This is a genomic window from Corynebacterium sp. A21, from assembly GCF_052266655.1.
GTDB lineage: Bacteria > Actinomycetota > Actinomycetes > Mycobacteriales > Mycobacteriaceae > Corynebacterium.
Genome location: NZ_JBQPQY010000001.1, coordinates 805905 through 862268 on the forward strand (window position 1 = coordinate 805905; position 56364 = coordinate 862268).

Sequence of the window (56364 nt, forward strand, 5' to 3'; positions counted from 1 at the left end):
GCTGGAAACCCGGCACCGGGATCTTCATCGGCCGGGATGAGGACATGACGCAGCTGCTGCACGCCGCCACCGCCCACCGTCTCGTCTGCGTCACCGGTCCCGGGGGAGTCGGAAAGTCGCGGCTTGTCGCCGAGACGCTGCCCGAGCTGACTCGGCGAGTCGGCCGACCCGCCGTCGTCGTCGAGTTGGAGGATGTCCTGCCCGGACAGGTCGTCGAGCGCGTCGCTGTCGCGCTCGACCTGGGAAAGTCCGCTGAACCGTGGGCGGCGGTGACCGACTATCTCGCTTCGTCATCCCTGATTCTCGTGCTCGACGCATGCGAGCGTGTCCTCGACCGGCTGCAGCCCCTCGTCTGGGATATCCTGCGGGCGGCGCCCGGGGTAATCATCGTAGCCACCAGTCGTATCTGCCTGGATCTCGGCGTGGAACAGGTCCTTCCGTTGTCACCGTTGCCGTTGCCGGGACCAGCAGACGAACCACACCAGGCGGCCCTCACGCCGGCCATGCGGTTGTTCATCGAGCGGTTACGTCGGGTCCGACCAGGTTCCGACCTCAGCCCGGCCCTAACCCTCGATGCCGCTGAGATCTGCCGCCGCCTCGACGGACTGCCGCTCGCGCTGGAACTGGCGGCTACGCAGGCCGCTACCATTGGCGTCCGCCCCATCCTGGCGAGTCTCGACAAGCTCCCCCACCTCGTCGGTCGGCCGGGGCACCTACTGCACGCTGTTGTCGCCCGCTCCCATGACCTGCTGGAGCAATCGGACCGCACCCTGCTGGGGCGGTTGTCGGTATTCACCGGCTCATTCGAACTAGCGGACGCCGAGCAGATCGCCCCGGACGGACACGCCGCCGCTGGCCTGTCCCGGCTCGTCACAGCCTCGCTGGTTGACCCCATTGACGACGGCCCGGTACGGCGTTTCCGGTTACTGGGCATCATCCGTGCCTTCGCTGCCGAGCATGCCGACGACGGAACCCAGTCAGCGTACTGGCAGTGGGCGGTGGAGAGCACCGGTCGCTGGGCGAGAGAAGCCACCGGGCCTGATGCAGCGCTGGCACTACGCCGGCTGGAGATTGCCTCCGCGGATCTGATCCTGGTGGTGGAGCAGACGCTCGCTGCAAGCCGCCTCGACCTGACCGTCCGCATCGTCGGGCACATCGGGCAGTGCGTCCATTGGATTCCGGGTGCACCCCTGTCCGAGGTGCTCCTCAGGGTCGGAGACCACTCCGGACTTGCCGGAACCCCAGGAGAATCACTTGCTCGAGGAACCGCGGCGCTCGCAGCGGTGGAACGCGGTGAACTCACCCGGGCCGAGCATCTCGGTCAGAGCGCTCGGGAGACTGCCACGACCCCGGAGGAACAATTCCTGGCTTACGTCGCCCTGGGTGTCACCGCGGTGTACATCGGTGATTGGACGACCGCAACCAGGCGGTGGCATCAGGTCCTCGCCGCCGACGGCCTTCCCGATGCCTACGCAGCTGACGCGTACTCGTGCCTGGCGCTGCTCTCCGCACAGACGGGCAAACCAGAGCAGGCTGAAGAGCACGCCGCCGCCGCCCGTCTAACAGCCGAGCGTAGCGGGGCACCACCACGGATAGCCTTCGCGCTCTATGCCAGCGGCGAGGCGCTGCTGGTCACCGACCCCGCCGCCGCGGTCGACGTCCTCCGCAAGTCTGCCCAGTTGGCGGAGGACACTAACGCTACGCAGGTGTCGACGGTCGCCCGCGTGGCGCTGCTCTCGGCGCTGACCCGCACGGGCCGGACGCGCGAAGCCACCGAACTGGCGCTCACACTGCTAGAGCTGCAACAGAGTCGCGGTCACTGGTCTCAGCTGTGGAACACGATGCGGATCCTCGCTGAACTGTTCGTCGCGGAAAGTCGACTCGACACCGCCGAGTTGATTCTGGCATCCGCCGAGGCGTCCGAATCCGCACCGGGTCTAGCCGGTGCTGACGTGGAACGCCACCGCCTCCTACGACGGAGAACCCGTGAGGTTCTGGGTGCCGACCGAATCGAACGGATCGAGACGGTCGCCCGGTTGCTTCCTCGAACAGAGATACTCAACCGTGTCCGGCAGGTCGCCACAGCTGTGAGCAAGCCGAAACCGGACGGGCCGGAGATTCACCCGAGGAAACACCCCATCATGATTTACGCTCCGGATTTTGTGATCGACCAGGTCCGCTACTGGGCAGTTGCCCACCCAGAACAGGTCCAGAACCTGCTAGATGCCGCCGCAGAAGTCCCCCAGGACACCATCCAGACCCCATCATGGGCTGGCCTCACCAACCCCGCCACCACCGCTGAGGTGGTCCGCAAGCAGATCGAATACAAGACCATGGACTTAACCGAAGCGGCTCAGGTCCGCAGTGCAGCGTACCGACAGATCCAGCGGGCATTGATCCAGGCCGTGGAGACTAACCTCGCGTTCTACCTGGACCACTTCCGCACCTTTTTCGATGCCGCCGCAACGGACTACACCAAGGCGCTGGAGGAACTCCCAGACGAGCCGTTCACCGCTGCTGAGATTGTCCAGGCATTCACCCAGAAGCAAACCCAGGCTTATCGGGCGGCACAGGATGCCGTGGGCAAACTGGAGAGTGTCCAGAACTGGCTTCAGGAACTCCAGAACGTGATCCCCTCCGAGAAGTTCGAGGGCTCACCAGTGTTCCTGATCCTAGATCCCGGCAGCGTCGAGACCATGGCAGAGGTGCTATTGTTCGACTACTCCAGTCTGGATGCGCTGTACACGATGATCAACCCGGCTCTGGCTCATGGTCTTCGAACCGGTGGCACCCTCCGCCTTGCTTTGCCCTCTGAAGCAGCAGCCGGTATCGCTGGATACGAGGCACGGCGGCAGGGAATGCCGAACGCCGAGTGGCTGGCACTCCGCCGAAGCATCGAGAGTCACTAGACTCGGCAGGGTCAATCAACGACTGGAGACTCTGAGCGGTGCTGTTGCAAACTCCGGGAGAAAAGCCATGAAACCCCACTCTGCCCCCTGATCTCTGTGTCATGCTGGGGTTGTCAGACAGCGGCGAATGCCCGACTAACAATCACTGCATCCGGGTTCGGGTGCCCGTAGGCAAACATCGTTCCCTGACCTTTCCGTAACGAGTGCATCGTCTCCATCCCTTTCAATGTCCGATATGTCCCGCGTCTCGGCCGGAGAGTTCCTGGTCGATGGTCCGACGGAGCTCAGCATGGAAAATCTTGGAGAGTCGGTTCAGGGAATATGACATGTCAAGAAACCTTTCGAAAGAGAGTGGGTGGAGAAATACTTACGCAGGCATCGGTCTAATCATCACGATCACGCCCCGACAACGTTGACCCCACGCGATTGAGCTTCGGCTCAAAAATCCTGATCCCCAACTGGCCACCAGCAACATCCGCCGGCAACTGGCGAGACACAAAAACCATCCAACCGGCGGAAATGACGCTCGGAAATGTCCTCAATCTCCACCATCCACAGCGCTAGGCTTCCCTCCAGCACCCGCCGAGTCGACTCCGACCGAGACATCACGCCCCGAGCAGCGTCCACCTTTTCCAGCAGATCCACAGGCACCAGCACCCGCAACGCCTCCGTCTTGCCCAGCGACGGGCGACCAGGATGACGCCGCTCCAGCTCATCAACAGGCCGATCCTCAGGAACAATCAGCGCGGTCTCACTCTCCGAGTGCCCGTGACCCCGCAGCCAGCTCGCGGCGCCAGACGGCGAGACCACCACGCCCCGAGACGATGAGAGATCCTGGACCACCCAGACCCCGTAATCCTGCGCTGCTTATCCGCGAGTCATGGATCTAAGAATCGTCTGGGCCAGCAGGGGAGAAGCATCGGTGCCGGTCTGGGCAGGTGGTTCACCGGATGATAGATGCTGGAGCTATCGGCCGGTAAACGATGTTCTGTTTCATGTCCCACTGCTTTTTGCTGAATCCACTTTGTCCAGATTTTTCACATCAACTTTTTCGGGGTTCTGTGAGGTCACGCGAGGATAAACGGTTGTCACTGGAAAGCAGTCGCCGCCAAGTCGAAGTTAGATGCCACGAGACATTCGCACTCGAGAATGGCCTTTCCACGAGATCACTGAAGGCTCAGGGCGCCCGCTCTCGAAGTCGACAGCCGCAAGATCCTCGGCGATCAGGGTTTCCACGGCGTTACCTTCGGCTGCGGCATGACGGAATACAGGCCCGTCTAAAACGTTGAAGTAGATCGCACTGGAAGCTGTCGGGGATATTTTCATCTCCTCGTATTGCAGATCCTGGAGAACACCTTCATTAACGTAACGTGACTTAATGAATCCCAGATCAGGGGCCCTAGGGTGCCGGCATTAAGGTAGCAGATGTCGGCGATCGGGGCTTTAGCCAAAGAGTCGGAGCCGGTCGTCAGCGCATCTCTGGCGAACACGCGGCGCAGGCACGCACACATCCCGGAAGGTCTCGTGACAACTATGTTGCGACAAATGCCCGATTCCGGGAGATGCCAACTAACTTGCGATTGTTAGTCAACTAGCCCGCCACAAGACAGCAAGGCAAGACATCTATCCGGAGCACACATTTCAAGACCTATCCTCAATTGTCCGATAATGTACATTATGTCATTATGGATGGATGGGGGCATCCCCCGAGACGTGCCGACCTAGTCCTGTGCCGTCCACCGTCTAGACTCGGCGTCGATAAGTTCTCTTCCTTGAACAATCCTGGAGACTTGATGATCCTGCCAAAGGTCCGCGATCCACGACTCGTGAAGATCAGCCGCGGTGGCACGCTGACTGATGATGATCATCGCTTGCTCGCACTCTGGGCGGCGGACTGCGCCGAGCATGTCCTGGAGCTCTTCGAGTCTGAGGTGGCCAATGATCCGCGCCCGCGTGCAGCGCTCACCGCAATCCGTGGTTGGGTCCGCGGCGAGGTGGCCATGATGGATTCCCGGGCTGCCGGTGGCCACGCCATGGGTGCTGCACGTCCGTTGCGTGGCGCTCCGAGGTTCGCTGCCTACGCCGCAGGTCAGGCAGCATGCGTGGCCCATGTTCCAGAGCATGATCTGGGCGCTGCGGCCTACGCCATTAAGGCCACCGTGATGGCGGTTCCCGAAGCTCAGCGTGAGTCGGTCCGCCGGATGGAAAGGAACTGGCAACACACACAGATTCCTGAGACTCTCTTAGAATTGGTTCTTGAGGATCAGGCACGCCGCAATGACATCTGTTGGCATGTGTTTCTTGATGAAGCTTGAGACCGACTCCCCTGCCTACTTGGCGGTCTGGAGTTCATCGGTGGCGTTTTCCGGGATCGAGACCCCCGCCAGCTCGTAGATCCTGCGAGGAAGGGTGTCGCCAGTAAGAGCGCTGGCCTTGACTGCGGTGCGGGCTGCTGCCTTTCTGAGGGAATCAGCCTTGCGGCGTTCGGTCCGCGCCTTAGCGCTCATCGACGGAGTCTTCCGTTCCTGTGGCATGTTGATCGTCATCATCATCCTCCTGTTCTTCCTGCTCGTCTCCATTATCCCTTGTTGCGGCCTCGATTGAAAGGGCCTGGATGATAGCTCCCTCAGATTTCGTCGCCAGCGGGCTGTCGAGGAGAATCTCCATATGCTTCCACCCGAGCATTTGCTTCCGGTAATCACCGTCAAGCTGCTCCTCCACCCAGGTGTAACGGCTCCACCATTCGGACCGGTTGTCGCTCTCGGTCCGCTGACGGATCGTCCAGACCACGCCACCGAAGCCGACGATGGAGACCAGGGCTGTTAACACGGTGGCGATCAATCGTCCCAGTTCAAACCACTCGCTGAGAGTCATCCTCGGGTCAGTTCTCCTTCCTGTCAGAAAGACTCGGGCATGGATGGGCTAGTCATCAGGGAAAGTATTGCACTGCGATTCTCTGGCCCCAGAGGGATCCCTACCTTTAGGTACCTCACCGGGGCTACCCTACTCCCCTATTTAAAGTCTGCAGCAGAGCTGATCAAGGGACTGACTGCTCGGCCGGTCCAATTGGCCGGAATTGCTGGCCACCATCTCTGTCTCGGACGATGATCCCCTGAGAAGCCAATTGTTCCCGCAGTTCCTCCATGCTTCCAGGCTTCTTGTCCAGGGCCGCCCGGTGGCGCGCTCGGAGCAGCGCTTCAACTTCGTCATCGAGTCGGAGTTACCCGTCAACCCATTCCGCGAACTCGGCTTCCTGGGGATCATTGGTTCCCAGATAGCGGTAGTCGAAGTTCTTAAGAACGGCAGGAAGTTGTGTCGCCAGTTCATCATCGGCCTTCTTTCGGAGCCGCTCATGGCCGCTGAGGTCGTCGATGATCAGATCCTTGCCATCAGTGAAGATCGACTGGATATCCTCCCGGAGAACCCGCTGCTTGCCGTCCTTGTCTGCCACGGTGATCCCGCGGCCGTCGATAAGCACGGTCCCGGCATCTTCATGCCATTGCGCGACCAAGACAAGCCCGACAATCGCGCCGAGGATCGCCAGCGCCGGGATCGCCCAGGCGAGCGGCAACTCAGCAGCGAGCCGAAGGGGGCCGGGGGCATCTCCGATCAAGCTGAGCAGCCATCCCACGATCGGGCCGATCACGAAGGCGGAAAGAGCGCCCACAACGGCTCCCACCAGCTGAAAGGCCGCATACCAGCGTCGACGAACCGCCACTGTGGCAGCACCGACCGGAGTGTTGGAGAGCGGGTGTGAAAGATTCTCATTCATCAGTTTTCATCCTTCTCAGAATTCAGCTCTCCGGATGGTCCCGGATGAGACATCAGGTATCCGCGGGCGGTGCGCCGCAGTTCCGTTTCCGGGGAATGTCCCGGGGGTGCGTTGAGGTAGGCGCCGTCGACGATCGCCTGGAGCCAGGCCGCCGTCTCGTGGGAGTTGAGCGTGGCATCGACAGTCCCCTCCCGGATCCCGCGCTCGATGAGGCCGGCCAGGGCCTCTGCAGGATTGTGGAGGTTTGTACGACCAGTTCCACGAGTTCCGGGTCCTGTCCGGCACGTCGAACGATCTCGACGACCATGCCTTCTGCCCCGGGTTCGGCGGCATCGGCACCCAGGTCGGCGATGATATCCAGAATTGTGGCGAACGCATCATCTGCATTTCGTGCCCGTTCGGCTATCTCTTCGGCGACACTGAGATCCTGTTCGAAGGCTGCGCGGAAGAGGGATGCCTTGTCCTTGAAGTAGTAGAACTACGGTGGCAGAACTGGCCCCCACCTCCCGGGCCACATTGGCCACACTGGTGTTTTCATACCCCTGTAGAGAAAAGAGTCGGGCGGCGGCTTCGGCGATCTCCCGCCGCTTCCGTTCCACTTGTTGAGGATCTACTTTTCGTCCGCGCTCGATCGCCCAACTGGTGGACCGCCTTTTCAGACGCGCTCGATCGCCCAAAACGTTGACGCCCCGGTCCCCTACCTTGATTGTGCGGCGGGCGGTGCCGAGGACACCGAGGTGTACGGCATCAAAATCCTGGGCCACCTGGCTCTAATCCGGCATAATCCACCGACCTTTAAGGCCCGGTTACCTGTTACCAGGCATGGCATCTATCCCGGGCGACCTCCAATGGGTAGCTACGGTAGAGCCATACCCAACTGGATTCCCCGGAGATCTCGAAGACCCGGGCACCGAGATCAACCCCCACCTCGATCAATTTTGCCCGCTCCTCACCGAAGGAATCTTCGACCCACCACAGACCATTCACCCCAACTTCCCCAATCTCAAACAGGTTGGGCGTGTCAATTGCGTGGGGGCAGACCACTAGGTTCCGGTGAAGAAATCCTTCGAATCTGCGGCTAATCGTGCGGGGCAAGGCTCCATTTCAGGATGCTGGCGTGGAAATCTCACCGATCACTGGGAATCAAGGAAAAGGTGTGTTCGTCTGTTTTTAAAAATTGCCCATCCTCTACAACCATGGCATTACTGCATTATCTGTAGTTGTTAAACATATTTGTAAAAATCAAGCCCCCAATCATGCCTCTCCATGAAGTGTCGTCATCGGCCGATCCGCTTCTGAACGACTATGGCCTGGATACGCTCGGCAAGCTCTTCGGGGTCAATCTCAGACCCCCGGATCCCCGGCGGATGTCGCTGTATCAAAGGAAGTTTCAGCAACATCCGCCAGCCTCCTGGGCCCGCGAATCGCTGATGGCGGCACATCTCGCCCAGCCCTTCCTTCGAAGTTCACCGATACCCCACAGCCGGACAGTCCCTCTCCCCTGAATCGATGGCCTCAATCGTCAGTGACGAAATTCGACCCGTCCCCTGGACTGAATTCAGTGCGGCACAACACGCCTAAAGATACGGTTGCGTGAGCATTTCCAGGAAGTGTCCGGAAGGGTCTTTGAAATACACACGGAGTCCCTCCCCGTCTGAGATTTCACCCGGGCGCTCCATTCGTGGATCCGCCCAGTACGTGACCTCAAGATGTTCCAACATCTCCAGTCCATGACGAAACTCGGCCTCTGACATGAGAAAGGCCATGTGGATCGGATCATTGACGGGAGCAGCCGCGAATTGCAGCAGCGTACGGTCATCAAGAATGAGGTTGGTGAACGGTCCCCAGCTCGGTGCGTCTTTGGCTCCGATGACTACTTTGTAGAATTCTGCGGAAACCGCGGGGTCATGCGCCCCGATGATGGTGTGGTTGAAACTGACAGCCACTGAAGTATCCAATCTTTTCAGCCGCCTCCATGCCTGACGCTGTCCGCCAACAGCACGCGACGACTGCCCTTTCACTCTATCCGCAGAAACGATTCGGATTCAATCTCGCCATTACCTGGTCCGGCTCCTGCTCTGGGAGCTCCCCCATTGTGGCCGCATTCCACCGGTCTCCACCTTGGCAAGATATCCCACTGTGTGGACGAAGGTCTCCGCGATCCCCGGGGTGAGACCAAAGATTTTCCTCCAATATTCTCACTTAATGGGATTGTCCCACTATGCGGGACACGGTTCCCATTTACTCCAGCACCACTTCCCCACAGCCAGGCGGGACTCAGGCACAGGGCTTGGGCTTACCTCGGAGATTCAAGGAGGATTTCAGGTTTCGGAAGCCCTAAATGGCAAAATCTCTACACCCACGCCACTACCGTAATTACGGCATTTCTGATAGTATTTGTAAATATGAGAGTGCTCGGAAGGGTCCGGCTATCGAGGTCAAATGAGGGCAGCGCCCCGCTTGAACAGCAACGCGAACTAATCGAAGAATGGGCGGCGGCCAACGGTCACGAGGTTGTGGCGTGGGCGGAGGATATAGACGTTTCCGGCTCTGACTCCCCGCTCTCCACCCCGGCGCTGGGCCCCTATTTCAAGAAGCCCCTCGCCGATGACTGGGACATCCTGTGTTCCTGGAAGCTAGATCGTATCGCCCGACGGGTGACGCCTTTGCATCAGGTGTTCGAATGGGTGCGGCAGAACGATAAGACCTTGATCGGCGTCGCTGATGGTGTTGATCTCAGTGCCCCTGCCGGCCGCCTGGTCGCAGCGGTTATCGCAGACATGGCAGAGGGTGAATTGGAGGAAGTCAGCGAGCGGGTGACAGTCTCCCAGCGAAAGCTCCGGGAGGTGGGTCGCTGGGGTGGCGGCACCGCCGCCTACGGCTGGCGTTCGGTGCCGCTGGTGACTGGTGGATACCGGCTAGATCATGATCCAGAAACCTATCCGACCCTGCAACGGATTATCGGGGAGCTCATCGCAGGCAGGCCTACCACGGCCATCGCCGCGATGCTGACCGCAGAGGGGGTCACCGCTCCCCGCAACCACATGAACGGCCTGGTGGGCGGAGAATGGTCCGGTACCGCTATCCGGCGGTTATTGCGGAGCAAGACCCTGCTGGGTTGGGCCACTCATGAAGATGCCCCGGTGCTGGATTCCCAGGGCGAACCGGTGTTGAAGGCTCCCCCGGCCGTATCCCAGGAGAAATACGATGAGATCCAGGCGGTCCTGGATGGCCGGAAGTGGGCGAAGGTTTCCCCGGATAGAACCAGTCCCCTGCTCGGGGTACTGGAGTGCTGGTACTGCGGAGCTCAGATGTACCTGCGCAAAACCAGGAAACGAAATGCCGGCAGCTACTACTGCTCCGAGCAGTGCCGGAAACAACTCAGCGTCAATTCCAATCATGCGCTGGAGATTGTCCACGAGTTGTACCGGAAAGAACTCGGTGCCTTCCATGTTCTGGAGAAGAAGGTGACCTATGCCTCGGACCTCTCCGCAGAGATCCAGGAAGCTAAAACAGCCTATGACGAGATCGCCGCCTTTCTCCCCTCTGCACCGACCGCTGAAACCCGGGACACCTTGTTCAACCAGCTGGACGTTGTGGGAAAGCGGATCACGGCGCTGGAGGATCAGAACACCGGAACCGAGGAGGTCTCCTGGAGCAAAACTGCGCAGACCTACCAGGGACTCTGGGAATCCCTGAATAACGAAGGGCGGAGGCAGCTACTGATCCGAATGGGCGTCAGAGTCAGGGCCAGGCAGTACACCAGGGGAACCAGACACGGCTACGGGGTGGTGGAATCCGAGTTCATCATGCCGACGGATCTCCGGGACCGTCTTGTTGACTAGGGTTCCCAATATCGCAGTGTTATTCCTCTGATTCTTCAGCCAGTCCCGCCAAACGCTCCAGATCAGCGCGAACAGTCTGACAGTCAGCTTCGAAATCGGCAGCGGCGGTGCTCCCCTGCCGCATCGTGAAGATGATCTCAGTGCCTGACGGGTGAACCACCAGCCGCAGTGGGTTGTCCACGGTGGTTCCGTCCGGCAGGGTCACACGGTGATCCAGGACCCCAAGCTGGTTCCATGGCAGAAATACGGTGCGCACCCGACCCTTCGGTGAGTCAAGTTCTACGGTGTTCGCATCCATCACATCTAGGTCTCCCGCGGCCAGCCCAGCGGCCCACTCGGGCAGCCTCGCAAGGTTGCGGGCGATGTCATAGACGGTCTGCGGAAAGGCCTGGGCCACCACTGCGATGTGTCGGGAATCGGAGATCATCATGTCCCCGAGAATAACCCGAAAAACCTTCCTTTTCAGGTGCTGAGGAGCCCTATGCTCAGCACCTGAAAACTGAGCGCGAATCTCTCAGCTATCAATAATTCGGCCTGGCTAGCCAGGATCTGACCGGCACCGCGGTGATCTACGAGAAACCCTGTTCGATCCTCACCCCGAATTACGCCTGGCAGAAGACGGCCCAGTGGATCGATTTTCCCTGGTCCGTTCAGCCGCCGGTGACTCAGCCGCTGGGTTTCTAGCCCCCGGGCTTGATCTGGACAGCCAGGTCTGCGGCGGCGATCTCCCCGGCGCGGGAGGCTGCGGCGACTTCGCGGGCCTTGGGCACTGAACTCCAGGTGTTCCACAGCAACACTCCGGAGACCTTGCCTTCATCGAGGTACCAGATCACCGCTGCTGAGCGCTCATCATTCCAGACTTCTACCAGCTCAGAGCGGGTGGATAGTCGCCCGATGGCCTCATAGCCATCATCAAAGAGGTCAGAGTAGAACAGCGGGGTGTAATCGAAGTTCTCGGTCTGTCCGGCCATGTTTCGCCCGGCGGTGCGCCCGGAACGCTCGGCCATGTCCATGTGTTCGATATGGCGCTCGCCGAAGATCGGGTCATGGAAGTGGGCGATATCGCCGGCTGCGTAGATGTCCTCGGCGCTGGTGCGCAGCTGCGCATCCACCGCTACTGCGCCAGCTTCAAGGGAGAGCCCGGCTTGTTTCGCGAGCTGGGTGTTGAGCACCGCCCCTAGTCCCAGCACCACCACATCGGCGTTGACCTCTTCGCCGGTTTTGTCCCGGAGAGTGAGCTGCGCTCCGGTGTCGATTGAGGTGAGTTCGAAGTTGTTGACCAGGGTGATGTTGTGCTCGGCGAACACTTCGTGGAGGCGGTCGGTGATCGAGGGCGGGAACATGTTCTCCAGCAGCTTCTCACCCAGGTAATAGGCCGTGACTTCAGCGCCGGTGGTGGATAGTCCGGCGGCGATCTCGGAGCCGATATAGCCGCCGCCGACGATCGCGATCTTTGCCCCGGGGGTGGCCAGTTCACGCAGCCGTCGGTAGTCGGCGACGCTGCGTAGGTAGATCAACCGCTCATCGGTGATCTCACCGAAGTGGCGGGCGGTGGACCCCGTCGCCAGGAGCAGCTTGCCGTAGCCGACGGTGTGCCCGTCTCCGGTGCTCACGGTGTGTGCGGCAGCGTCAATCCCGGTGACCGTCACCTCGTTGAATAGTTGGGCTCCGGTGTCTGCGGCGGTGTGCAGGTCCTGTGAGGCCGGGTCATCATCATCGCCGAGCCAGAGGGTCTTGGTCAGCGCTGGGCGGTACACCGGCCCGTCCCCGTCGGCCGAGATGATACCGATGCTGGCGGTCGGGGCGGCTTTCCTGATCGCCCGGGCCGCTTTGTCTGCGGCCACACCGCCGCCCACAATCAGATGGTCATAGCTGTCCTTGAGTGTTGACATGATGGCCGTTCCCTCCTTGGTTGAGCACCCTCGAAGAACTGTTTCCCCCAGCCTAGGCCCTAAATGTGAGCTGTGCCATAGCTTTGCGCGGCGCGTGTCCGGTGCCGGGTATAGGTTGGGAATGGGTCACCCGGAAGGATGCGGTGGCAGCAGCAATTGCCCTACTCAAGGAGAAATATCATGCAGGCTGATCTGACCCCCTACCGCCAGTTCCCCGGCACCACCAAAGAGGCCATGGAGTTCTACCGGTCCGTCTTCGGCGGCGAGCTGCAGGTAATGCCTTATAGTGCCGTCCATTCCCCCGAGGAGGTCGGTGGCATGGCAGACAAGATCATGCATGCCGAGCTGATCGTCGACGGGAAGAAGCTGCTCTTTGCCTCGGACGCCATTCCCGGTATGGAGCGCATCAAGGGTGAGGATACCCCGCTCTCCCTGACTGGTGGCCCCGAGACCGAGGAAGAGCTCCGTGGTACCTGGGAGAAGCTCGCTGAAGGTGGCGAGGTCACCATGCCGCTGGAGGCGGTGCCCTGGGGTGCGGTCTACGGCGCGCTGACTGATCGTTTCGGTACGCTCTGGATGTTTAATATCGGCGGCTGAGAACCCTCGTTTTAGCGCTGACCGCGTCTATTACGTGAGGTCAGTGTGAACTGCACCGCGTCAAGGTGACCGAGTTCGAAGAGTGCCTCGCGCAGTGCGTACTGGAACTGCCACATGCGGCGGAAGACGATGTCGAAACCATCTGCCGCCGCCTCCCGTTGCTGTCCCAGAAAGAGCTGGTGCTGTAACTCGAGGGTCTTGGCGTAGTGCGTTCCCAGGTGGGTCTGGCTGATCACCCGAAGCCCGGAGTGGCGGTCGAAGAGCTGGTGGACCTCGGTGATTGTGGGGTGCTCCAGCCCCGGCCAGATATAGGCCCGCAGCAGGCCCAGGGATTCCCGCACCGCGGGGGTCATGGAGTCGGTGGCCACCACGGTCTGCAGGGTCACCCGACCGCCGGGGATGAGGAGCCGGTCCAGTGCGGCGGCGAAGGCTGGCCGATCCGCCCGGCTGAGTCCCTCCAAACTTTCAACGCTGATGATGGCGTCATAGCGGCCCCGCCATTCCTTCGGCTGGGGAACCGCGCCGGAGATCTGATCGGTGTGCACGAAATCATCCACCCCGGCGAGGGTGAGCTGTTCCTGCAGGGCAGCGAAATGGTCGGGGTCGGCGGTGAGCGAATCGACGGTCGCGCGACGGTGGGCCGCAGCGACCGGTACGGCCCCACCGGCGCTGGGGAGCTCCAGCAGGTGGGTGCCGGGGCCGATTTCGGCGGCGTCGAGAAGCATCTCCACGGCGCGTTGCTGGGCGCCGGTGAGGTCCTCCCGCTCCACGAGCGTGGGATCGGCCAGGGTGGTCACGTCGACGAAGTGGCTCGCCGGTTCACGGTTGCGGCCGGCCCCGGGGACATAGGAGATCACCGCGGTGCGCTCTGTGGTGGCGGGGGCGGAGAAGACCGCTCCGAAGATACTCATGCCGTCGGCGGAGTTCAGTCGGACCAACTCCGGGGGCAGTTCCCCACCCTCATAATGGTCAAATTCAGGCTTGCGGGCGCGACGACCGGCCTTGTATCCAGCGCCGAGGAGCTTGACCAGCACCTCACGCAGTGCGCCGGACCGCCATTCGCCGGCGAGATAACTCTCGGCCAGACCCAGCCAGCCGGAGTCCGCCAACCGGGAGAAGAGTTCCTCATGATCGACGATCAGATCGGGACTGTTCGCGGGGTCAAGGCTCAGTTCGGCTTTCTCGCAGAGTTTGGCGAAGAGGGACTCCGCGTGTCTGGCACGAAGCCTCATCAGGGGGCCGGAGGGGACGTTGGCGACACCGGGCCACCGGTCTGTGTCAATTCCGTGCAGATGGGAAGAATTCACTCCCACCACCACCCTTCCCCACCGGCAATACACAATGCGGATGGAATTCTAACCCTTTTAGGCGCCGGAACCCATCAGACCTGCCGATGGGAATCATGAATTCCGGGGGCAATCAGGCAAAGCAGTGAATCCCCAGGCTGAGCCAAGTTGCGTGCACGTCTACTATGGGTGACAGCGAAACCAAAAACCCTCAAAACAGGAGTTCAACTCACCCATGTCAGATGCTCCCATCCGCCCTGCCGGCGGCCGTCACCATGTAGTCATCATCGGTTCCGGATTCGGTGGCCTTTTCGCCGCCAAGGATCTCAAGAACGCCGATGTCGACGTCACCCTGATCGACCGCACCAACCACCACCTCTTCCAGCCGCTGCTCTACCAGGTGGCAACGGGCATCCTGTCCTCCGGCGAGGTGGCACCGTCCACCCGTCAGGTGCTGTCCGGTCAGGACAACCTGAGCGTGGTCAAGGGCGAGGTGGTCAACATCGACATCGAGTCCAAGATGGTCTCCACCCAGCTGGATGAGATCAACCGCAGCTACGAGTACGATTCGCTGATCATCGCCGCCGGTGCCAGCCAGTCCTACTTCGGCAATGATCACTTCGCCCAGTACGCACCGGGTATGAAGAGTATTGATGATGCTCTCGGTCTGCGGGCCCGCATCGTCGAGGCCTTCGAACGCGCCGAGATCACCGATGATCCGGCAGAGCGTGAGCGCCTGCTCACCTTCGTTGTCGTCGGTGCCGGCCCGACCGGTGTGGAGCTGGCTGGCCAGCTGGCAGAGATGGCACACCGGACCCTCGCCGGTGAGTACACCAACTTCAACCCCTCCTCCGCCAAGATCATCCTGCTCGATGGTGCCCCGCAGGTGCTGCCGCCCTTCGGCAAGCGACTGGGCCGCAACGCCCAGCGCCAGCTGGAGAAGATCGGGGTGACCGTCAAGCTCAACGCCTTGGTCACCAATGTCGATGAGAACGTCGTGACCTACAAGTCCACCATCGACGGCTCCGAGCACTCCATCGAGGCCTTCTGCAAGATCTGGTCCGCCGGTGTCCAGGCCTCCCCGCTGGGCAAGATGGTTGCTGAGCAGGCTGGTGTCGAGACCGACCGCGCCGGTCGCGTCATGGTCAACAATGATCTCTCCGTCGGCGAGCACCGCAATGTCTTCGTCATCGGTGACATGATCTCCTTGAAGGGCCTGCCGGGTGTCGCCCAGACCGCCATCCAGGGTGGCGAGTACGTCGCCGAGCTCATCACCGAGGAGGTGGAGGGCCGCAGCATTGAGGAGCGCGAAGACTTCGACTACTTCGACAAGGGGTCCATGGCCACCGTCTCCCGCTTCTCCGCCGTGGTGAAGATGGGCAACGTCGAGGTCACGGGCTTCGTCGGCTGGCTGCTCTGGCTCGGCGTCCACGTGATGTTCCTGGTCGGCTTCCGTAACCGTGTGGTCTCCGCCCTCAACTGGGGTCTCAACGCCCTGTCCCCGAAGCGCTACAATCTGGCCACCACCCGCCAGCAGCTGCTGGCCCGCAACGCCATTCAGACCGTCGCCGAGCTCGACGGCGTGCCGGCTGACGCACCGATCGACGTGCTCAGCCGCATCAACCTCAATAAATAAGAGGTAGCCGCAGACGCCGCGCTCTCCCCACCTTCCGAGATCATCCGGAACCGGGAGGGTGCGGCGTTTCTGTCTTTTCTGGGGCCCGGCTTTCCCCGGACACGCCCTTAGCGTGGCCCCCATCATCCGGTGGGGGTCCTGCTCTGATAGATTTTCAGCCACAGACACGGGGTGCCTGCCGATCGACGGTGGGCTGAGATAAGACCCGCTGAACCTGCTCTAGCTCGTACTAGCGAAGGGATGTCCTTAACGTGGCATATCCATATCATCTGATCATCGACACTTTGCGCCAGCACACTCCCCTGGTCCAATGCCTGACTAATTCGGTGGTCATGCAGTTCACCGCCAATACCCTCCTCGCTGCCGGCGCTTCACCCGCCATGTGCGACACCCCGGCGGAGTCATATGACTTCGCCCAGGTGGCCTCCGGGGTACTCATCAACGCCGGCACCCCCAGCGCAGAGCAGTACCGGGGCATGGCCGAGGCGATCCGCGGCGCGAATGCGGCCGGCACTCCCTGGGTGCTGGACCCCGTCGCCGTCGGCGGGCTGAAGCAGCGCACCGAGTTCGCCCGGGGGGTCGTCGATAAGCGGCCCACCGCCATCCGTGGCAACGCCTCCGAAGTCGCCGCCCTGGCCGGCCTCGGTGCTGGCGGGCGTGGGGTGGATGCCACCGATTCGGTGGAGTCCGCGCTGACAGCCGCCCGGCTGCTGGCGACGCGCACCGGTGGTGTGGTCGCGGTCTCCGGCCCGGTCGATCTGATCGTCTCCGCGGATCGCGTCACCCGCCTCTCCTCCGGTGATCCAATGTTGCAGCTGGTCATCGGTACCGGCTGTTCCCTGGGGGCGTTGACCGCCGCTTATCTCGGCGCGGTCCGGGATACCGGGATCCCGCTTCACGACGCCGTCCTCGCCGCCCATGCCCACCTGGGTGTCGCCGGGCAGCTCGCAGCCACCCGGGCCACCGCCCCTGGATCCTTTGCCGTCGCGCTCCTTGATGCTCTCCACGAGCTCAACTCCGGGCAGATCCGCGACCTGAGCAGCATCGAGGAGAACTAGGACATGATCGACTACTCCATCTATCTGGTCACTGATCCCCTACTCGGCGGCGGGCCTGAGAAGGTCACCGGCATTGTCGAGCGCGCCCTCGCCGGCGGGGTGAGCGTGGTGCAGCTGCGCGACAAGGACGCCTCCCATGAGGAGTTTCTGGCCCGCGCCCGGGAGCTGAAAACCATCACCGACGCCCATGGGGTGCCCTTGTTCATCAACGACCGCGTGGATATCGCGATTGAGCTGGGTCTGCATCTGCACATCGGGCAGGGCGACATGGCCTATATCGATGCCCGCCGGGCCTTACCGGAGCATCTGCTCCTGGGGTTGACCATCGAGAACCGCCAACAGCTGGCGGACTGCATCACCGAATGCACGACCACCGGGGTCAAGGTCCCGGATGTGGTCGGCCTGGGCCCGGTGCGAGCCACCGAGACCAAACCTGATGCCCCGGCAGCTGTCGGTATCGCGGGCATCGCCGAGCTGGCCCCGATCGCCGCCGAGCACGGTATGGCTTCGGTCGCCATCGGCGGAGTTGGCCAACACAATGCCGCTGAGCTGGCGCGCACCGCCACCGACGGCCTCTGCGTGGTCTCGGCGATCATCGCCGCTGCTGATCCGGCCGCCGCGGCCGCCGATCTCAAGCAGACCTGGGAGCAGCACCGGGCACCGATGAACCAGCCCACCGCGCCTTCCTGCCCCCGCGTGCTCTCGATCGCCGGGACCGACCCCTCCGGTGGTGCCGGGATGCAGGCGGACCTGAAGTCCATCACCGCAGCTGGTGGTTATGGCATGTCCGTGGTGACCTCCCTGGTGGCGCAGAACACCACCGGGGTGCAGTCGTTCCACACCCCACCACTGAGATTCCTGGATGAACAGCTGGCCTCGGTCTTCGGGGACGTCGAGGTGGACGCCCTCAAGATCGGCATGCTGGGCTCCGCCGCTACTGCCGCCACGGTGAGCCGGTGGCTGCGGGAACAGCCGCATGGCCCGGTGGTGCTGGATCCGGTGATGATCGCCACCAGCGGTGACCGGCTACTCGAGGAGGATGCCGAGGCCGCCATCCGGTCTCTGGCCGCTGAGGTCGACGTGGTTACCCCGAATATCCCGGAGTTAGCGGTGCTCGTGGATCAGCCTGAGGCCGCTGATCTGAGCGCCGCCATCGAGCAGGCCAGCGGCTTCGCCGCCGCTACTAATACAGTCGTGATAGTCAAGGGCGGCCACCTGCGTGGGCCCGCCGCCGACAATGCGGTGGTGCGCCCCGATGGTTCCGTGCACCACGTCCTCAACTCCCGGGTGGACACCGACAACAGCCACGGCACCGGCTGCTCCCTGTCCTCGGCGCTGGCCACCCGCCTGGCTGCCGGCGAGAGCGTGGAGCAGGCGCTGGAATGGTCCACCACCTGGCTCAATGAGGCTCTCCGCGCGGCCGATGCGCTGCAGGTGGGTACCGGTAACGGCCCCGTTGATCACTCCCATCTGGCTCGTCGGCTGGCGCAGGCCGGTGACCCGATCCCCTGGGCTCACCTGCAGGCCCCGCCGCTGAGTGGGCGGGATGCCCATCACCTGGTGGCGGCCGCCACCACCCCGAGCCCGGCTCCCGAGATCGAGCCGGCCGGCCCCTTCACCCGGGCACTCTGGGAGGCCAGCGGGGATATCATCGCCGACATCAACTCCTCCAACTTCATCCGCCGCCTGGGTGATGGCTCCCTCGCGCAGCTGGAGTTCGCCACCTATCTCAACCAAGATGCCCACTACCTGCGCGAATATTCCCGCGCGCTGGCTCTCCTCGCTGCCAAGGCCCCGGCGGCTGCAGCTCAGGTGGCCTGGGCACAAAGCGCCGCAGGATGCCTGGTGGTGGAGGCTGAGCTGCACCGCACCTACCTAGGGGGACGCGCCCTTCAGGCGCCTTCCCCGGTGACCACCGGCTACACCGATTTCCTGCTGGCTCGGGCCGCGACCGATGACTATGTGGTCGGGGCGGCTGCGGTGCTGCCCTGCTACTGGCTCTATGCCGAGGTCGGTCTCCTGCTGGCCGCCCAGAACCATGAGGATCACCCCTACACGGAGTGGCTGGGCACCTACTCGGGTGAGGCCTTCCTGGCTGGTACCCGGGCCGCGATCCAGCGGGTGGAGCATGCTCTTGAGGCGGCGGGGCCGGAGCAACGCCTCAAGGCTGCCCGGGCCTTTCTGAGTGCCTCAGTCCACGAGCGGGAGTTCTTTGATCAGGCCAGCCGGATGAATCGCTCCTAGCTCGCCCTTGCAGGGCGTTGAGGCCGGGCTCGGCGTCGAAAAGCAAGCGCAGCCGGGCGATGAGGGCGGGATCGACCTGACTCGCTCACTTGAGGCGCCTGGGCATTGTTGCGGCCGCGATACAGAGAAAGCCCACCGCGAAAGCCAGACAAATGAAGGTTTTGGAGACCACCTCAGCGGTCACCCCGTCCGTGGATGCCGCCAGCGCGGCGTCCACCGCATAGGACAGTGGCAGGAAATCCGAGATCCGCTCCAGCACCGTGGGCATCTCCGCCCGTGGAACAAGCAGCCCACAGAGCAGGATCTGCGGGATGATCAGCACCGGCAGGGCCTGCACCGCCTGGAACTCACTGCTGGCAAATGCCGAGCTGAACAGCCCCAGCGCAACACTGGTCAGTCCGGTGGCGGCCGAGATACACACCGTGATCCACCACGGCGCCGCGGTCTCGATGCCCAATCCATAACGCATGACCATCACCAGCAGAAAGGACTGCAGAATCGCCATGATGCCAAAGGCGATGGCGTAGCCCAGGATCAGGTCGGCCCGGTGCATCCGGGTGGTCCACAGCCGCTCCAGAGTGCCGAGGGATCTCTCCCGCTGCATCGTCACCGAGGTGACCAGAAACATCAGGGTCAACGGGAAAATCGCGATCATCACGGTGGCGATCATGGTGAAGAGCAGCTCTCGGCCGGGATCACCGCGGTAGAGATAGTAGAAGAGCACCATCAGCAGCATCGGGGCGACCAGGATCAGCGCTATCGAACGAGGGTCCGCGCGCAGCTGCGCCAACACCCGGGCGGCGGTGGCAGCCGTTAGTTTGAGGTTCATTGTTCTTCCGCTCCGGGGTCTCCGATGGCCACCAGGAAGGCATCCTCGTAACTGGTGGTGTGGGTCTCGGCGAGCAGCTCGGAAGGGCTGCCCTGCCAGATGATCCGACCACTCCGCAAGAGGATCAGCCGGTCACAGCGGGAGGCCTCCTCCAGTACATGACTGGAAACGATCAAGGTGGTGCCCTCCTCGGCGAGCTGGTGGAACTGCGCCCAGAGGGAACGGCGCGTCACTGGATCCAGACCGACGGTGGGTTCATCCATCACCAGCAATTGCGGCTGCCCGACCAGCGCACAGCCGAGCGAGGTACGGCTGAGCTGACCACCGGAGAGATCGGAAACCCGACGGTCGGCGAGCTCCGAGATGCTCAGGCTCGCCATGATCTCATCCGGGCCCCGACCTGAACCGGCGACAGAATGGAAATACTCGAGGTTCCGGCGCACGCTGAGATCGGTGTAGACGCTGGCAGACTGGGTGACATAGCCGATCTGACCACGTAGTTCGGATTTGCCCGCGGGAAAATTCAACACCTCCAGCTCCCCACTGTGGCCCTGGACCCCGACGATGGCGCGCATCAGCGTGGTCTTTCCGCTACCCGAGGGCCCGAGTAAACCGGTGATCTGACCGGTGGGGATCTCAAAGTTGAGGTCGTCCAGGACAAGGTTTCGATGTCGGCGCGGGCCCAGGGTCACACTGAGTCCCCGGGCCCGCACTGCCAGAGATTCAACAGTTGTTGAGCGGCTCATGAGATCAGTATGCGCTCAACAAGCACCCAGGACAATGGTGCCCACATTCATGCTTGTGCGCAGCTGCACTATGCCGTGTCCAGAGCGGCGTCATCGAAGGAGTCTCCGGAAACTCGCTCCGCCGGGAGAAACTCCGACGTCTGATCTGCCCGCATCGGAATCCCCCGACGCTCAGAGATGAACACCGCTCCATCCGGGAACCGGAACTCCACCTTTGCCGGATCTCGCTCCGGGATGCTGATCTGGAGAATTCCCGCGGAGACCATCGAATGGCAGGCCGAACACAATGGGATGAGATTATCCACATCAGTGCCTCCGCCTGCCGCCCAGGCCACGATGTGGTGGAACTCCAGGAAATGGATGTGCACACAACCCGGGGTCGCACACTGCCCACCCCACTGCATCAGGAGAAACTTCTCTTGAGCTGCGTTGACCGTACGATTCCGCCGACCCACATACACCGGTACCCCGGTCTCGTCGATCACCGCGAGCTGAGTATGTGCGTTCAATAACTGCCGATACAGATATTTGACCTCCGCTCCAGGTTTCCCGATCAGATGAGGATAGTGATCTGCACTGACTTTGAGCATCACCTCAGCACCGGGGGCACGCACCTGACTCCGCGGGGCAGCCCGAACCATCGCCACAACTGCGAGCAGGGACTGCAGGAATGCATGGCGTAGGGGCGGACCAAAGCGCGTACCCCGGCGAGGAGGTTCAGCTTCGGACGGAGTCTCACCGTCTGCAGACTCGGGATCATTCTTCGCGGGAGGGTCTTCGACCTGGTGGGAAGCCACCGCCTCCGGAGTCTCATGCGCCTTCTCGACCAATTCTTCAAGTTCTCCCGGATCCAGCTGGTGGAGATTCTGGACTCCCTCCTTAGGAAGATCTACCAGGGTGCGGAGGGAAGCCAGTTCACCGATCTTTAGGGCGGCCAGCAGTTCAGCTCCCCGATCCGCTTTGAGGCGGCCCCAGAATTTCAGGTCTCCGGTCTCCTCATCAGTGGTTACCTTGAAATATTCTGCGGCGTTCTTGCCGGACTTGGTGGTGGTGGGACGGCCAGCCAGAGCGTGCTCCAGTCCCTCAAGGGTCAGCGTGAGCGCGAGATCGACGAGTTCGGCTTCGTTATCCGCACTGAGGTATCTGAGCAGCAGACGGACCTTCGAGTAGGAGATGGTGGCGGCCAAGAATTCGGCGGCCACCAACGGGAAGTCACGGAGTTTATTGGCGACGTGGAGGTACTCATAGGCGGTGCGTCTGGCGATACCGCATTCACGGGAAAGCCAGGAGATCGGGGAGCTGGATCCTCGTTCACGGCATAGTTCGCGGCTCGCAAATTCCCCTAGGCCCACGAGAAATGAGGCCTTGAAGTGAGTGAGGCTGCGGTGGGCATCATGAAGATGGTCGATGAGTTCGGTGTCAGGCAAGGTGGTGATTGTGCGGATCATCATTCCCCCGGATGAACGCTGAGGCTAGATTTTTATCGAACACTTGAACGATAAATCACTGACCGGACACGCCCACCCCCACACTACCCCCGCAGGGTGAATCGGCCGCTAAGCGGCATATTTTCCGTGCGCAGCTGCGCACACCTTCCCCTTTGTGCACACCAAACCAGGGACATATCGCGCCGAGCAGCCGCAGTGCCAACAAGCCCATCCCTGCCATCGGCAATCAGACTCGGTGCGCAGCTGCGCACAAGACGCCACCTCCGAGAAAGAGCAACTCCCGCCGCACGTCCCCAGATTCAGCGATCAGACCTTGAAGAACACCGCCACCAGGAACTCTGACCCCTCACGGAAGGGCTTGAGGTCCCAAGACTCGAAGACATTCTCCAGTTCCAGGCCAACTTCTTTAGCGGTGGCGATGAAGTCATCGAAACCCCAGCCACGCCCGGCACCGAAGCCGATCACCACGCGGCCCTCCGCCGCCAACGCGCGTTGGATATTGGCCAGCGCAGCCTCCCGGGACTCCTCCGCCACAAAGCCCATGACATTGCCCGCCGAGACGATCATGTCGAAGTTGCCTTCGGGCAGTTCGTCCACGCCCAGGTCGCCGACTTCCCAGCGGCAGTCCGGGAAATCATGTCGGGCGTGTTCGATGAGGATCGGGTCCAGGTCGGTACCCACCACGGTGTGTCCCTGCTGGGCGAGGTAGCCGCCGAGCCGGCCGGTGCCGCAGCCGGCATCGAGGATGCGGGCGCCGCGCTCGACCATGGCGTCGATAAGCCGGGCCTCGCCATTGATGTCCACGCCCTCGGCAGCCATCTTCTTCCAGCGGGCGGCGTAGTTCTCGGAATGTGAGGGGTTGGTTGCGACGATTTCTCTCCAGGTAGCCATGGCTTCCAGTATAGGTTCGGTCGCGCCCAGCCCGTGCGGGGCTGTAGGTCTAAGATGGCGGAGTGGTCTGACTAGTCCGTCCTCACCGCCGAGCAGAAGGAGCGCGATCACCATGCCTAACGGAAGTGAGCGTTTCCGCCCCGGCAATCTACCTCGACCTCGCCTGAATGGTGCCCCCGTGCAGCCTTCCCGCGGTCGGTTGCGGGTGCCGGTGGAGCGCGTCATCGAGCAGTGTCGGGTCTATATCGACGGGGTACAGCGCAAAGGGCAGTACAGCCATTCTTCTGCGCTACGCGAGGTGGAGCAACATCAGGAGACCGGCTTTGTCTGGCTCAGCCTGAATGAGCCCAGCGAAGAGCATATGCTCAAGATCGCCTCGGAGTTCGACATCGATGAGCTGATCGTCGAGGATGCGGTCACCGCCCACCAGCGCCCCAAGCTGGAACGCTATGATAATCAGCTCTTCATGGTCATCCGCTCGGTGCAGTACACCGACCGCGCCTCCGTCACTGATCGCCGCGAGATCATCGACACCGGTGAAGTCCAGCTCCTGATGGGGCCCAACTTCATCATCACGATCCGGCATGACACCGACCTGCCGGACCCGCAGAACAAGCTTGATGACGACCCGGACATGCGCGCCGAGGGACCCAGTGCGCTGGCCTGGGCCACCGCCGACCACCTGGTTGATGAGTATGTACGCATCGCCCAGCTGTTGGAGATCGAGGTCGACCGCCTCGAAGAGGAGGTGTTCCGACTCAACTCAAAGTTCGACATCGAGCAGATCTACACCCTCAAGCGAGAGATCCTGGAGATGCGGCACGCCGTCGATCCACTGATTCCTGCACTGCGCTCGCTGATCCAGGACAATAAGGACCTGATCAAGAAGCAGGTGCGTTCCTACTTCCGAGACGTGCTCGACCACGCGATCATCGCCGCTGACCAGGTGGACTCCTATGATGAGCGGCTCAGTGCCCTGATCAACGCTGGCGTGGCCATGGTCTCGCTACGGCAGAACCGGGATATGCGTACCATCTCCGCAGTGGTCGGCATGGCGGCCGTGCCGACCCTGATCGCCGGTATCTACGGCATGAACTTCGACAATATGCCGGAGCTGCACACCGAGTACGGGTACTTCATCACCCTGGCGTTCATCGTCCTGGCGGTGCTGGTGATGCTCTGGTGGTTCCGGCGAAATGACTGGCTCTGAGGCAGTCGATGTCAGCCCGATAACGCTCAGCCCAGCAGCATGGTGCGCAGGGTGGTACGTGCGACAAGCTTGCCCTGGTGTGTCATGGTGACCTGCCAGATCTGGGTACGGCCACCCAACTGAATCGGCTCGGCGACAACCTCGATCAGCCCCTCCCGGACGGAGGAGATGAAATCGGTGTTGTTGTTGACCCCGACCACCGGTTTGCCGCCGGCGGCCACCAGTCCCGCGGTAGAACCCACTGACTCCCCCAGCGCTGCGAATACACCCCCGTTGACCAGACCCACCGGCTGGAGATGTTGCTCGGCCACTTCGAGCTCAGCGGAGACCCCGGCCGGGTCCAGCCGGGTGTAGCGGAGGCCGATCGCCCGTTCCATACCTGTCAACCCCGCATTAAGCGTGGTGAGTTCTTCTTCATTCAGGGCGCGCGTGGCGGCAAGCGCGGTCAATTCCAGCAGTTTCATGGGGTCAACAATACCGCCGCCACAGATCACACCTATTGGTACTATCTTTCTTGCCCCTTTTGCCGCGCAATGATCACAACATGAGTATTGTTGTGCGCATGAGCACTGAGACTTCCCTCGCCCAAATCGGCGTCGTCGGACTTGCCGTCATGGGTTCCAACCTCGCCCGCAACTTCGCCCGCAACGGTCACACTGTGGCCGTCTACAACCGCAGTACGGAAAAAACCGACTCACTGATCGCCGAGTACGGCTCGGAGGGCAACTTCATCCCCTCCGCCACCGTCGAGGAGTTCGTCGCCTCCCTGGAGCGCCCGCGTCGCGCCATCATCATGGTTCAGGCCGGCAACGCCACCGACGCCGTGATCAACCAGCTGGCTGATGCCATGGACGAGGGCGACATCATCATCGATGGCGGCAACGCCCTCTACACCGACACCATCCGTCGCGAGAAGGAGATCGCCGCCCGCGGTCTGCACTTCGTCGGTGCCGGTATCTCCGGTGGCGAGGAAGGTGCCCTGAACGGCCCCTCCATCATGCCCGGCGGCCCCGCCGAATCCTACAAGTCCCTCGGTCCCCTGCTCGAGTCCATCGCCGCCGTCGTTGACGGCACCCCCTGCGTCACCCACATCGGCCCCGATGGTGCCGGCCACTTCGTCAAGATGGTCCACAACGGCATCGAGTACGCCGATATGCAGGTCATCGGCGAGGCCTACCACCTGCTGCGCTACGCCGCCGGCATGTCCCCCGCCGAGATCTCCGAGGTATTCAAGGAATGGAACGCCGGCGACCTCAACTCCTACCTGATCGAGATCACCGCTGAGGTGCTCAGCCAGGTCGATGCCGAGACCGGCCAGCCGCTTATCGACGTCATCGTCGACGCCGCCGGTCAGAAGGGTACCGGTCGCTGGACCGTCAAGGCCGCCCTCGACCTGGGCATCCCCACCACCGGCATCGGCGAGGCGGTCTTCGCCCGCGCCCTGTCCGGCGCCGCCGCCCAGCGGGCCGCCGCCCAGGGCAACCTGCCCACCGGGCAGCTGAGCACCCTCGAGGACCTCGGCGTCGATAAGCAGGCTTTCGTGGAAGATGTCCGCCGGGCACTCTACGCCTCCAAGCTGGTCGCCTACGCCCAGGGCTTCGACGAGATCAAGGCCGGCTCCGATGAGCACGAGTGGGACGTTGACCCCCGCGACCTGGCCACCATCTGGCGTGGCGGCTGCATCATCCGTGCCAAGTTCCTCAACCGCATTGTTGAGGCCTATGACGCCAACGCCGAACTCGAGTCCCTGCTGCTCGACCCCTACTTCCAGAGCGAGCTCGGCGACCTGGTTGACTCCTGGCGCCGCGTGGTCATCGCCGCCACCCAGCTGGGCCTGCCGGTGCCGGTCTTCGCCTCCTCGCTGTCCTACTACGACAGCCTGCGGGCCGAGCGCCTGCCCGCCGCCCTGATCCAGGGCCAGCGTGACTTCTTCGGCGCCCACACCTACCGCCGCGTGGACAAGGAAGGCTCCTTCCACACCCAGTGGTCCGGTGACCGCACCGAGATCGAGGCTTAAGATCTCCCCCGTTTAGTCCGCCACCAGAACCCCCCGTCCCTCCCGCACCAGTTGTGGGAGGGACGGTTTCTCATTGTTCGCCGCGGAGCGCGGGGATCAGACCGCTAGCTCCGGCCAGTCTCTTTCCAGGCCCTCAAAAATAAAGTTGAGCTTGGTGCTCACCGAGTCGGTTTCAATCCAGCTCGGATCGGGTTGAAGGAAAGCCTCGGGCCCAGTCTGCGCGATGATCCGATCGAGCCCACGGGTCCCCGATTCATCACAGGAACGCATGGCGATGATCCCCAGATGCGAAACCAACACGGTGTCCGAGACGAAGCTGATGGCAAACAGCGCCTGCCCGGGAGTCCTTCCCCCCGCGACCAGTGCCTCGGCGTACACCTTCGCGATGTTGTCGATGTGGATCATTGCGGTGGGCATGCCATAGAGCACATTCTCCAGCCCGGGGATCTCCTCGCACATCCGCCAGGATTCATCTGCCCACAGCTGCAAGAGCTCGCGCCACTCCATCCCGGGCGCCGGGACCGCGTAACCCTCCTGAATCTGATCGAGACAGGCGTGGATGATGTCATCGCGGGATTCAAAAAGCCGGTAGAGTGCCGCCGGAACCACCCCGAGACGCCGGGAGATTTCAGTGATGGTAGCTCGGTCGATCCCGATCTCTACTGCAGTGGCTATGACATCTTCCCGACTGAAGGCCGGTTTACGTCCACGTTTATCCCTCATGTTCTCCAAGGATAGTGCCCCGCCCCTGAGTACTGGCCCATCTGTCTGCATGAGGCGTTACTCTTTCTCCTCCTCGATGGTGCGCCCCGCCCAGATGTACTCGGCCATGCGGATCCCCTCCGACCAGGCGATTGGGCCGACCTCAGCCGGCGGCAGACTACTGCCCTCGATGCTGAAGAAGAGCCTTCCCAGGCGTGCCTCCTCCCCGGGATCATAGGCATCGGCCTCAAGTGAGACGGTCACGGTCTGCTCCCCTTCCTGGACCTTGACGCTGACCTCATTGAGGCTGGCGGCGAAGCCGGCACCTCGGGCACGGCCGATCAGGTGCCCGGCGACCTGGTAGGTTCCCTCGGAGTAGGCGTTCACCGCATCCTGCTGCCCCTGCTCATCGGCCGGCTTGGCGGTGGTCTCCCGGAACAGCTGGTCCAGCCCCTGATTCACCCCAGCTCAACCGCGAACTCACGCCACTCAGCCAGGTCCCCGATCAGGACAGGGTGCGGGATGGAGATCATCGCTGAATCCGTCTTGGCGATCTCCACGCTCTCGCCGTCCAGATCCACCAGGTGTAGGCCGTCCTCGTCTGCCTTGCGCAGCAGCCCCGTGGTCTGGCCATCGGTGATCAGCAGGTCCCGGAGAAAGCGACGCCAGGACAGTGACCGGAACCGGCAGATCAGAGAGGAACCAGTTACGCACGGTGTCCCGGCAGGTCTCGATATGCTGGGCGATATAGGCGCGCAGCGCATCAAGTTGCTCATATTCCTCAAGCTTCTTCACCTTCGCCGGCACCGACTTGAGGAGCTTCCCCTTGGCGTTGCGGGCGAGGATCTCGGTGCCTTCGAGCTTGAGGGAGTAGTCCCCCGCCGGGATCCAGGCATCCGTGGTCTCATCGAGTTTCGTGGCCATGGGAATCTCCAAGTCTCTCAGCTGTGCAAAACAGGTTAGGGCAAAATAGTCGGGTTCGTTAGCACGCTTATCGACGCCCCCGCCAGTAGGACTCGGCGCTCAACTCGGCGTAGCCCGGCGCGTCCCCTTCGGTGACCCGCTGCCAGGCAGTGGCGAAGACCCGTCCGTGGGTGTTCAACAACGGGTGCGCGTATACCGCTGGGCGGACCTTCGCGTCTCGCCAGAGCAGCTAGGCCGGTGCTTTCCAGTTCTCCATGGCTTTTGCGCCGGGGACTGCGGGTAACCAGCCGCCGGGGAGGAAGCTGTTTCTTCCGGCTCCGGAGCGTTGTGCCTGGAGGAGCAGCCCCTGGGCCAGCAGGGGTTCGGTGGCGGCGTCTTCGCTGAGGCCATGGTGTGCGCTCGCCGCAGCCACCAGCTCGGGCGCGCTGTTGCGCGGGTCGAAGGGGTGGCCTTGCCCGGTCATGGTCTCGGAGCTGAGCTCGGTGATCAGTTCATCGAGGTATCACTCCAGCAGCGCACCTACCGCGCCGTGGTTGGGCAGAGGTTCTGCCGAGGCCAGGGCAGTGGCCAGCTCCACCTTGTCGGCGTGATCGCTGGCCTCAACCCTGGCCGGGGTCTCGTGTTTGAGGGTCCAACAGCGCAGCTGGATCAGCCGCAACAGCACCGAAAGATAATCGGCGCGGTGCATCCATTCCCCGCGCCCTTGGCCCATCGTGGGCTGCTTCTCCGAAAGCACCTCAAGTACCCAGTGCCGGCCGTAGTTGGCGTGCGGACCCAGCTGGGCATATGCCTCGGCGGTGAGGATGATCAGCGAGCTGCCGAAGAAATCCCGCCAGGTGACGATGATCGCCTCGGCATTGAGGGCGCCATGCAGGTAGGAGCTGGGATCATCCACCGAGACCGCGGCACCGCGCAGCTGCGCAGCCTTGGTGCCGAGTTCATTGAGCTGGGTCTGGGCAACCAGTGCCTGGGCGGTACTGAAGCCGAAGAGGTCCCGATTGGACTTGCTCATTACTTTTCGGCCCTGGTTGCCGGGGCTGCGTCCCAGCAGGTAGTACAGCGTCTCGGGCAGCAGGCTGGTCGCCGTAGAAATCTTGGCGACGGCCGTGGGATCGATGCTCCCGGTGCCGGCTGGTGGCTTCGAAGCCGCCAGGCCCTGCGCTTCCGCGAGAATCGTGCGCAGCGTCCCCGTGATCAGCCGGTGAGTCCGGTGCCGGTGCAACGGGACGTCGTTGACGTGTTCTCGGGCATCGGGGACCAGCACCACGTCTCGGCCCATCGAGATATCCACCACAGTCCCAGGGCCGAGTCCGGCGGTCTTGAGCTGCTCCGGGGTGTCCACCAGATGGGCAATATGTCAGTGGCCGCACAGCATACCCACCTCAATCATCCGCTCGAGCAGCTCATGGAGGTCCGCCCAGGGTCAACAGCTCCAGCTCATTGCCGATGAAACGTTCCATCGGTGCGACATAGATGATCCTGCCCTGCCCGGGGCGGTTGCCGTCCCGGATGATGAAGTCCAGCAACACCAGCAGCTGGCTCAGGTCCGGGCTACGGTGTCGCTCCCCATACAGCGGTGGCCTCGATGTGGGTGCTCAGGTTCAGGATGCGTTCCGCCCCGGCCGAGATACCCGGCGCCACCGGTGTGGCAGTGGGTCGGGTCTGTGGGGCGTGCTCCCCCGCCGCTTTGCGCTGGAGGCCCGAGTAGTGGCGGGCCAAGCGGATGACCGCGAACACGCGCCGGGTCACTGCTTCGCTCAGCTCCGGGGAGATGGTGCGCAGCTGCGCACGGATCAGTCCGCGGTCCAGGTAGAGCAGCTCCTTTTCCTCGACGGTGACGGCCTGCAGCAGTTTCCAGGCCTGCTCCCGGGAATAGCGGCGCATCAGCGCACTCACCCCGGCGTCCCGGGGTTGCAGCTGGTGAAGGGCGGCGGGCGGGAGATCATCGACTAATTCGCGCGGGTAGCTTCCAATGATCGACAGCAGTGCGTCCCAGGCCTCTGGGGGCGCGCGGGAATAGCGGATCAGGCTGGCCTCGATCCCGGTGAGGAAAGCCCGGGAGGCACGGCCAAAACCACGGGTGCCGAGGATGGCACCGAGCAGCAGTTCATCCGCCTCAGCCGGTTTGAGGGCAGCGGCCTTGCCGGCGGCGCTGAACTCCTCGAAGGCGGCGCGGTGGCGGGTCGGGTCAATGGGCAGGCTGTGGACACGTTCATATTCCCGGTCCAGGTCGAACAGTTGCTTGGCGTAGGTGGGGTTGGCCTCGCCCAGGAAGATGTGGGCACCCTCCTCGAGGAAGGTGGGTACGAAGTGCGGGGCGGATTCCCCCAGCTGGGCGGAGATCTCCTCAAGGTGGTCCTTGACCTCCTTCTTCTTCGATCCGGCCCGCCGGGTGGCCCGTTCGAGTTCACCGACCAGGTTCAGGGCATGCCGGGCGTTGGCGGGATCGGAGATGATTGGCCAGGCGGGAACCTCAGCGCCCGGGTGGCGGGCGCAATCCCGAAGGTGTCCATCCTCAGGTTCCCCACCTCTGCCAGGGGCTGCGGCGTGCACCATGTAGGTGACGGCCACCAGCGAGTGCGTGTTCCGGCCGGTCGCCGTGGCCAGGGTGTCAGCTCCCCCGAGTCCGAGAACACGGGTCATGGCGGTTCTCCTCTGCGATTGTGGTCTCGAGACTAAACGAGGAATGCCCACCCGGCGCGTTATGTTCCCGGATTCAGGTCAGTCCTTGATGGACAGGTACACCCCCAGGCTCAGCACATTCGGCAGATGATCAGGTCGGGTGCCCAGACACTCGAGCAGCGCAGCGGCGGTCGGGGCGGCCAGGGTGCCCCGTGTGGCGATCCTTTCCAGCCAGGGCTGCAGGATCTGCGCCACGGTGCGCGGTGCGGTGGCCAGCGGCGGGTTCTCCGGCGGTGCGGGGGTGCTTATCGACGCCCCCTCCGGCGCACTTGGCCGATCCAGCCCAGGGCAAGGACGCGGCCTTCCCGGAGCAGCAGCGTCGCCTCAGCCTCCGGCACCAGCACCGAGAGCAGACCGGCAAGTCCGAGCTTGCGGGCGGCGGGTAGGAAGGTGCAGTGCTCCACCCCGGCTCCCACCTGCAGCTCCAAGCCACCGGATCAGGACCAGCTCGATCTCCGCCGCCCGGGAGGTGATCGGGGAAATGTACTCGAAATTGAATCGACGTTTGAGTGCCGCCGACATCACCGAGACCCCTTTGTCCCGGAGGTTCGCGGTGGCGATCACACTGAACCAGGGGGGCCGCGGCCACCGAATACTCCCCCAGTTCCGGGATCGCCAGGCGCCGTTCCGAGAGCATCGGCACCAAGGCGTCCTGGACCTCCGGCAGGCAGCGGGTGACTTCCTCGATCCGGGCGATCCGACCCCCGCGCATCGCCTGCAGCACTGGTGAGGGCACCAGGGCCCGGGCGGACGGCCCCTCCGCCAGCAAGAGTGCATAGTTCCAGCCGTAGCGCAGCTGATCTTCGGTGGTTCCGGCACTTCCCTGCACCGTCAGCTCGGAGGAACCACAGATGGCGGCGGACAGCAGCTCCGAGAGCATGGACTTCGCGGTGCCCGGTTCCCCGACCAGCATCAGCGCCCGGGCCCCGGCGAGGGTGACCACGCAACGTTCCACCAGGCCGCGGTCTCCGATGAACTTCGCCGGGATATCCAGGCGGGCAGGCACGCCGGGGGTCGCCGCACTATCATCAAGCCTGAGGCCCTGAACAGCGCAGATGAAGGTGACCACGGCTGCCGGCGTCAGCCGCTACCCCGGTGGTCGAGGTCCCCGGTCAAAGGCCACCAAGAAGGCTAATTGCTCGCTGAAGGTGCGTTCGGGCAGCTCAATTTGTACTGATTTCGTGACCTGGCTCATGCGCTCCAACCTAGACGGCGCACCGGACACGCGCCCGAAATACGGGATTGCCAGCACAAATGCCCGCCTGATATGCGGAGCTTCAGCGACCACCCGCTATGCTGTTGGCAATGACAACTTTCAAGGACCTTGGCCTACCGCTCCCCATTGTGCGCGAGCTGCAGCGCGAAGGAATCACTGAGCCTTTCCCCATCCAGGCTGCCGCAATCCCCGATGCCCTCGCTGGGCGTGATGTGCTCGGCCGTGGCCCCACCGGCTCCGGCAAGACCTTCACCTTCGGTCTTCCCATGCTCGCCCGCCTGTCCAACTCCGGTTCCTCCAAGCCCGGCCACCCGCGTGGCCTGGTACTGGTGCCCACCCGCGAGCTGGCTGCGCAGATCCGCGAGCGCCTCGATCCCGCCGCAGCCACCATGGGCCTGCGCACCCTCGACGTCGTCGGTGGTGTGGCCATTTCCCGGCACATCCGCGCACTCGCGGCCCCGGTGGACCTGCTCGTGGCCACCCCCGGCCGCGCCCAGGATCTGCTGGACCAGGGCAAGCTCTTCTTCGACCGGGTGGAGATCACCGCCCTCGATGAGGCCGATCACATGGCTGACATGGGCTTTCTCCCCCAGGTCCGCCGTCTGCTGGACAAGACCCCCAAGGGTGGTCAGCGTCTGCTGTTCTCCGCCACCCTCGACGGTGACGTGAAGAAGATCATCGATCGCTACATGAACAATCCGGTCACCCACTCCACCGCACCGGTGGAGGCATCGGTCAACACCATGACCCACCACCGCCTGCTGGTCGGTGGCCGTGATGAACGCAATGATGTGGTCACCCGGATCGCCGCCCGTGAGGGCAAGACCATCATGTTCATGCGCACCAAGCATGGGGTGGATCGCCAGGTCAAGAAATTGCGCCGGATGGGCGTCAATGCCGCCGGCCTGCACGGCGACAAGGGGCAGAACACCCGCGCCAACGCCTTGGCCGGCTTCACCGACGGCTCCGTACCCGTACTGGTGGCCACCGATATCGCCGCCCGCGGTATCGACATCAATGATGTCTCCCTGGTCGTCCACGTCGATCCCCCGGCCGAGCACAAGGCCTACCTGCACCGCGCGGGTCGTACCGCACGTGCGGGTACCTCCGGCACCGTGGTCACCCTGGTGATGGATGAGCAGGTCAAGGAAGTTGACCAGCTGATGAAGAAGGCCGGGGTGAGCGCCAAAGAGGTCAAGGTCCATCCCGACTCTGATTCTTTGGCTAAGATCACTGGTGCGCGCCGTCCCTCGGGCAAGCCGATCCCGGAACCCCATCAGCAGGCACGGCAGCAGGGCAATCAGCCCCGGTCCCGCAGCAACCAGAACGCCAGCGGAGGCCGCAGTACCACCCCTCGCCGTTCGAACGTCGGACGTCGCCGCACACGGAAAGATGGTCCCACGGCCTAATCACGGTCGCCGCTAATGGACATACTCATAAGCATCCTCTCACTGCTGGCCTTCGTGGCTCTCACGGCAAGTACCGGATTATTCGTTGCGATTGAATTCGCGCTCACCGGTCTGGAACGTTCCACCGTGGACAATCATGTTAAGGAAAAGGGCGATAGGAGCGCCCGGGCAGTGCAGAGGGATTTCAAGAATCTCTCCTTCGTGTTGTCAGGTGCCCAGCTGGGCATCACGGTAACCACCTTGGCCACCGGTTTCCTCGCGGAACCGATCCTGGCCAAGTACTTCAGCCCGCTGCTGGATCTTTTCAACCTGCCGGAATCCACCTCCAACACGGTGGCGGTGATCCTCGCCCTGATCGTGGCCACCTTCCTGTCCATGGTCTTCGGTGAGCTCGTGCCCAAGAACATGGCCATCACCAAGCCCCTGGGTACCGCCCGTTTCGTGGTGCATCCGGTGCACTGGTTCAACATGATCTTCAAGTGGTTCATCAAGTCGATGAACGTCTCCGCCAACTTTCTGGTCCGCAAGCTCGGCATCGAACCCGCCGATGAGCTGGCCTCCGCCCGTTCCGCCCAGGAACTCGGTGCGTTGGTCCGCAACTCGGCGGAAACCGGTGGCCTGGATGCCACCACCGCCCGGGTACTGGACCGCTCGTTGCGCTTCGGTGACACCATCGCCGAGGAGTTCATGACCCCGCGCTCCACCATCTCCTCCCTGAATGACGATCAGACCGTTCAGGAGCTGATCGCGTTGGCGCAGGAGACCGGGCACTCGAAGTTCCCGGTGGTCAAGGGCGATCTCGATGACACCATCGGCATGGTCCACATCAAAGACGCCTTCTCTGTCCCCCGCGAACAGCGCGCCATCCTGACCGTCAATTCCCTGGCCCGTCGCGTGACGACGGTCCCGGCCAGCCTCGACGGCGATGCGGTGCTCCATGCGGTGCGCACCTCCGGTGCGCAGATGGTACTCGTCGCCGACGAGTACGGCGGCACCGCGGGTCTGGTGACCATCGAGGATGTCGTCGAGGAAATCCTCGGCGATGTCTATGACGAACACGATGATGCCGAAGCCGAGCGCGATTTCCAGAAGTTCGGCACCAGCTGGGAGGTCTCCGGCCTGGTCCGGATTGATGAGATCTCGGAGAAGGTCGGCTACACCGCACCGGACGGCCCCTTTGAAACCCTCGGTGGCCTGATCATGGCCAGCCTGGGCGAGATCCCCACTGCCGGAGTCCAGGTGCTGCTGCCGGAAGGTGACTCCCCGCGTCGCGATGAGTTCGAGTCCGGTATTCCCGGCCGCTGGGTCGCCCGCGTCACCGTCATGGAGGACCGTCGCGTGGACAAGGCGATCCTCACCCCGATCACCCACGAGGAAGCGGAGGAGTACAAGTGAATATCTTCACCACCATCCTCATGATCACCGCGCTTCTTCTGGCCAACGCCTTCTTCGTGGCGGCCGAGTTTGCCCTGATCTCATCTCGCAAGGACCGTATTTCCTCCCTGATCGAACAGGGAAAGCCCGGTGCCAAGAAGGTCCTCTACGCCACCGAGCATCTGTCGATCATGCTCGCCGGTGCCCAGTTCGGCATCACCATCTGTTCCCTGATCCTGGGCAAGGTCGCCGAGCCGGCGGTCGCCCACTTCATTGAGGTTCCCTTCACCAACGTGGGTGTGCCGGAGAACCTGATCCACCCGATCTCCTTCATCATCGCCCTGGCCCTCATCACCTTCCTGCACATCCTCTTCGGTGAGATGGTGCCCAAGAACATCGCCATCTCCGGCCCGGAAACCCTGGCCATGTGGCTGACCCCCGCGTTGATCGCCTGGGTCAGACTCACCCGCCCGCTGATTGAATTCATGAACTGGGTCGCGCGCATCACCCTGCGCGCCGTGGGTGTGGAGCAGAAGGATGAGCTCGACTCCACCGTCGACCAGGAACAGCTGGCCACGATGATCGCGGAATCCCGCTCCGAGGGTCTGCTCGACGCGGAGGAATCCACCCGACTGCACAAGGCCCTGCACTCCGAGAACCGCAACCTCCAGGAGGTCCTCATCCCCCTGGAGCAGATCCGTACCCTGGACTTCGGACGAAGCGGGCCGGACCTGGGCGCGCTGGAGCTGGCGGTCGCCGAGACCGGCTTCTCCCGCTTCCCCGTCACCGGCAAGGATGATTCCTTTCTCGGTTACATCCACGTCAAGGATGTGCTCAACCGCTTAGGCTCCGCCGCTGCCGAGGAGATCATCCCCAAGGAGGAGCTCCGCCCGCTGATCATCGTGGACGGTGCCGGCAATCTCGATGAGGCGCTGCACGCGATGCGAACCCACTCCGTCCACATGGCGCAGGTCCGCGACAAGGGCGAGCTGCTCGGGGTGATCACCCTGGAGGACCTCATCGAGGAATACGTGGGCACCGTCGCTGACTGGACCCACGAAGACACCCCATAGCTGCCTTAGCGCCCGACCCCCTTTCGAAGGCTGATGAACGTATATTCCGAGAACACCTGGCAGCAACTGCAGGCCGCCCATCTTGAGCGGGCGGCGGGCCTGGTGGCAGCTCACCTGGCCCGCCGCTTTCGCGGGGAGAAACACCCGGTCTTCGATTTCCTCTTTGAGTACTATCCGGTCCGCGCCGCTCAATTGAAGCGCTGGCACCCCGGTGCCGGGGTCTGGCTCTCCGGGACACCCGAGCATGAATCCTGGCGTGACTACACCCGCCACGACAAGCTCGTCGGTCTCGATCTCGCAGCCTTCCTCGCGCGCCGCCGGGATTCGGTGGACTATATCCATACTCTGCTCACCCGAACCGCCACGAATCCCGCCCAGTTCGACTGCTTCGGGCTGCACGAATGGGCGATGGTCTACCGCACCGAGGCACCCCGTCATGATCTGCCGCTGCGCCTGGGCGCGGCGGCGACCGACGCGGTCGTCGAGAAGCACCGGCTCCGGTGCACCCACTTTGACGCCTTCCGCTTCTTCACCGAACCCGCCCGCCCGCTGAATCTGAGCGTGCTCCAGCGTGAGGGACAACCCGCCAAAGAACAGGCCGGCTGCGTGCACGCCACCATGGATCTGTACAAATGGGCGGCGAAACTGGGACCGCTGGTGCCCGGCGATCTCTTCCTGGATACCTTTGAGCTGGCCCGCGACGCCCGGATCTTGGACATGGAGGCCTCCCCCTATGATGTCCGTGGGGTCGGTTTCGGGGTGGTCGCCATCGAAACCACCGAGGGCAAGGCAGAGTATGTGGAACGACAGCGCGGACTGTCCATGCGGGCCCGACCGCTCCGGGAACGGCTCGCCTCACTCATAAGTGCCGCCAAACACACTAGACTTCAGGACTAGGACCGAAGGAAGGACTGTGCCCGTGGGTCGCCACTCCAATGGCAAGAAGAACTACTCCCTCTCGAGGGGTACGATCACCGCAATAGTGGTGATCATCGCGCTCATCGCCGCCCTGGTGTGGTGGCTCTGGCTGCGTGCCGACAATGACGCCACCCAAAGCGCCGCGAGTGACGAATGCACCGAGGGCGAGCTGACACTCCCGATCGCGGAGGAAGAGCCCGGGCTCGCCGATTCCCTCCTGGCACAGTTCCGTGCCAGTGACCCGGTGGTCCGCGATTATTGCGTGACCCCGGAAGTCACCTCGGATCTGACCACCGCCGCCTTCTACATCTCCGCCGCTGACCCGGCGGCAGCCCTGGCAGAGGCCGGACGCACCAATACCGCTGACGCCACCACCATTGAGGTGCCGCTGGGTGTGGCTGCTGCTGCAGATGCTGCTGACGGTGCTCCGCTGGCGGAGCAGGTTGCCTACCCGATGGCCAGCCACGAGGATTCCGCTGTTCTCGCCGCCACCGCCCTAGCGGCGGACCCGGCGGAGGCTGCGGCTCTCCTGCAACGCGACCGTGAGCTCACCCTGGATCAAGCCCTGGCAGATAAGGCACCGCTGATCGCCGTACCTGAGGATCAAACCCCCGAGGGCTACGAATTCCGCGAGCTGGAAACCACCCAGGCAATCCATGTGGTCGGGCTCTCCGCCACCGACGGGGTAACTGAGGAACAGGTTCGGGCCGGCGATGAACTCGTCCGCTTCGCCGCAGAACATAACCCCGGCACCGGTGCTCAGACCATCGGCGCCGAGGAGATCGCAGCAGTCCAGGAAGCCTTCACCACCCCACCTGAGACCACCGAGGACACCCCGGAAACCGCCGAGACCGAGGCCCCGGCAGATGAGACTCCGATGCCGATCGTCGGCCAACCGGTGGACACTCTCTTCCTGCTCGACACCTCCTCCCAGATGAACTCCGACTTCGGTGATCGCAGTCGCTTCGAAGCGGGTGCGGCCGCCATCGCCGACATCGCCCCGCGCCTGGGTGAGACCGGTAGATCCTCCTCGCTGTGGAACTACTCCTCCCCGTTGAACCCGGGCGTCCCGGTGGGCTACCGTAACAACCTCGGTTTCGGCCGAGGCACTGAAGTAGCGAACTCCGTTCAGCTCCTGGGAACCGGGGGCGTGCCCCAGACCCGCGCTGCAGTGGCCGCCACGCTGCAGGTGGCCACCGATCGTGCCAATGAGACTGGCGCCCCAGTCAAGGTAATGCTCTTTACCTCTGGTACCGCCGATGACATGTCAGATGAGGAATTCCAGGGCATCCTGGACCGCCTGCCGGATAATGTCGAGCTGACAGCCTTCCACCTCGGCCCCGGTGAGATCGATCCCCTGCTGGGTGCCACCCCGGTCAACTCCTATGAGGAGTTGCTCGGTGCAGTGAATCAGTCACTGGGACTTTAAAACCTTCCTAAAAACCGGACGCCGGGTGTCTGCCAGAAATGGTGGACACCCGGCGTTTTGGGTTCCTCCCGTTCCCCGGACAGCTGACGCCAGGGTGACGGGACTCCCGGCTTAACCGATCATTGCTTGCAATACCGCCTATGATGCTTTCTAGTTCATTATCTTGTGACCCCAACGAGAGAGGATGATCTTCCAAGGGGGAGGACATCAGGCGCCAAGGCAAAGAAGCAGGCGCCCTGGTATATCGAAATACCGGTGGTCATCGTCCTGGCCCTGCTGATCATCTTTGTCGTCCAGACCTTCGTGGGGCGGATGTATCTGATTCCCTCACAGTCGATGGAACCGACCTTGCACGGTTGCGAGGAGTGTACCGGGGACCGCATCTTTGTGGACAAGATCAGCTACGCTTTCTCTGATCCCAAACCAGGTGACGTGATCGTGTTCGAAGGCACCGAATCCTGGAACACCGAATTCACCACCCAGCGTTCAGACAATGACCTCATCCGCGGAGTGCAGAACTTCGGTTCCTACGTCGGATTGGTCGCCCCAGATGAGAATACCCTGGTCAAACGCATCGTCGCCACGGGCGGACAGACGGTATCGTGTCAAGCTGGCGATCCCGGTGTGCTGGTCGACGGCCAGGCGAGTGATGATTCCTTCATCCTGCAGCCGCCACAGTTCACGGTAAATCCGCTCAAGGGCTCCGAGGAATGCGGTGGGGAGTACTTTGGCCCGGTGACGGTGCCAGAGGGCAACTACTTCATGATGGGAGACAACCGCACCAACTCCGGAGACTCCCGCCGCCACCTGGGAGATCAATACCAGGGAACCATTCCAGAGGACCATATCCGGGGCAAGGTCCAAGCCATCATTTTTCCCTTGAACCGGATTGGCGCTGTCTCCACCGCAGCCGATATTCAAGGCTAGGCTGGATCGCCCGTGAGAAGCCGAGAGTCGCCAGGAGAAATGGGATGCTGGTGCAAAGTTTGATGAAGGGCCAAGGAAACGGGCCGAGACATCAGTCAGTGCTCTGCTCGGGTCACTCTCAAGCGTTCCCGAACCCCCATCCGATGATCACTGCGTCCGAGTCCGGTCCGTTAAACGAAAACCGCCCATGCAGTGACTGACGATCATAGATCGATAACTAGCACGCGATAGAGACTTCCATGTCGATTAGCACAGACGGTTGTCCAAAGTTCTAGGAGTAGACATGCCCGATGATCTTGGTCGACGCCGAGGAAGAATAATTCAGGTTTGGACCTGACCCCGCGAAGGACTCTTGACGTACATCTTGTACAAGACATACGGTAGGGGCATGCATATCACTGTCTCCCTTAGCGAGTTCCGCAGTGAACAGAGCCGCTACCTCGACGTTGCCCAGCGGGAACCGGTTGAGATCCTCAGCCGGGGCACCCGCCGCCGTGCGGTGGTGGTCTCCCCTGACTTCTATGACCGCGCTGTCCAAGCGCTTGAGGATGTCGAAGACATCCGTGCCGCGGCGACCGCCCGGCAGGAGGCTGGCGGCATCTCTCATACGGACCTCAAGGCTGAGCTCGGACTGGACTGACCTGCCTGTCCATGTCTCCATTGCCCTGTTCGATCACCTATAAACCCTCGGCCGCAAAAGCCCTCCGCAAGCTGGATCGACAGTATCAACAGGCGATTATCACCGCTATTGACGCCCTGGCTCATGAGCCCCGACCCGACGGTGTTAAAAAGCTGCAGGGTGGTGACGGGGAATACCGCATTCGGGTCGGCGCCCACCGGGTGGCCTATGAAGTCAACGATGAGGAGTTGATTATCCTGGTGCTCCATCTCGGGCACCGCGAAGCGGTCTATCGGGCACTCTGATTCAACAGTCGGCCAGCGACAGGAAACTCCAGAGCCGTGTAGCTCCTGGTGATCGCGTCGATGAGGTTGCCGGAAAATCCTTGTGCTCAGTTCCGCGCCCCGCGGACTTCCGAATAGACGATCTGCACAGCTGCCGCGCCAGAGGCCGTCTTCCACTCGAATCCACACCAACCCCGGGCATGCCAAACGGCCCTTCCCGCTCGTGAGCGTGGCGGGGAAGGGCCGTTAAGCAGGCCGAAGCCTAGGTGACAGCCGTGAAATTACATCGGCCGCAGATAAAAAAAGGGGGTTAGGAGGTCTTTCGCTGACGTCGGGCCGCGAGTTCATCCACACCGATGACCATGTCGTCGCGGTCGATGCGCTCGGAGGGGAAGTTGGAGATGGTACCGGTCAGTTCCTTGACAATGCCCGGAACCGCGATGCCGAATACGCCCTGTCCCCCGCCGAGCAGGTCGATGACCTCTTCGTTGGAGCGGCACTCGTAGACGGTGGTGCCATCGGACACCAGGGTGATCTCGGCGAGATCGTTGACTCCATGGTCGCGGAGTTTGTCCACGGCCAGGCGGATGTTCTGCAGGGAGATTCCGGTGTCCAGTAGCCGCTTGACGATCTTGAGCACCAGGATGTCGCGGAAGGAGTACAGTCGCTGGGATCCGGAGCCGCGGGCACCGCGGATGGAGGGCACGACCAGCTTGGTGCGGGCCCAGTAATCGAGTTGACGGTAGGTGATGCCGGCTACTTGGCAGGCGATCGGCACACGGTAGCCGACCTCGTCGTCGGGACTCAGGTCAAAGAGTGATTCCTGGGTCCCTTTGCTGTATTCGCTCACGAGCTTGACTCCAATGGGAATGGGTGGTTGACGCCTTAACTATATATTCTTAGCTAAGGTTAAACCAAGGTCAAGCGTTTCACGCACGACACGCCCAATAATCAGGTATCAAGCCTTGAGTTTAGGGCTGATCCTCACCCTTGTCATCTCCAGGGGACTCTGAATCTTCATCTGTTTCAGCCTCAGGGGCCAGGAGTTCGTCCTCCGAGAAGCCCAAAGACTGCATGAGCTGGGAAAAGTCAGCATCGGCCTGCGCGTCACCGGAAGCGGAGAGCTCGACTTTCTCGGTCTCCTCTTCCTCGAATTCGCCACCGAAATCGACCCCGAAGTACTGGGTCAGATCGGCATCGGAGGCAAAGAAAGAATTTTGGGTCAACACGTCCTCATCGACGTGGATATCGAGTTCCAGCAGCCGAGAGAGCGCAATGGCGTCCGAGGCGCGGGCATCGAGCTCTTCCCCATCGTTGAAGATGATGTTGCCGATGAAGGTGCCCTCATAGGCGGAGATGAGATTGATGGACGCGACTCCCGAGGTCAGTCGGGTCAGCGTATCCGCCAGTAATTCAACGGTGCTGGGCCGGCGCGGCGAAAAGCCTGCGTCCCGGGCATCGAGCTCGGCTGCGGCGATCTGGTTGATCCAGATCGGCAGGATACGGTTCGGCGCAGCCCAACGCAGGAGGACGCAGGAGAATTCCTCGGGCCCGGCATTATGGACGCCGTGGTACTCGACGGTGATAAGTGTCATTGATCCTAGGAGTCCAGTTCTTCCCGCAGTGAGGTCTTCACCAGGGAGGCGTGCAGGGAGACAACCAGTGCGGTCATCTGCTGGGAGAGTTCCTCGGCGCGCTGCCGGGCTCCCTCCCCCTTGGATTTTGCCACCGGCGACGCGACCTGGGCGATCATCCCGGCCTGGCGGGTGGCGGTGTTGCGCAGTGAGCGCAGGTGGCGGACGTCGAAGCCGAAGTCCTTGAGGGACAGTGCGGTGCCCACCACCTGAACGTCATCTGCGGTGAAGTAGCCGGCGCTATCCGGGTGGATGATATTGGCTTCGGTGAGTTCGGTGATATCCCCGATCTCACAGCCGACCTGCTCCGCGACATCAGTGTCGGTAAGGCGGGTGGCCAGCGGTCCCTGGAAATTCTCCGGGGAGATCATCGGCATTGTCCGGCCACCGGAGAGCAGCGCAGTGACCGCCCCGGAGTCAATCGCCTCGAGCTGTTCCCGGATGACCTTCAGCGGCAGGTAGTTATCGCGCTGGGTGACCAGGATATAGCGCAGTCGCTCGACATCGGAATCGGTGAAGCGTCGGTAGCCGGAAGCGGTGCGCTTCGGTGTGATCAGACCTTCAGATTCCAAAAACCGGATCTTGGAGACGGTGACGTCGGGGAATTCTTCCCTCAGGCGCTCCAAGACAACCCCGATCGACATGGTCTTGACGTTTGACCGGGTCGTTTTACGTACTGCGCTCACGATGACTTTCTCGGGATTGTCGGGACAGGGACGGTGGCGTGCCTACTTGGCGGAGAGGAAGACCAGACGGAACTTGCCGATCTGGATCTCATCGCCACTGGCCAGGGTCTGGCTGTTACGCGGTTCGCGGTTGACATAGGTGCCGTTGAGGGATCCGACGTCGACGACCTCGAACTCGCCCTCGCTGATACGGAATTCTGCGTGACGACGGGAGACGGTGACATCGTCAAGGAAGATGTCTGCCTCCGGGTGGCGGCCTGCGCTGGTGGTCTGCTGATCCAGCAGGAATCGGGCGCCGGCGTTCGGGCCACGCTTGACCACGAGCAGTGCGGCACCCTCAGGGAGGTTGTCCGCGCCGGATGCGGCCGGAGTGCTGGTGGCCCCCGACTCCATGTCCTTGAGCAGGTCGGCACGGAAAACGGAAGTGGTTTCCACCTGAGTCTCAGGCGTACCGGTGTTCTCGCTCATTAATCTAACCTCCGGATTGATGGTTGGGTTCAATGTTGATAATCATAGCGGCAACCACTTGAGGAAGAGCGCGGTAGCCACTGTTTGAGGGGGTGAGCGGGGGAAAGGACGTCCTTAACGAAAGATATTTCCAATTCCGGCGATCACGGAGTTACCCCTACCAGCCAGTGGGTTGTCAGAAACCATGTAGGTCCACGTCGCTGAGGGCCGGGCGAGGCCGAGGTCGCCGAGGTGTGCCCCCGCGGCGTCGATAAGCACCGTGTTGAAGGTCGCCACTGACTTGTCGACGGCCCGCTGGGCCAGCTCCTTGAACTCGCGCACCGCGATGCGGTGGTACTCGTCGATCGGGGTCTCGCGCGCGATGGCGCGCAGGTGGATGGACTCGCGGACATCATCCATCAGGCCCAGGTGCTCACTCCACTCCTGATCCAGATGGAAGAGCATGATCTCGCGGGCGGCCTTGACCAGCGCCGCCGGCGGCAGTTCCTCGAGTTCCGCGGCGCGCTCCGGAGACAGCCCGGCCAGCTGCTCCCAGGCCCGTTCGGTGTCCAGGAGGTTGTTGCGGCGCTCATCGATGATCACGCGCTGATCGGCCAGCAACTTGTTGTACTTCCAGGTCTGGGAGTGGATCTCCAGCAGCTGGCCCTCGGTGACGCGCTGGCAGTGGCCGATGAAATCGGTGACCTTGCCCGAGCGGATCAGGCCGGATTCCTCCGGGTGTGCGGTGATCTCCTCACCGGAACCGCCGGAGACCACGACATCATCGTCCAGGGAGACGAAGAAGAGGGCGAGCCCGGGATCCCCCTGCCGGCCGGCCCGGCCGCGCAGCTGGTTGTCCAGGCGCGAGCTCCGGTGCCGGGAGGTTCCGATCACCGCCAGCCCACCGAGCGCGACGACGGCCCCGTAATCGGCCTCATCAGCGCCACCGAGCTTGATATCGGTACCGCGACCAGCCATCTGCGTGGACACCGTCACCCGGCCCAGGTCACCGGCCTCAGCGATGATGCGGGCCTCCTCGGCGTCGTTCTTGGCATTGAGGACGTTGACCTCGATGCCGGCCAGCGCCGCAGCCAGCGCCTCCGACTCCGCGACATCCTGGGTACCCACCAGGACGGGCTGGCCGGTGGCGTGGATGGCCTTGATCTCCTCGACGACCGCGAGGTTCTTCTCCTTGGCGGTGGCGTAGATCCGGTCGGCCTCATCGAAGCGCTGCAGCGGGCGGTTACGGTCGATCACCGAGATACCCAGGCCGTAGAACTGGCTGAGCTGGTCGGTGGCCTCGACGGCGGTGCCGGTCATCCCGCAGACCATCGGGTAGCGGGTCATCAGCGCCTGCAGCGTGATGGAATCGAGGATCTTGCCGCCCTCGGTGACATCCAGGCCCTCCTTGGCCTCCACGGCGGCCTGGAGGCCATCCGGCCAGCGCTGCAGATCGGCGACTCGGCCGCGGGAGGCGTCGATAAGCTGCACCTTGCCCTCGCGGACCAGGTAGTGCACATCGCGGATGAGCAGCGCCTTGGCGTGCAGCGCCAGGTTGACCTGCACCAGGGTGGACCCCACGTGTTCCTCGTCGTAGAGGGCGGTGATGCCGAGCTGGCCTGCCACCCGGTCCCCGCCGGCGGCGGTGAGAAAGACATTGCGGTGGTCATCATCGATCTCATAGTGCTCCTTCTCCCGGAGATGGCGCACGATATCGGTGATCTTGCCGGTCGGGGCGGCACCGGGCTGGCTACCGGCCAGCACCAGCGGCACCAGCGCCTCATCCACCAGCACCGAGTCCGCCTCATCGACCAGGGCGACCTCGGCGGGCAGCTGGACCATCAGGGAACGGTCGGTGATCTGGCGGTCCCGCAGCAGATCGAAGCCGATCTCATTGACCGGGGCGTAGACGATATCCGCGGCATAGGCCTCCCGGCGCTGCTCCTCATCGAGCTCCTCGTGCACCGCAGTAACCCGGAGCCCGAAGAACTCGACCAGCGGACTCATCCACGCGGCATCACGACGCGCCAGGTAATCATTGACGGTGATCGAGTGCACCCGCTTGCCCATCAGACCGAAGCCGGTGGCGGCCATCGCGCCCACCAGGGTCTTGCCCTCACCGGTGGCCATCTGGATGACATCGCCCTCGATCAGACGCAGGACCGCCTGGGACTGCACCGGGAAGGGGGTAAGCCCCAGGGTGCGGGTCGACGCCACCGACAGCACCGCCAGGAAGGCCGCGGGGTCGGCCACCGCTCCCCCCGCTACGAGCTCTCTGGCACGCTGTGCCAGTGCGGCATCATCCAGCTTTTCCAGCTGTGTCTGCTGTTCACGGGATTGATCGACGATCGCCTTGCTGCGCTTCTGGTTGCGGCCAGACTTTCCCCCCAGTGACTTCCAGAACCAGTCCATTGCGGCCACGATTAACCCCTTGCGATTGTCGATGTTTTCTTCCCCTAGACCATAGTGGAAGGAAAAATCCGACTAATGTGGCTATCAGTGTCCATCAGCGTCAGAGCCTTGTCCACAAGGCCCCGAAAGGCGAAATCCCCGTGCATTCTGTTTCCGTGAAACTGCCCTCCAGTCAGGGCCTGAAGATGGCCGGCACCATCGACATGCCGGATGCCCCGCCAGTGGCTTATGCGATCTTCGCCCACTGTTTCACCGGCTCCAGATTCACGCCCGCCGCCGCCCGGGTCTCCAAGACCCTGACGGATTTCGGCATCGCCACCCTCCGCTTCGATTTCCCCGGGCTCGGTCAGTCTGAAGGTGAATTCGCCAACACCTCCTTCAGCTCCAATGTCGAGGACATCAAGTCCGCCTACGAATGGATGACCGCGAACTACGCCGCCCCGCAGCTGCTCATCGGCCACTCCCTCGGTGGTGCCGCCTCACTCAAGGCCGCCACCGAACTGCGCCAGCTCAAGGCGGTAGCCACCATCGGCGCCCCCTTCGACCCGGCGCACGCGGTGCTGCACTTCGCCGACCGCATCAAGGACGTCGATGAGCACGGCGCAGTGACCGTGGTACTCGGCGGCCGCGACATCATCATCTCCCGGCAGTTCCTCGAGGACCTGGCAGACACCAACCCGGAGGCCTACCTGCCGAAGCTGCGCAAGCCGCTGCTGCTGGTGCACTCCCCGATCGATGAGACCGTCGGTGTGGACAATGCCCAGCTCATCTTCCGCGTCACCCGCTACCCCAAGTCCCTGATTTCCCTGGACAAAGCCGACCACCTGGCCACCAAGGAGGGAGTAGCACAGCGTGCGGCACGCCTGATCGGCAACTGGGCCGAGCCCTACCTGGTGCCGCAGAACTCCCCCACCCCGGTGGAATCCGGTGCCGTCGCCCAGTCGGCCAAGGGCACCAAGTTCGCCGACACCGTCCGCACCCACATCGGCACCCTCACCACCGACCGCACCAAGGCCGATGGCGGCAAGAACCTCGGACACACCCCGGCGGACCTGATCGCCGCCGCGCTGGCCGCCGATGCCTCCCAGGCCATCCGCGACGCCGCCCGCCGCGACCGCATCAAGCTCGAGGACGTCCACGTCACTGTCATCCCCGAAGGTTTCGGCTTCTCCCGCCAGATCAAACTCACCGGCGATGTCACCGATGATCAGCGCCAGCGCCTGCTGCACGCCGTGCGCCCGCTGACCGTCAGCGTCCGGGACATCCGCTAATGGCCGCCAAGACGCTTTATGACGCCGCGAAGCGCTGCCCCTGCAGCACCGGGCTCAGCTATGGCGACTGCTGCGGCAAATACCACGCCGGCGCCACCGCCCCGACCGCGGAAACGCTGATGCGTTCCCGCTTCACCGCCTTCGCCGTCGGCGATGCCGACTACCTCATGCGCACCTGGGCGCCCGAAGACCGACCGAGCTCACTCTCCTTGAGCGAGACCGGCCTGAAATTCTACCGCCTGGACATTCTGGACGTCATCGACGGCGGACCCCTCGATGAGACCGGTGTGGTCGAATTTGAGGCCTTCTACAAAGGCGTGGAGACCGGCTCCCAGCACGAGCGCTCAGCCTTCAGGAGGCTCGACGGCAAGTGGGTCTACTCCGCGGAGATCTCCTGATCCCGGTGGTCGGGATCTGATCTCTGTGGTCGGGATCGCGTTTCAAGCTTGAGCGTGACCTCGGCGGGGCTAGCCCGATTACCCTCGCTGACCAGCGGATTAGGCCCTTCAACTCACAATGTTGTAACCTAATTCTCGTTGCACCGAAGAGTGTGGCGGCGGACTGTGGCGCAGCTTGGTAGCGCACTACACTGGGGGTGTAGGGGTCGCAGGTTCAAATCCTGTCAGTCCGACAAATTTATAGACCGGAAAGTACTCCTACTTTCCGGTCATTTTCTTTTCCCGCTTTCCACCTCCAGCGGTTCACTGGCTGACGGTGTCTCGCCCGGGCCAGCAGAGCTCAATGCCCAGATGTTTGCACCGTTACTCCCCTGCCATCGATGATCTGCTGGCCTGCTTTCATGAAGTCTCTGGAGGGCCTATCTACGCCCCTTCGTGGGCAGTCTGGTGTTGTTTCCCCAGCCACACCCAGGGGAGCTAGCTCGCCGACACTTCGATTGATTCCGGGCCCCGGCAGCTGCATCTCGCCCTGGTCAGGAAAGCCCGGAAGCCGAGGACAACGTGATTTCCTGGCTCGTGACAAAAGTGAGCGCAGGTTCATTCACCGTGACCTCAGGACCATTGTTCAGCAGCAGGGAAAACAAGAGATTGGTCAGCACTTAACGTTCCTTCGAGTCAGCTTCACGGGTAACCTTTTGAACACCCACAAAGGAGCATAACGCTAAACATAATCTCTGATGTGACCAAAAGGATCCGGCTACTCAGGTCGGCGGAATACCTTGGGGCACTGTTGTAAACTCGGGGCTTGGCGACCTAACCGTGGAACGATCAATGGGTATCTTCTCGAGCCGTCCTTTCACTCCTGAAGTCATTCTGCGGGCGGTGCAATGGTACTGCCGCTACAGGCTCAGCTATCGCGACCTGACGGAAATGATGACCGAACACGGTGTACTGATCGAGCTAAATGTCGACCAAAAACTGAAAACTCGAGGTCCCCTCTTAGAGTTTCATTTCGCACTTCACAGGTTCAAGAGGGGCGCCCTCTAAGCTGTAGGCATGAAACGAACACTTGTTGCGCTAGCCGTCGCCTTTTCTGTCACAGCTGGGACGATGCAGGCTGTCCCAGCATCAGCACAGGACACGGGGGAAGCGACTGCGTCTTCCTCCTCATCAAGCGAGGAGGGCAGCTCCGCGGGACCGGTCATCACTCTCGCCGCATTGATCGCAGCTCTTGGCGGTGGCGCCTTATGGGCGGCGCAGCAAGGACTGATCCCTAACCCCTTGCCCGGTGTGCTTCCTGGCTTGCCACACCCTTCACCAGCGCCAGCTCCTGCGCCGCGGCGTGGAGACTGTTCTCCTCAGGCGTTCAATGACGCACTGTGGGAGTGGCATGGCTCAAATCGGACCGTTGTGGAGTACTGCGATGGTCATTTTGCGTGGATATCGCAGGATGGGACGGATTGGCGCTTGCCTTTTGAGTTCGATGGTCAGCGTTGGGGGTTTTCCAGCATGCTGGAATAACTAAGACGGGAATGACGCAGGGTTGCTACAACGGGATTGAGTTGCGGAACAGGGGTGCCTCGGAAGATTTCATCTCACGGCTTCCTATTTGCACTCCGGACGAGATCGGATATTCACCATGGTGATGTAAACGGTGTTGTTGCGAACTCGGGTATCGGCTACGCGGGCCGGAAAACAGCACGCCCTAGCGGAATCTCCTGGATTGCAACATGAGAAGGATCGTTAGGGCGGTGCTGTTGCAAAGTTGGGGCAGTAGGGAGATCTGCGTGAAATAATTAGGGCCATGAATATCTTCTCCGACCGGCAGTTCCCTCACGGGGCCCATTGCGAGGGCTGGACGGTGATACGGCCGCTAAGGGGTGAGGTATTTGGACCTCGGGGAAATGATGACCGAACGCGGTGCGCTGGTCGATCACACCACCATCTACCGGTGGGTCCAGAAATACGCCCCTGAACTAGATAAACAAACCCGTTGGTCATCGACAGGTGCCTAACCGGCAGGCTGCTTTCTGGGGCACTATTGCAACGACCACTGGAGACCAACTGGCCCGAAGATGAGAAAAACCGCCACACCCGAAGGCCGACGGTCATTCTTTACCAAGCGATTGGCTTAGAGCGGGTGAACCTGCTGTGCCTGCGGGCCCTTGGCGCCCTCACCGACCTCGAACTCAACCGGCTGGTTCTCCTCGAGGGTACGGAAACCGTTGCCCTGAATCTCGGAGTAGTGGACGAAGAGATCAGCGGATCCGTCGTTAGGGGCGATGAAACCAAAGCCCTTTTCGCCGTTGAACCACTTCACAGTTCCCTGTGCCATATCTGTTACCTTTTTCCTGATGAGGCGATGCTACGTTCGCCAGCATGATGCGCTGACGCTCGAGTCGTTGGAACTCCTCGTCAACCATCAACCTCCGCAGTTACTGCAGTGTTGAGGAAAACTCGGCGCTCGCGTGTGTATCTCTTGCGAGCGCCTAGACACTACGCACAGAAACCGCGACCATCACCCAGTGTGCCATGAATCGAGGCCCAGCGATAGTGGAGCTTTCAGTTCCCCTGCAAACTCGCGTTTTAGCGGAAACAGTGGTACCCCCAGATGGTCGCCTCAAAGGCTTAGATGTTTCAAGTCCCCGGAAGGGAAACACCCTTGCTGAACAGTTGTTTCACTGGGGCATGCCTGCCAGCCAAAGGAGGGAGATTTCACGTTGCGGAGTGTTCTCCCGCTTCCCGGGCCATGGGGCCTGGTTCCCAGCCATGATGGGCACCGGGCACACGCTTCCAATGAGCCTGGGGAATAGACCCGGCAACCCACTCGGCAGCAGTAACCATCATCGGATAGGTCTGCTCTCTGACCACCACCCACACCGGTACTGTCACAGAGCCGAAAACCTCCTCACGCGTGGCGGTTTTCGCCCAAGCCAGGGCATCAGCATCAGGGCGGTTACTCTCAGCCTCAGTAACCATCACTGGGTAGACCTCGGAGAACTCGGTCAGCTCGATCAACTCCGGAGGCGCATCCCGCATGAACAGCTTGAATGCGGCACCCGGGTCCCGGGCATCGAGCAGTCTCCCGAACTCCGCCGCCCGGTTGCCGGGGACTCCCCACGCCCCAGCCGGTCATAGACGAGGGAGGAAATACCCTGCTCCGCTAACAGCTCAGCGGTCCGATCTATCACCGGGTCAACGGCACGCCACGAGAGTGCTCCAGCCACAAAGAGGACACCCGGGCCAGTGCGAGAACCACCCTCCTCGTCATACCGTTGGAAGGCGACAAAGTCACCGAATGTGGTCTTCACATACTCAGACATCTCTTTTGCCTCCTCCAGTTAGGGGGCAAGGGTTGACCTGCCTCCTCTCGCCCACCAAAAGTGAAACCAGGATCTCAGGTCTGACTCGGGGTCCGGGTGTCGAATTCGTAGAGCACCTCCACGATTGCCAAGTCACCCACGAGAGTGACACCGGCGGCAGCCCACTGGGCCTGGCGATCGGGTGCACTGTCGAGTGCCACGAGGTGTTCGGCATCGGCTCGGTCGGTGAAGATTGTCAGGGTGTGGTTGACAGCGGCGTCGTGGTCCCGAGTAGCGCGGGCCCCGACGAAACCGGGCAGGGTCTGCAGGAATGGGACTACCTGTTCTTCAAATCCAGCGAGCCAGTTGTCCGACTCGTTCGCGATGTTCCATGTGGCGGCGACGGCATACATGACGTCTTCCTTAATGCTCAACGTGCGCGAGGCTGGGCGGGCGATGCCCGTCTGCCGATGAGGTTCAGTGCCCCGCCCCCGGTGAAAGCACCTATGGGATATTCACTAGTGATGGCAACTAGTAGGGACACTCATTAGCGTGATACGGGTCACAGTAGAAGTCAAGGGAAGGATTCGGAGATGTTGTTGCACAGTTGAGCGGAGAGCCGAACACACCAACTCCGCAACTGCACCGCACATAGTTAGTAAGCAGAAATTCCTGTTTGCAGCAGCGCCAGGGAAAGAAGATCCCGACACCAGCATCGACCGATCGACAGAGCTCACCGAGCCCTGCCCACATCTTGAGTTCTAGCGTAGACACAGCCAGCGGAAACGCTAGTTCCCAGGGATTACCTGCCATCCCGAGGAAAGGAGGGTGGCAACGACCTTGCTGGTGCCAGTATCTGCCAGAGGGGCAGCGGCAGCCCAGGCAGCACCGAGGTTAGCCAGATAAAGATCACGGGCCGAGAGATCAGGTCGGGCAGACCCCTCATACTGGGCATCCTGCAAGAACTCCTCGGTCATCGCGATGACCTCTGTGCAATTGACCCCTAGGGGCGTTTCTTCATCTTCCCACGCTCGTCGCAACGGCTCCGGGAGGCCGTCGTAGCTGGTCATCCACGACCGCATCGCCTCCAGCCATTGCCCAAGCTTCTCAGACACGCCTTGTTCGGAAGCAACAAGAGTGCGATGCACCTGCCGCAGATCCCCCACGCGCTCATCGACGACAGTAGCGACCAGCGCGTCCCGGTTGGGGAAGTGACGATACAAGGTGCCCGCCCCCACCCCAGCCTTCTTGGCAATGGTGTCCATGGGCACGTCAAGGCCCTGTTCCGCAAAGATCCCTTCTGCGATGCAGAGGATGTGTGCACGATTTTTTGTTGCGTCTGACCTGGTGCTTCGTCCGCCGAGTGTTGTCATGGGAGCCCTTTCATTTGCTAGACGGAGACCATCTCCGTATTGTCTCCCTTTAGTGGAGAGTTCCTCCGCTTAACTATAGTCCCGAATCCTCCCTCCCCACAAGGATGCTCATGGCAGATCCGTCCGCCCCCATTCTCGATCCGCTTACCCTTCGACAGACTTTTGGTGCTTACCCCACCGGCATCGCACTGATTGCCGCTGAGATAGACAAGAAACCGGTGGGCATGCTCGCGAATTCTTTTACCTCAGTCTCATTGGATCCACCTCTGGTTTCAATGAGCTTTGCGCGCACATCAACCACCTGGCCGGTTCTCTCGCAATCCCGGCAGGTAGGCATCTCCATCCTGCAGGCTGATGACCGAGCACATGTTGGACTCCTTCGTCGTCCGGCCACGCACCGATTCGATGGAGTCGACATGTACACATGCGGTGACAGCGCCCTGTTGCTCCCACGTGCCGCAGCCACTTTAACTGCTGAGCTGCATTCCGTGATTGAGGCAGGAGACCACGTCATTTCACTGTTTCAGATCACGGGGCATCACCGTGACCACGATGCCACTCCACTGGTGTTCCACAATGGTCAACTCCATGAACTGGCTCGTTAACATCCCACCCGCGCTCTACTAAGAGAGGTCTCCAATAGTGACTGAGAAAAAGATGCTCATCGGCATGCACATGGGCAACGGTTATGGCTCACAAGCACACGCTTGGCGGGCAGATAACGTCGACCCCTACAACTACACCAACATCGATGCCCACGTGCGCTACGCCCAGGCCGCCGAACGGGGAAAGCTCCAGTTCCTGTTCCTGCCGGACTTTCCCGCACAATCTCAGAAATCTAATGACGTGGCACCCCAGATGACCATGGACCCGTTCATCACCATGGCTGTCCTGGCCCGGGAGACGAAAAAGATTGGCTTCACCACGACAGCCTCAACAACATTTTTCGAACCCTATAACCTGGCACGACTGCTCAAAACCCTCGATGTGGTCAGCGGTGGACGCATCGGCTGGAACGCCGTAACCACCTCGGACCCAATGGCTGCCGCCAACTACGGCCAACAGATTGCCGACCGCGACACCCGCTACGCGCGCGCCCACGAGGTCATCCAGATCATCCAGGCCCTGTGGGGTAGCTGGCAGGAAGACGCCTGGGTGGCCGATAAAGAATCGGGAATCTTCGCTGATCTCACCAAAATTCAGCCCATCAACCTGCAGGGCCAACACGTCGCCTCCCGGGGGCCGTTGGAAATCCCGCCCTCCCCGCAGGGACAACCGGTCATCTTCCAGGCCGGCGGCAGCCCCCATGGTTTGAGCCTGGCCGGCCACTACGCCAGCGCCGTCATCGGGGCCACGTTTACCCTCGAGGATGCTAAACGCCAGCGCGATAGCGTCCGCCAGGCAGCCGAACAGGCCGGCCGGGATCCAAACGAGGTCAAATTCATCGCTGGCATAATGCCCACGATTGCCCCGACCGTGCGCGAGGCATTAGACCGCCGCGGTCAATTTGTTGAGCCCATGATCCGGCAACGTGTCAGCTACCTCGGGATGATGCTGAGCATTTCGTTGTCCCCCGATGACCTGGACGCACCACTCAGCGCCCAGAAACTGGCTGCCGCTCACGCAAACCCCTCCGATCCCCGGTCCGCAAAGGCTCTCGAGCTCGCCCATGAAGGATGGAGCGTACGCGATATCCTCTACCACGGGATCATCGATTATCATCCCTCCCCCATCGGCCCGGCTAGCGTGACGGCCGACCACATGCAGGAGTGGTTCGAGGCTGGCGCTTGTGATGGGTTCTGGCTCTCCCCGAATGTCTACGAAGACGGCATTGATACCTTCGTAGACCAGGTCGTGCCGATCTTGCAGCACCGAGGACTATTCCACGACGACTACGAGGGAGAGACCCTACGCGACCACCTGGGTGCTCCGTATCAGTACGGGATTGACCAGCGACTGGGCTCTGCGTGATGCCGGAACCAAAGCCACGCTCGCCCAACACCCCGCAACCGTTCTCCTTGCTACGGACTGTTTAACCGGGGAACATCAAAGGGGGCCGGACGGTGGCCCCCGCCCTGGCTAGCGGATTTTTCACCTTGTGACCGCCACTACTAAAGGCGTTCAAGAAAACAACACTCAAGGAGTCGCGACGCCTCGCACTCCCAACTATTCAAAGATAGGAACTTAGCGTGCACACATTGGGAATCATCGGAAGCGGAAACATCGGGTCGGCCATCGCCCGCCTGGCAGTCAACGCCGATATGGATATCGTCCTCGCCAACTCCCGCGGTCCTGAAACACTGCAGGATCTCATCGCCGAGCTCGGGCCACGCGCTACCGCCGGCACCGTCGAGCAAGTACTCCGTGACTCGGATGCGATCGTATTATCAATCCCGTTGCCGGCGGTCAAGGAGATCCCGGCAGAACAGCTATCGGGCAAGGTCATCTTGGATACCAGCAACTACTATCCCTCGCGGGATGGCCGTATTGCCGAGCTCGACAGTGAGACCATGACCACCAGCGAACTGGTGCTCGAGTGGCTCGATGGCCCCCGCCTGGTCAAGGCCTTCAGCAACATTCTTGCTCACCACATCCCCCAGCTGGCCCGGCCTGCCGGTGTGCCTGAACGCACGGCTCTGCCGATCGCGTCTAATGACGAGGCGGCTAAACGCGAAGCCACGGCCATCATTGACCGGCTGGGTTTCGATTCTGTCGATGCTGGCACCCTCGCCGATACCTGGAAGTTTGAACCGGAGGCGGCTGGCTACACCCGCATCTATCTCGCGGACGCGGCCACCCCCGATGAGCAGTTGCTCTCCTCGACCCCCGGCCCCACGACAGCTCAGCAGGTCAGGGAAGTGCTGGCCTCAGCCACCCGGATCACAGTGGCCGACCGCGTTTTCTGAGTCCTGTCACACACGCACCATGGGGCGCTGTTGCGCATAGGATTTTGCGCTTGCTAACTATTTGATAGCTTGCAGCACAATGTAAGTGGCGGATCCGCCGTTTTCGCCAGAACGCGAGTTGGCAACAGCACCTAAAATCGCCCCGTTAAGACTTCCTCGCTGGCCTTTCGCTATTTTTAAAGCGTCCGGCACCAGCTTGGTGCGCATGTGGTCCGCGATCGCGAAGCCGAAAATTTCCGACGAACCTGACCCCCGTTTGGTAGACACCCCGACTGTCCGGACCTATGTCAATAACCGAGATGCTTCCATACTGCACGGGACCAGTTCTGATCCTTTCCATATCCAGAAGCGGTGGCCCCGAGCTCATCAATGATGGTTCTCAGCAGAAGAAACCAGAGCCTCGCATGCACACGACGCCGGGGAAGGCCCACATAGTCTGAGGTCATTGCTTGCCAAGTCCGCCTGTCCATGAGCGTGAGCGGGTGATCGAGGCTTTTATTGCCTTAGCCAACGCCGTGATCATCCTGCGTCGATGATTCCTGAGGCGTGGACGAGCTATCGCGGGGACTCGCGTCCTACCCGCTGGCCTTGATCCTCACTATCCGCGCCAACCCTAATTCAGATCCTGGCCCACCAGCTTCACCAACTGTTCGTGGTGGTGTCCCGGCAGGCACTGGGCTGCCACCACCGGTCGGGCGGCCTCCCTATCCCCCATCTTCGCCCGGAAAGCCATGGCCATGGTGACCTGATGCGTGGGGGTCTGGAGCAGCACCAGCTGATCTCCCGGCGCGATCTTCCCGGGTTCGATGACGCGGAAGTAGGCCCCGCATTGCTGGCGAGCGGCGAAGGTTTTCACCCATCCCTTTTCCGCCAGCCAGCTGGCGAAGGTCCGGCAGGGGGTGCGTGGGACGGATACTTCCAGCACAGTCGTGCCGATCCGGTAGCGTTGGCCGATGATTACCTCCCCCAGGTCGATTCCGATGGTGGTCAGGTTCTCCCCGAAGGAGCCGTTGTTTAACGGGCGCCCGAGTTCGCGTTGCCAGTGGTCCAGCTCCTCCCGGGCGAAGGCGTAGACCGCTTTATGCTCGCCACCGTGGTGTTTACTGTCCCCGATGACATCTCCCCGGACTCCGGAGCCGTCGCCGTAGTTCGGCCCTGGCTGGAAAACCTCGAGCTGTTCGACCGGACGTTTATCGATGCCGCTGACGCGGTCAGCACCGCCGGGATCCGGCTGGACGTGGGCGATATTGGTGGACAGAACGGTGGTGGTCATGGTCGACAAGTTTAGCCCGAAGACATTGACCGGCATATTATGTAAGGCTAAGGAATTTTCTCATGTCGAGAACTTTTAGCCGTCGCAGCTACAGCAGTTCACCGATGAGGCGGGTAAGTATCTCTCCGCCGAGATGCTCAGCGAAGCCGATGCGGACTGGGTCTTCTCTGGTGTCCATGCCGGTAGCCCAGATCCTTCCGCTTCCCCATCTGGGCTTCCTTGGAGTCGGTCAAGGCCGGCCATGACTCCTGGTACATGAACGCCTCATTGCTCTCGGCCCATACCGTCCTGGAAGGGCTGCGCGGCACGGTCACGGCCTGAGGCCCACCTGGAAACCCCGCCTCCCACAGCACCAGGCTGGGGGAGGCGGGGCGTCGATAAGCAGGCATAAACGGGCATAAACGGGCTAGGCCTTGGCCACGCCGAAGAAGCGCAGGATCTGCTCGGTGGCGTAATCCTTGGGCACATTGCCGTAGGTGTCCTCTTCGGCGCCGGGCCAGACATGGCCACCGCCACCGACCCGAATGTGGGAGAGCGGATGGCCGCAGCCGGTCCAGTCCTGGCGCAGTGCCCAGGCATTGATCCGGGTGGTGCTGACGGGGCCGGTGCAGGAGTTGCGGGTGGCGGCATTATCGAGCACATCCTGGACCGGAGCATAGGTGGCGCCATGGCGGGTGCCGCCGTAATAATCGATGACAGGGTCCATCGTGCCGTGGATGTCCAGC

General features: G+C 62.2%; 58 protein-coding genes, 1 tRNA gene, 5 pseudogenes and 1 riboswitch (2 of these 65 running past the window's edge). Of the genes and pseudogenes, 26 read left to right on the plus strand and 38 right to left on the minus strand.

Features of this window, described 5'->3' with window-relative positions:
• A protein-coding gene (locus ACTU46_RS03660; protein ID WP_443379118.1) for a BTAD domain-containing putative transcriptional regulator crosses the window boundary here: on the plus strand, positions 1-2909 show its 3' portion. 808 nt of this gene lie to the left of the window's left edge; only the last 2909 of its 3717 coding nucleotides appear in the window; its start codon lies off the left edge, out of view; it ends in the stop codon at positions 2907-2909.
• Positions 2910-3022: 113 nt separating this feature from the next.
• Here ACTU46_RS03660 and ACTU46_RS03665 read toward each other — a convergent pair.
• Both ACTU46_RS03665 and ACTU46_RS03670 read right to left on the minus strand, forming a co-directional pair.
• Positions 3023-3151: pseudogene (locus ACTU46_RS03665) on the minus strand (IS6 family transposase); the annotation flags it as partial.
• A gap of 196 nt (positions 3152-3347) precedes the next feature.
• The gene (locus tag ACTU46_RS03670) at positions 3348-3722 is read right to left on the minus strand and encodes a hypothetical protein (protein ID WP_443379121.1); all 375 of its coding nucleotides are present in this window, start codon (positions 3720-3722) and stop codon (positions 3348-3350) included.
• Positions 3723-4702: 980 nt separating this feature from the next.
• Between ACTU46_RS03670 and ACTU46_RS03675 the strand changes: the two genes are divergently transcribed.
• Complete coding sequence (locus tag ACTU46_RS03675) at positions 4703-5224, plus strand: putative immunity protein (protein ID WP_443379124.1); 522 nt, start codon at positions 4703-4705, stop codon at positions 5222-5224.
• Positions 5225-5239: 15 nt separating this feature from the next.
• Here ACTU46_RS03675 and ACTU46_RS03680 read toward each other — a convergent pair whose 3' ends face one another.
• From ACTU46_RS03680 to ACTU46_RS03710, 7 genes and pseudogenes are all read right to left on the minus strand, one after another.
• Complete coding sequence (locus tag ACTU46_RS03680; RefSeq protein ID WP_443379127.1) at positions 5240-5416, minus strand: hypothetical protein; 177 nt, start codon at positions 5414-5416, stop codon at positions 5240-5242.
• Positions 5406-5783 (minus strand): hypothetical protein, encoded by a 378-nt coding sequence (locus tag ACTU46_RS03685; RefSeq protein ID WP_443379130.1) that lies wholly within the window; start codon positions 5781-5783, stop codon positions 5406-5408. Before ACTU46_RS03685 ends, ACTU46_RS03680 begins: the two co-directional genes overlap by 11 nt.
• A 163-nt stretch (positions 5784-5946) precedes the next feature.
• Positions 5947-6111, minus strand: a pseudogene (locus ACTU46_RS03690) (CysS/YqeB C-terminal domain-containing protein); the annotation flags it as partial.
• 18 nt (positions 6112-6129) lie between these two features.
• A complete protein-coding gene (locus tag ACTU46_RS03695) occupies positions 6130-6681 on the minus strand; it encodes a YqeB family protein (protein WP_443379133.1) in 552 nt (183 codons plus the stop codon).
• Between the two features lie 377 nt (positions 6682-7058).
• Positions 7059-7445: a helix-turn-helix domain-containing protein gene (locus ACTU46_RS03700; protein ID WP_443379136.1), complete on the minus strand. Its 387-nt coding sequence runs from the start codon at positions 7443-7445 to the stop codon at positions 7059-7061.
• Between the two features lie 49 nt (positions 7446-7494).
• The gene (locus ACTU46_RS03705) at positions 7495-7668 is read right to left on the minus strand and encodes a hypothetical protein (RefSeq protein ID WP_443379139.1); all 174 of its coding nucleotides are present in this window, start codon (positions 7666-7668) and stop codon (positions 7495-7497) included.
• 590 nt (positions 7669-8258) lie between these two features.
• Positions 8259-8639: a VOC family protein gene (locus ACTU46_RS03710; protein WP_443379142.1), complete on the minus strand. Its 381-nt coding sequence runs from the start codon at positions 8637-8639 to the stop codon at positions 8259-8261.
• 447 nt (positions 8640-9086) lie between these two features.
• Between ACTU46_RS03710 and ACTU46_RS03715 the strand changes: the two genes are divergently transcribed.
• A complete protein-coding gene (locus ACTU46_RS03715; protein ID WP_443379145.1) occupies positions 9087-10526 on the plus strand; it encodes a recombinase family protein in 1440 nt (479 codons plus the stop codon).
• Positions 10527-10545: 19 nt separating this feature from the next.
• Here the strand turns inward: ACTU46_RS03715 and ACTU46_RS03720 are convergent, their stop codons facing one another.
• Both ACTU46_RS03720 and ACTU46_RS03725 read right to left on the minus strand, forming a co-directional pair.
• Positions 10546-10956: a hypothetical protein gene (locus ACTU46_RS03720; RefSeq protein ID WP_443379148.1), complete on the minus strand. Its 411-nt coding sequence runs from the start codon at positions 10954-10956 to the stop codon at positions 10546-10548.
• Positions 10957-11206: 250 nt separating this feature from the next.
• Positions 11207-12418 (minus strand): NAD(P)/FAD-dependent oxidoreductase, encoded by a 1212-nt coding sequence (locus ACTU46_RS03725; protein WP_443379150.1) that lies wholly within the window; start codon positions 12416-12418, stop codon positions 11207-11209.
• A gap of 180 nt (positions 12419-12598) precedes the next feature.
• Between ACTU46_RS03725 and ACTU46_RS03730 the strand changes: the two genes are divergently transcribed.
• On the plus strand, positions 12599-13015 hold the full coding sequence (locus ACTU46_RS03730; protein WP_443379153.1) for a VOC family protein: 417 nt from the start codon (positions 12599-12601) through the stop codon (positions 13013-13015).
• Between the two features lie 11 nt (positions 13016-13026).
• On the opposite strand, the gene ACTU46_RS03735 is transcribed toward ACTU46_RS03730, so the two are convergent.
• Complete coding sequence (locus ACTU46_RS03735; protein WP_443379155.1) at positions 13027-14322, minus strand: class I SAM-dependent methyltransferase; 1296 nt, start codon at positions 14320-14322, stop codon at positions 13027-13029.
• Positions 14323-14536: 214 nt separating this feature from the next.
• Between ACTU46_RS03735 and ACTU46_RS03740 the strand changes: the two genes are divergently transcribed.
• From ACTU46_RS03740 to ACTU46_RS03750, 3 genes are all read left to right on the plus strand, one after another.
• Positions 14537-15937, plus strand: a complete 1401-nt coding sequence (locus ACTU46_RS03740) for an NAD(P)/FAD-dependent oxidoreductase (protein WP_443379158.1) — start codon at positions 14537-14539, stop codon at positions 15935-15937.
• A 157-nt stretch (positions 15938-16094) separates the two neighbouring features.
• A riboswitch (TPP riboswitch) is annotated at positions 16095-16195 on the plus strand.
• Positions 16189-16995 (plus strand): hydroxyethylthiazole kinase, encoded by an 807-nt coding sequence (thiM, locus tag ACTU46_RS03745; RefSeq protein ID WP_443379161.1) that lies wholly within the window; start codon positions 16189-16191, stop codon positions 16993-16995. It overlaps the preceding riboswitch by 7 nt.
• 3 nt (positions 16996-16998) lie before the next feature.
• A complete protein-coding gene (locus ACTU46_RS03750; RefSeq protein ID WP_443379164.1) occupies positions 16999-19239 on the plus strand; it encodes a bifunctional hydroxymethylpyrimidine kinase/phosphomethylpyrimidine kinase in 2241 nt (746 codons plus the stop codon).
• Between the two features lie 85 nt (positions 19240-19324).
• On the opposite strand, the gene ACTU46_RS03755 is transcribed toward ACTU46_RS03750, so the two are convergent.
• From ACTU46_RS03755 to ACTU46_RS03770, 4 genes are all read right to left on the minus strand, one after another.
• Positions 19325-20068, minus strand: coding sequence for an ABC transporter permease (locus ACTU46_RS03755; protein ID WP_443379166.1), 744 nt, complete (start codon positions 20066-20068; stop codon positions 19325-19327).
• On the minus strand, positions 20065-20814 hold the full coding sequence (locus tag ACTU46_RS03760) for an ABC transporter ATP-binding protein (protein WP_443379169.1): 750 nt from the start codon (positions 20812-20814) through the stop codon (positions 20065-20067). Before ACTU46_RS03760 ends, ACTU46_RS03755 begins: the two co-directional genes overlap by 4 nt.
• 68 nt (positions 20815-20882) lie before the next feature.
• Positions 20883-22241 (minus strand): HNH endonuclease, encoded by a 1359-nt coding sequence (locus tag ACTU46_RS03765; RefSeq protein ID WP_443379172.1) that lies wholly within the window; start codon positions 22239-22241, stop codon positions 20883-20885.
• A 327-nt stretch (positions 22242-22568) separates the two neighbouring features.
• Positions 22569-23153 carry a class I SAM-dependent methyltransferase gene (locus ACTU46_RS03770; RefSeq protein ID WP_443379175.1) on the minus strand — a complete coding sequence of 195 codons (585 nt, stop codon included), beginning with the start codon at positions 23151-23153 and terminating at the stop codon, positions 22569-22571.
• Between the two features lie 112 nt (positions 23154-23265).
• On the opposite strand from ACTU46_RS03770, the gene corA reads away from it, so the two are divergent.
• Positions 23266-24363, plus strand: a complete 1098-nt coding sequence (gene corA / locus ACTU46_RS03775; protein WP_443379178.1) for a magnesium/cobalt transporter CorA — start codon at positions 23266-23268, stop codon at positions 24361-24363.
• 26 nt (positions 24364-24389) lie between these two features.
• On the opposite strand, the gene ACTU46_RS03780 is transcribed toward corA, so the two are convergent.
• Positions 24390-24827, minus strand: coding sequence for a PaaI family thioesterase (locus ACTU46_RS03780; protein ID WP_443379181.1), 438 nt, complete (start codon positions 24825-24827; stop codon positions 24390-24392).
• 98 nt (positions 24828-24925) lie between these two features.
• On the opposite strand from ACTU46_RS03780, the gene gndA reads away from it, so the two are divergent.
• Positions 24926-26380 carry an NADP-dependent phosphogluconate dehydrogenase gene (gndA, locus tag ACTU46_RS03785; RefSeq protein ID WP_443379184.1) on the plus strand — a complete coding sequence of 485 codons (1455 nt, stop codon included), beginning with the start codon at positions 24926-24928 and terminating at the stop codon, positions 26378-26380.
• A gap of 96 nt (positions 26381-26476) precedes the next feature.
• On the opposite strand, the gene ACTU46_RS03790 is transcribed toward gndA, so the two are convergent.
• From ACTU46_RS03790 to ACTU46_RS03825, 8 genes are all read right to left on the minus strand, one after another.
• Positions 26477-27103 carry a TetR/AcrR family transcriptional regulator gene (locus ACTU46_RS03790; protein ID WP_443379187.1) on the minus strand — a complete coding sequence of 209 codons (627 nt, stop codon included), beginning with the start codon at positions 27101-27103 and terminating at the stop codon, positions 26477-26479.
• A 57-nt stretch (positions 27104-27160) separates the two neighbouring features.
• The gene (locus tag ACTU46_RS03795) at positions 27161-27544 is read right to left on the minus strand and encodes a hypothetical protein (protein WP_443379189.1); all 384 of its coding nucleotides are present in this window, start codon (positions 27542-27544) and stop codon (positions 27161-27163) included.
• Positions 27541-27858 carry a DUF4132 domain-containing protein gene (locus ACTU46_RS03800; RefSeq protein ID WP_443379192.1) on the minus strand — a complete coding sequence of 106 codons (318 nt, stop codon included), beginning with the start codon at positions 27856-27858 and terminating at the stop codon, positions 27541-27543. Before ACTU46_RS03800 ends, ACTU46_RS03795 begins: the two co-directional genes overlap by 4 nt.
• Before the next feature lie 377 nt (positions 27859-28235).
• A complete protein-coding gene (locus ACTU46_RS03805; RefSeq protein WP_443379195.1) occupies positions 28236-28469 on the minus strand; it encodes a hypothetical protein in 234 nt (77 codons plus the stop codon).
• Positions 28470-28508: 39 nt separating this feature from the next.
• Positions 28509-29348, minus strand: coding sequence for a hypothetical protein (locus ACTU46_RS03810; RefSeq protein WP_443379198.1), 840 nt, complete (start codon positions 29346-29348; stop codon positions 28509-28511).
• A 61-nt stretch (positions 29349-29409) separates the two neighbouring features.
• Complete coding sequence (locus ACTU46_RS03815) at positions 29410-29535, minus strand: hypothetical protein (RefSeq protein ID WP_443379201.1); 126 nt, start codon at positions 29533-29535, stop codon at positions 29410-29412.
• Positions 29536-29557: 22 nt separating this feature from the next.
• The gene (locus ACTU46_RS03820; RefSeq protein ID WP_443379203.1) at positions 29558-30649 is read right to left on the minus strand and encodes a hypothetical protein; all 1092 of its coding nucleotides are present in this window, start codon (positions 30647-30649) and stop codon (positions 29558-29560) included.
• 130 nt (positions 30650-30779) lie between these two features.
• Positions 30780-31694 carry an ATP-binding protein gene (locus ACTU46_RS03825; RefSeq protein WP_443379206.1) on the minus strand — a complete coding sequence of 305 codons (915 nt, stop codon included), beginning with the start codon at positions 31692-31694 and terminating at the stop codon, positions 30780-30782.
• Between the two features lie 299 nt (positions 31695-31993).
• Here ACTU46_RS03825 and ACTU46_RS03830 point away from each other — a divergent pair, with 299 nt between their 5' ends.
• The 8 genes from ACTU46_RS03830 to ACTU46_RS03865 all read left to right on the plus strand — a co-directional run bounded on the left by ACTU46_RS03830 (position 31994) and on the right by ACTU46_RS03865 (position 39958).
• Positions 31994-33313, plus strand: a complete 1320-nt coding sequence (locus ACTU46_RS03830; protein WP_443379209.1) for a DEAD/DEAH box helicase — start codon at positions 31994-31996, stop codon at positions 33311-33313.
• A 15-nt stretch (positions 33314-33328) separates the two neighbouring features.
• Positions 33329-34708 (plus strand): hemolysin family protein, encoded by a 1380-nt coding sequence (locus ACTU46_RS03835; protein WP_443379212.1) that lies wholly within the window; start codon positions 33329-33331, stop codon positions 34706-34708.
• The gene (locus tag ACTU46_RS03840) at positions 34705-35760 is read left to right on the plus strand and encodes a hemolysin family protein (RefSeq protein ID WP_443379215.1); all 1056 of its coding nucleotides are present in this window, start codon (positions 34705-34707) and stop codon (positions 35758-35760) included. Before ACTU46_RS03835 ends, ACTU46_RS03840 begins: the two co-directional genes overlap by 4 nt.
• Before the next feature lie 33 nt (positions 35761-35793).
• The gene (locus ACTU46_RS03845) at positions 35794-36657 is read left to right on the plus strand and encodes a 3-methyladenine DNA glycosylase (protein WP_443379218.1); all 864 of its coding nucleotides are present in this window, start codon (positions 35794-35796) and stop codon (positions 36655-36657) included.
• 22 nt (positions 36658-36679) lie between these two features.
• On the plus strand, positions 36680-38107 hold the full coding sequence (locus tag ACTU46_RS03850; RefSeq protein ID WP_443379220.1) for a hypothetical protein: 1428 nt from the start codon (positions 36680-36682) through the stop codon (positions 38105-38107).
• A gap of 165 nt (positions 38108-38272) precedes the next feature.
• Positions 38273-39034: a signal peptidase I gene (gene lepB / locus ACTU46_RS03855; protein ID WP_443379223.1), complete on the plus strand. Its 762-nt coding sequence runs from the start codon at positions 38273-38275 to the stop codon at positions 39032-39034.
• 388 nt (positions 39035-39422) lie between these two features.
• Entirely contained in the window at positions 39423-39674 is a 252-nt protein-coding gene (locus tag ACTU46_RS03860; protein WP_443379226.1) for a type II toxin-antitoxin system prevent-host-death family antitoxin, read from the plus strand.
• A gap of 11 nt (positions 39675-39685) precedes the next feature.
• Entirely contained in the window at positions 39686-39958 is a 273-nt protein-coding gene (locus tag ACTU46_RS03865; RefSeq protein WP_443379229.1) for a type II toxin-antitoxin system RelE family toxin, read from the plus strand.
• A 289-nt stretch (positions 39959-40247) separates the two neighbouring features.
• Here the strand turns inward: ACTU46_RS03865 and ACTU46_RS03870 are convergent, their stop codons facing one another.
• The 5 genes from ACTU46_RS03870 to secA2 form a co-directional block, all read right to left on the minus strand.
• Positions 40248-40787, minus strand: a complete 540-nt coding sequence (locus ACTU46_RS03870) for a MerR family transcriptional regulator (protein WP_443379232.1) — start codon at positions 40785-40787, stop codon at positions 40248-40250.
• Positions 40788-40908: 121 nt separating this feature from the next.
• Positions 40909-41532, minus strand: a complete 624-nt coding sequence (locus ACTU46_RS03875; protein WP_443379234.1) for a bifunctional nuclease family protein — start codon at positions 41530-41532, stop codon at positions 40909-40911.
• A 5-nt stretch (positions 41533-41537) separates the two neighbouring features.
• Positions 41538-42215: a transcriptional regulator FtsR gene (gene ftsR / locus ACTU46_RS03880; protein WP_443379459.1), complete on the minus strand. Its 678-nt coding sequence runs from the start codon at positions 42213-42215 to the stop codon at positions 41538-41540.
• Positions 42216-42299: 84 nt separating this feature from the next.
• Entirely contained in the window at positions 42300-42725 is a 426-nt protein-coding gene (odhI, locus tag ACTU46_RS03885; protein WP_443379237.1) for an oxoglutarate dehydrogenase inhibitor Odhl, read from the minus strand.
• Positions 42726-42839: 114 nt separating this feature from the next.
• Positions 42840-45125: an accessory Sec system translocase SecA2 gene (gene secA2 / locus ACTU46_RS03890; RefSeq protein ID WP_443379240.1), complete on the minus strand. Its 2286-nt coding sequence runs from the start codon at positions 45123-45125 to the stop codon at positions 42840-42842.
• Positions 45126-45256: 131 nt separating this feature from the next.
• Here secA2 and ACTU46_RS03895 point away from each other — a divergent pair, with 131 nt between their 5' ends.
• The 3 genes from ACTU46_RS03895 (at position 45257) to ACTU46_RS03905 (ending at position 47018) form a co-directional block, all read left to right on the plus strand.
• Positions 45257-46387, plus strand: a complete 1131-nt coding sequence (locus tag ACTU46_RS03895; protein ID WP_443379242.1) for an alpha/beta fold hydrolase — start codon at positions 45257-45259, stop codon at positions 46385-46387.
• Positions 46387-46785 carry a YchJ family protein gene (locus ACTU46_RS03900; protein ID WP_443379245.1) on the plus strand — a complete coding sequence of 133 codons (399 nt, stop codon included), beginning with the start codon at positions 46387-46389 and terminating at the stop codon, positions 46783-46785. Before ACTU46_RS03895 ends, ACTU46_RS03900 begins: the two co-directional genes overlap by 1 nt.
• A 159-nt stretch (positions 46786-46944) precedes the next feature.
• Positions 46945-47018 (plus strand) — tRNA-Pro (locus tag ACTU46_RS03905).
• 300 nt (positions 47019-47318) lie between these two features.
• Here the strand turns inward: ACTU46_RS03905 and ACTU46_RS03910 are convergent.
• Entirely contained in the window at positions 47319-47444 is a 126-nt protein-coding gene (locus ACTU46_RS03910) for a hypothetical protein (RefSeq protein WP_443379247.1), read from the minus strand.
• Positions 47445-47616: 172 nt separating this feature from the next.
• Between ACTU46_RS03910 and ACTU46_RS03915 the strand changes: the two are divergent.
• Positions 47617-47745 (plus strand): annotated as a pseudogene (locus ACTU46_RS03915) (IS6 family transposase); the annotation flags it as partial.
• Between the two features lie 917 nt (positions 47746-48662).
• Positions 48663-48819, plus strand: a pseudogene (locus ACTU46_RS03920) (IS6 family transposase); the annotation flags it as partial.
• A gap of 97 nt (positions 48820-48916) precedes the next feature.
• Here ACTU46_RS03920 and ACTU46_RS03925 read toward each other — a convergent pair.
• The 4 genes from ACTU46_RS03925 to ACTU46_RS03940 form a co-directional block, all read right to left on the minus strand.
• Complete coding sequence (locus ACTU46_RS03925) at positions 48917-49120, minus strand: cold-shock protein (RefSeq protein WP_156226537.1); 204 nt, start codon at positions 49118-49120, stop codon at positions 48917-48919.
• A gap of 380 nt (positions 49121-49500) precedes the next feature.
• The gene (locus ACTU46_RS03930) at positions 49501-49824 is read right to left on the minus strand and encodes a hypothetical protein (RefSeq protein ID WP_443379250.1); all 324 of its coding nucleotides are present in this window, start codon (positions 49822-49824) and stop codon (positions 49501-49503) included.
• A gap of 358 nt (positions 49825-50182) precedes the next feature.
• The gene (locus ACTU46_RS03935; protein ID WP_443379252.1) at positions 50183-50521 is read right to left on the minus strand and encodes a hypothetical protein; all 339 of its coding nucleotides are present in this window, start codon (positions 50519-50521) and stop codon (positions 50183-50185) included.
• Between the two features lie 354 nt (positions 50522-50875).
• Positions 50876-51460 (minus strand): TetR/AcrR family transcriptional regulator, encoded by a 585-nt coding sequence (locus ACTU46_RS03940; RefSeq protein WP_443379254.1) that lies wholly within the window; start codon positions 51458-51460, stop codon positions 50876-50878.
• A gap of 110 nt (positions 51461-51570) precedes the next feature.
• Between ACTU46_RS03940 and ACTU46_RS03945 the strand changes: the two genes are divergently transcribed.
• The 3 genes from ACTU46_RS03945 to ACTU46_RS03955 all read left to right on the plus strand — a co-directional run bounded on the left by ACTU46_RS03945 (position 51571) and on the right by ACTU46_RS03955 (position 54366).
• Positions 51571-52065 (plus strand): flavin reductase family protein, encoded by a 495-nt coding sequence (locus ACTU46_RS03945; protein WP_443379257.1) that lies wholly within the window; start codon positions 51571-51573, stop codon positions 52063-52065.
• Positions 52066-52102: 37 nt separating this feature from the next.
• Entirely contained in the window at positions 52103-53431 is a 1329-nt protein-coding gene (locus tag ACTU46_RS03950) for an NtaA/DmoA family FMN-dependent monooxygenase (protein WP_443379260.1), read from the plus strand.
• A 218-nt stretch (positions 53432-53649) separates the two neighbouring features.
• Positions 53650-54366, plus strand: coding sequence for an NADPH-dependent F420 reductase (locus ACTU46_RS03955; RefSeq protein WP_443379262.1), 717 nt, complete (start codon positions 53650-53652; stop codon positions 54364-54366).
• Positions 54367-54423: 57 nt separating this feature from the next.
• Here the strand turns inward: ACTU46_RS03955 and ACTU46_RS03960 are convergent, their stop codons facing one another.
• Positions 54424-54633, minus strand: a complete 210-nt coding sequence (locus tag ACTU46_RS03960; protein WP_443379472.1) for a hypothetical protein — start codon at positions 54631-54633, stop codon at positions 54424-54426.
• 206 nt (positions 54634-54839) lie between these two features.
• On the opposite strand from ACTU46_RS03960, the pseudogene ACTU46_RS03965 reads away from it, so the two are divergent.
• Positions 54840-54958: pseudogene (locus ACTU46_RS03965) on the plus strand (IS5/IS1182 family transposase); the annotation flags it as partial.
• A gap of 21 nt (positions 54959-54979) precedes the next feature.
• Here ACTU46_RS03965 and ACTU46_RS03970 read toward each other — a convergent pair.
• Together ACTU46_RS03970 and ACTU46_RS03975 are read right to left on the minus strand one after the other, a co-directional pair.
• Positions 54980-55639 (minus strand): MOSC domain-containing protein, encoded by a 660-nt coding sequence (locus ACTU46_RS03970; RefSeq protein WP_443379265.1) that lies wholly within the window; start codon positions 55637-55639, stop codon positions 54980-54982.
• 406 nt (positions 55640-56045) lie between these two features.
• Positions 56046-56364, minus strand: the end of a protein-coding gene (locus ACTU46_RS03975) for an alpha/beta hydrolase family esterase (protein ID WP_443379267.1). The gene runs 638 nt beyond the window's last position; only the last 319 of its 957 coding nucleotides appear in the window; its start codon lies off the right edge, out of view — the gene reads right to left on this strand; its stop codon occupies positions 56046-56048.

Excerpts from the sequence above, each read along its gene's own strand:
- odhI (WP_443379237.1), bottom strand. The coding sequence starts at position 42,725 with ATGAGCGAGAACACCGGTACGCCTGAGACTCAGGTGGAAACCACTTCC.
- ACTU46_RS03835 (WP_443379212.1), top strand. The coding sequence starts at position 33,329 with ATGGACATACTCATAAGCATCCTCTCACTGCTGGCCTTCGTGGCTCTC.
- ACTU46_RS03675 (WP_443379124.1), top strand. The coding sequence starts at position 4,703 with ATGATCCTGCCAAAGGTCCGCGATCCACGACTCGTGAAGATCAGCCGC.
- gndA (WP_443379184.1), top strand. The coding sequence starts at position 24,926 with ATGAGCACTGAGACTTCCCTCGCCCAAATCGGCGTCGTCGGACTTGCC.
- ACTU46_RS03805 (WP_443379195.1), bottom strand. The coding sequence starts at position 28,469 with ATGACCGGGCAAGGCCACCCCTTCGACCCGCGCAACAGCGCGCCCGAG.
- ACTU46_RS03860 (WP_443379226.1), top strand. The coding sequence starts at position 39,423 with ATGCATATCACTGTCTCCCTTAGCGAGTTCCGCAGTGAACAGAGCCGC.
- ACTU46_RS03930 (WP_443379250.1), bottom strand. The coding sequence starts at position 49,824 with ATGCGGGATGCGCCTCCGGAGTTGATCGAGCTGACCGAGTTCTCCGAG.
- ACTU46_RS03845 (WP_443379218.1), top strand. The coding sequence starts at position 35,794 with ATGAACGTATATTCCGAGAACACCTGGCAGCAACTGCAGGCCGCCCAT.
- ACTU46_RS03865 (WP_443379229.1), top strand. The coding sequence starts at position 39,686 with ATGTCTCCATTGCCCTGTTCGATCACCTATAAACCCTCGGCCGCAAAA.
- ACTU46_RS03970 (WP_443379265.1), bottom strand. The coding sequence starts at position 55,639 with ATGACCACCACCGTTCTGTCCACCAATATCGCCCACGTCCAGCCGGAT.
- ftsR (WP_443379459.1), bottom strand. The coding sequence starts at position 42,215 with ATGTCGATCGGGGTTGTCTTGGAGCGCCTGAGGGAAGAATTCCCCGAC.
- ACTU46_RS03875 (WP_443379234.1), bottom strand. The coding sequence starts at position 41,532 with ATGACACTTATCACCGTCGAGTACCACGGCGTCCATAATGCCGGGCCC.
- ACTU46_RS03750 (WP_443379164.1), top strand. The coding sequence starts at position 16,999 with ATGATCGACTACTCCATCTATCTGGTCACTGATCCCCTACTCGGCGGC.
- ACTU46_RS03720 (WP_443379148.1), bottom strand. The coding sequence starts at position 10,956 with ATGATGATCTCCGATTCCCGACACATCGCAGTGGTGGCCCAGGCCTTT.
- ACTU46_RS03820 (WP_443379203.1), bottom strand. The coding sequence starts at position 30,649 with ATGACCCGTGTTCTCGGACTCGGGGGAGCTGACACCCTGGCCACGGCG.
- ACTU46_RS03830 (WP_443379209.1), top strand. The coding sequence starts at position 31,994 with ATGACAACTTTCAAGGACCTTGGCCTACCGCTCCCCATTGTGCGCGAG.
- ACTU46_RS03790 (WP_443379187.1), bottom strand. The coding sequence starts at position 27,103 with ATGAGGGATAAACGTGGACGTAAACCGGCCTTCAGTCGGGAAGATGTC.
- ACTU46_RS03945 (WP_443379257.1), top strand. The coding sequence starts at position 51,571 with ATGGCAGATCCGTCCGCCCCCATTCTCGATCCGCTTACCCTTCGACAG.
- ACTU46_RS03900 (WP_443379245.1), top strand. The coding sequence starts at position 46,387 with ATGGCCGCCAAGACGCTTTATGACGCCGCGAAGCGCTGCCCCTGCAGC.
- ACTU46_RS03760 (WP_443379169.1), bottom strand. The coding sequence starts at position 20,814 with ATGAGCCGCTCAACAACTGTTGAATCTCTGGCAGTGCGGGCCCGGGGA.
- ACTU46_RS03940 (WP_443379254.1), bottom strand. The coding sequence starts at position 51,460 with ATGACAACACTCGGCGGACGAAGCACCAGGTCAGACGCAACAAAAAAT.
- ACTU46_RS03715 (WP_443379145.1), top strand. The coding sequence starts at position 9,087 with ATGAGAGTGCTCGGAAGGGTCCGGCTATCGAGGTCAAATGAGGGCAGC.
- ACTU46_RS03695 (WP_443379133.1), bottom strand. The coding sequence starts at position 6,681 with ATGAATGAGAATCTTTCACACCCGCTCTCCAACACTCCGGTCGGTGCT.
- ACTU46_RS03680 (WP_443379127.1), bottom strand. The coding sequence starts at position 5,416 with ATGAGCGCTAAGGCGCGGACCGAACGCCGCAAGGCTGATTCCCTCAGA.
- ACTU46_RS03770 (WP_443379175.1), bottom strand. The coding sequence starts at position 23,153 with ATGGCTACCTGGAGAGAAATCGTCGCAACCAACCCCTCACATTCCGAG.
- ACTU46_RS03925 (WP_156226537.1), bottom strand. The coding sequence starts at position 49,120 with ATGGCACAGGGAACTGTGAAGTGGTTCAACGGCGAAAAGGGCTTTGGT.
- ACTU46_RS03755 (WP_443379166.1), bottom strand. The coding sequence starts at position 20,068 with ATGAACCTCAAACTAACGGCTGCCACCGCCGCCCGGGTGTTGGCGCAG.
- ACTU46_RS03740 (WP_443379158.1), top strand. The coding sequence starts at position 14,537 with ATGTCAGATGCTCCCATCCGCCCTGCCGGCGGCCGTCACCATGTAGTC.
- ACTU46_RS03685 (WP_443379130.1), bottom strand. The coding sequence starts at position 5,783 with ATGACTCTCAGCGAGTGGTTTGAACTGGGACGATTGATCGCCACCGTG.
- ACTU46_RS03780 (WP_443379181.1), bottom strand. The coding sequence starts at position 24,827 with ATGAAACTGCTGGAATTGACCGCGCTTGCCGCCACGCGCGCCCTGAAT.
- ACTU46_RS03725 (WP_443379150.1), bottom strand. The coding sequence starts at position 12,418 with ATGTCAACACTCAAGGACAGCTATGACCATCTGATTGTGGGCGGCGGT.
- ACTU46_RS03730 (WP_443379153.1), top strand. The coding sequence starts at position 12,599 with ATGCAGGCTGATCTGACCCCCTACCGCCAGTTCCCCGGCACCACCAAA.
- ACTU46_RS03800 (WP_443379192.1), bottom strand. The coding sequence starts at position 27,858 with ATGAGCAACTTGATGCGCTGCGCGCCTATATCGCCCAGCATATCGAGA.
- corA (WP_443379178.1), top strand. The coding sequence starts at position 23,266 with ATGCCTAACGGAAGTGAGCGTTTCCGCCCCGGCAATCTACCTCGACCT.